Source organism: Nocardia sp. NPDC004123, assembly GCF_053603795.1.
In genome coordinates, this window is sequence record NZ_JBSGGG010000031.1 from 1 (window position 1) to 57545 (window position 57545).

General features: G+C 67.5%; 53 protein-coding genes and 1 pseudogene (1 of these 54 running past the window's edge). 29 read left to right on the plus strand and 25 right to left on the minus strand.

From position 1 onward, the window contains the following. Positions 1 to 238 precede the first annotated feature (238 nt). Complete coding sequence (locus ACWEQQ_RS36305; RefSeq protein WP_452339384.1) at positions 239 to 1144, minus strand: L,D-transpeptidase; 906 nt, start codon at positions 1142 to 1144, stop codon at positions 239 to 241. Between the two features lie 293 nt (positions 1145 to 1437). Then, positions 1438 to 2736 carry a cytochrome P450 gene (locus ACWEQQ_RS36310; RefSeq protein WP_452351416.1) on the minus strand — a complete coding sequence of 433 codons (1299 nt, stop codon included), beginning with the start codon at positions 2734 to 2736 and terminating at the stop codon, positions 1438 to 1440. A gap of 110 nt (positions 2737 to 2846) precedes the next feature. On the opposite strand from ACWEQQ_RS36310, the gene lppU reads away from it, so the two are divergent. After that, positions 2847 to 3479: an LppU family putative lipoprotein gene (gene lppU / locus ACWEQQ_RS36315; RefSeq protein WP_452339386.1), complete on the plus strand. Its 633-nt coding sequence runs from the start codon at positions 2847 to 2849 to the stop codon at positions 3477 to 3479. A gap of 52 nt (positions 3480 to 3531) precedes the next feature. On the opposite strand, the gene ACWEQQ_RS36320 is transcribed toward lppU, so the two are convergent. Then, positions 3532 to 4197, minus strand: a complete 666-nt coding sequence (locus ACWEQQ_RS36320; protein WP_364609110.1) for a chymotrypsin family serine protease — start codon at positions 4195 to 4197, stop codon at positions 3532 to 3534. 499 nt (positions 4198 to 4696) lie between these two features. Between ACWEQQ_RS36320 and ACWEQQ_RS36325 the strand changes: the two genes are divergently transcribed. The 9 genes from ACWEQQ_RS36325 (at position 4697) to ACWEQQ_RS36365 (ending at position 14271) form a co-directional block, all read left to right on the plus strand. Next, a complete protein-coding gene (locus ACWEQQ_RS36325) occupies positions 4697 to 5515 on the plus strand; it encodes an MlaE family ABC transporter permease (protein ID WP_452339387.1) in 819 nt (272 codons plus the stop codon). 3 nt (positions 5516 to 5518) lie between these two features. Beyond that, the gene (locus tag ACWEQQ_RS36330) at positions 5519 to 6382 is read left to right on the plus strand and encodes an ABC transporter permease (RefSeq protein ID WP_452339388.1); all 864 of its coding nucleotides are present in this window, start codon (positions 5519 to 5521) and stop codon (positions 6380 to 6382) included. A 12-nt stretch (positions 6383 to 6394) separates the two neighbouring features. Further along, positions 6395 to 7870 (plus strand): MlaD family protein, encoded by a 1476-nt coding sequence (locus ACWEQQ_RS36335; protein ID WP_452339389.1) that lies wholly within the window; start codon positions 6395 to 6397, stop codon positions 7868 to 7870. Continuing rightward, positions 7867 to 8910, plus strand: a complete 1044-nt coding sequence (locus tag ACWEQQ_RS36340) for an MCE family protein (RefSeq protein WP_452339390.1) — start codon at positions 7867 to 7869, stop codon at positions 8908 to 8910. Before ACWEQQ_RS36335 ends, ACWEQQ_RS36340 begins: the two co-directional genes overlap by 4 nt. After that, positions 8907 to 9905: an MCE family protein gene (locus tag ACWEQQ_RS36345; protein ID WP_452351417.1), complete on the plus strand. Its 999-nt coding sequence runs from the start codon at positions 8907 to 8909 to the stop codon at positions 9903 to 9905. The genes ACWEQQ_RS36340 and ACWEQQ_RS36345 overlap by 4 nt, the downstream gene beginning before the upstream one ends. Next, positions 9902 to 11023 (plus strand): MCE family protein, encoded by a 1122-nt coding sequence (locus ACWEQQ_RS36350; protein ID WP_452339392.1) that lies wholly within the window; start codon positions 9902 to 9904, stop codon positions 11021 to 11023. The genes ACWEQQ_RS36345 and ACWEQQ_RS36350 overlap by 4 nt, the downstream gene beginning before the upstream one ends. Beyond that, positions 11020 to 12135 carry an MCE family protein gene (locus ACWEQQ_RS36355; protein ID WP_452339393.1) on the plus strand — a complete coding sequence of 372 codons (1116 nt, stop codon included), beginning with the start codon at positions 11020 to 11022 and terminating at the stop codon, positions 12133 to 12135. The genes ACWEQQ_RS36350 and ACWEQQ_RS36355 overlap by 4 nt, the downstream gene beginning before the upstream one ends. Further along, positions 12132 to 13304, plus strand: a complete 1173-nt coding sequence (locus ACWEQQ_RS36360) for an MlaD family protein (RefSeq protein ID WP_452351418.1) — start codon at positions 12132 to 12134, stop codon at positions 13302 to 13304. Before ACWEQQ_RS36355 ends, ACWEQQ_RS36360 begins: the two co-directional genes overlap by 4 nt. A gap of 91 nt (positions 13305 to 13395) precedes the next feature. Further along, positions 13396 to 14271, plus strand: coding sequence for a hypothetical protein (locus ACWEQQ_RS36365; protein WP_452351419.1), 876 nt, complete (start codon positions 13396 to 13398; stop codon positions 14269 to 14271). A 348-nt stretch (positions 14272 to 14619) separates the two neighbouring features. On the opposite strand, the pseudogene ACWEQQ_RS36370 reads toward ACWEQQ_RS36365, so the two are convergent. From ACWEQQ_RS36370 to ACWEQQ_RS36395, 6 genes and pseudogenes are all read right to left on the minus strand, one after another. Beyond that, positions 14620 to 15049 (minus strand): annotated as a pseudogene (locus ACWEQQ_RS36370) (ribonuclease H family protein); the annotation flags it as partial. A 10-nt stretch (positions 15050 to 15059) separates the two neighbouring features. Further along, positions 15060 to 15560: an SRPBCC family protein gene (locus ACWEQQ_RS36375; protein ID WP_364609136.1), complete on the minus strand. Its 501-nt coding sequence runs from the start codon at positions 15558 to 15560 to the stop codon at positions 15060 to 15062. Positions 15561 to 15610: 50 nt separating this feature from the next. Beyond that, the gene (gene lhgO, locus ACWEQQ_RS36380; protein ID WP_452351420.1) at positions 15611 to 16804 is read right to left on the minus strand and encodes an L-2-hydroxyglutarate oxidase; all 1194 of its coding nucleotides are present in this window, start codon (positions 16802 to 16804) and stop codon (positions 15611 to 15613) included. Between the two features lie 10 nt (positions 16805 to 16814). Then, positions 16815 to 17567 (minus strand): hypothetical protein, encoded by a 753-nt coding sequence (locus ACWEQQ_RS36385; RefSeq protein ID WP_452351421.1) that lies wholly within the window; start codon positions 17565 to 17567, stop codon positions 16815 to 16817. Positions 17568 to 17998: 431 nt separating this feature from the next. Continuing rightward, positions 17999 to 18790, minus strand: a complete 792-nt coding sequence (locus tag ACWEQQ_RS36390) for a TIGR03084 family metal-binding protein (RefSeq protein WP_452351422.1) — start codon at positions 18788 to 18790, stop codon at positions 17999 to 18001. 87 nt (positions 18791 to 18877) lie between these two features. Continuing rightward, positions 18878 to 20233 (minus strand): hypothetical protein, encoded by a 1356-nt coding sequence (locus tag ACWEQQ_RS36395; protein ID WP_452339399.1) that lies wholly within the window; start codon positions 20231 to 20233, stop codon positions 18878 to 18880. Positions 20234 to 20439: 206 nt separating this feature from the next. Between ACWEQQ_RS36395 and ACWEQQ_RS36400 the strand changes: the two genes are divergently transcribed. Next, entirely contained in the window at positions 20440 to 21513 is a 1074-nt protein-coding gene (locus ACWEQQ_RS36400; RefSeq protein WP_452351423.1) for a metallophosphoesterase, read from the plus strand. 30 nt (positions 21514 to 21543) lie between these two features. Here the strand turns inward: ACWEQQ_RS36400 and ACWEQQ_RS36405 are convergent, their stop codons facing one another. From ACWEQQ_RS36405 to ACWEQQ_RS36425, 5 genes are all read right to left on the minus strand, one after another. Beyond that, positions 21544 to 22551 (minus strand): zinc-binding dehydrogenase, encoded by a 1008-nt coding sequence (locus ACWEQQ_RS36405; RefSeq protein ID WP_379384480.1) that lies wholly within the window; start codon positions 22549 to 22551, stop codon positions 21544 to 21546. A gap of 109 nt (positions 22552 to 22660) precedes the next feature. Next, the gene (locus ACWEQQ_RS36410; RefSeq protein WP_452351424.1) at positions 22661 to 23500 is read right to left on the minus strand and encodes an alpha/beta fold hydrolase; all 840 of its coding nucleotides are present in this window, start codon (positions 23498 to 23500) and stop codon (positions 22661 to 22663) included. A gap of 53 nt (positions 23501 to 23553) precedes the next feature. Continuing rightward, positions 23554 to 24126 carry a TetR/AcrR family transcriptional regulator gene (locus ACWEQQ_RS36415; protein ID WP_452351425.1) on the minus strand — a complete coding sequence of 191 codons (573 nt, stop codon included), beginning with the start codon at positions 24124 to 24126 and terminating at the stop codon, positions 23554 to 23556. Continuing rightward, a complete protein-coding gene (locus tag ACWEQQ_RS36420; RefSeq protein ID WP_452351426.1) occupies positions 24119 to 24970 on the minus strand; it encodes an alpha/beta fold hydrolase in 852 nt (283 codons plus the stop codon). The genes ACWEQQ_RS36415 and ACWEQQ_RS36420 overlap by 8 nt, the downstream gene beginning before the upstream one ends. A gap of 114 nt (positions 24971 to 25084) precedes the next feature. Further along, positions 25085 to 25669 (minus strand): SRPBCC family protein, encoded by a 585-nt coding sequence (locus ACWEQQ_RS36425; RefSeq protein ID WP_452351427.1) that lies wholly within the window; start codon positions 25667 to 25669, stop codon positions 25085 to 25087. On the opposite strand from ACWEQQ_RS36425, the gene ACWEQQ_RS36430 reads away from it, so the two are divergent. Beyond that, on the plus strand, positions 25640 to 25921 hold the full coding sequence (locus ACWEQQ_RS36430) for a TetR-like C-terminal domain-containing protein (RefSeq protein WP_452351483.1): 282 nt from the start codon (positions 25640 to 25642) through the stop codon (positions 25919 to 25921). The two genes, ACWEQQ_RS36425 and ACWEQQ_RS36430, sit on opposite strands and share 30 nt — an antisense overlap. A gap of 31 nt (positions 25922 to 25952) precedes the next feature. On the opposite strand, the gene ACWEQQ_RS36435 is transcribed toward ACWEQQ_RS36430, so the two are convergent. Beyond that, entirely contained in the window at positions 25953 to 27374 is a 1422-nt protein-coding gene (locus ACWEQQ_RS36435) for an MFS transporter (protein WP_452351428.1), read from the minus strand. An 87-nt stretch (positions 27375 to 27461) separates the two neighbouring features. Here ACWEQQ_RS36435 and ACWEQQ_RS36440 point away from each other — a divergent pair, with 87 nt between their 5' ends. Continuing rightward, a complete protein-coding gene (locus ACWEQQ_RS36440) occupies positions 27462 to 28034 on the plus strand; it encodes a PadR family transcriptional regulator (RefSeq protein ID WP_452351429.1) in 573 nt (190 codons plus the stop codon). Between the two features lie 141 nt (positions 28035 to 28175). On the opposite strand, the gene ACWEQQ_RS36445 is transcribed toward ACWEQQ_RS36440, so the two are convergent. Together ACWEQQ_RS36445 and ACWEQQ_RS36450 are read right to left on the minus strand one after the other, a co-directional pair. Further along, positions 28176 to 29939, minus strand: coding sequence for a sulfatase (locus ACWEQQ_RS36445; protein ID WP_452351430.1), 1764 nt, complete (start codon positions 29937 to 29939; stop codon positions 28176 to 28178). A 113-nt stretch (positions 29940 to 30052) separates the two neighbouring features. Beyond that, complete coding sequence (locus ACWEQQ_RS36450; protein WP_452351431.1) at positions 30053 to 31330, minus strand: MFS transporter; 1278 nt, start codon at positions 31328 to 31330, stop codon at positions 30053 to 30055. Positions 31331 to 31514: 184 nt separating this feature from the next. Here ACWEQQ_RS36450 and ACWEQQ_RS36455 point away from each other — a divergent pair, with 184 nt between their 5' ends. From ACWEQQ_RS36455 to ACWEQQ_RS36475, 5 genes are all read left to right on the plus strand, one after another. Beyond that, positions 31515 to 32738, plus strand: a complete 1224-nt coding sequence (locus ACWEQQ_RS36455) for a glycoside hydrolase family 1 protein (protein WP_452351432.1) — start codon at positions 31515 to 31517, stop codon at positions 32736 to 32738. Next, positions 32728 to 33747: a formylglycine-generating enzyme family protein gene (locus tag ACWEQQ_RS36460; RefSeq protein WP_452351433.1), complete on the plus strand. Its 1020-nt coding sequence runs from the start codon at positions 32728 to 32730 to the stop codon at positions 33745 to 33747. Before ACWEQQ_RS36455 ends, ACWEQQ_RS36460 begins: the two co-directional genes overlap by 11 nt. Beyond that, positions 33744 to 35297, plus strand: a complete 1554-nt coding sequence (locus ACWEQQ_RS36465) for a sulfatase family protein (RefSeq protein WP_452351434.1) — start codon at positions 33744 to 33746, stop codon at positions 35295 to 35297. The genes ACWEQQ_RS36460 and ACWEQQ_RS36465 overlap by 4 nt, the downstream gene beginning before the upstream one ends. Before the next feature lie 387 nt (positions 35298 to 35684). After that, positions 35685 to 36446, plus strand: a complete 762-nt coding sequence (locus ACWEQQ_RS36470; protein WP_452351435.1) for a hypothetical protein — start codon at positions 35685 to 35687, stop codon at positions 36444 to 36446. After that, positions 36443 to 37204, plus strand: coding sequence for a hypothetical protein (locus ACWEQQ_RS36475; RefSeq protein ID WP_452351436.1), 762 nt, complete (start codon positions 36443 to 36445; stop codon positions 37202 to 37204). Before ACWEQQ_RS36470 ends, ACWEQQ_RS36475 begins: the two co-directional genes overlap by 4 nt. Before the next feature lie 81 nt (positions 37205 to 37285). Here the strand turns inward: ACWEQQ_RS36475 and ACWEQQ_RS36480 are convergent, their stop codons facing one another. Next, positions 37286 to 37843: a TetR/AcrR family transcriptional regulator gene (locus ACWEQQ_RS36480; protein WP_452339414.1), complete on the minus strand. Its 558-nt coding sequence runs from the start codon at positions 37841 to 37843 to the stop codon at positions 37286 to 37288. A gap of 74 nt (positions 37844 to 37917) precedes the next feature. Between ACWEQQ_RS36480 and ACWEQQ_RS36485 the strand changes: the two genes are divergently transcribed. Then, positions 37918 to 38880 (plus strand): TauD/TfdA dioxygenase family protein, encoded by a 963-nt coding sequence (locus ACWEQQ_RS36485; RefSeq protein ID WP_452351437.1) that lies wholly within the window; start codon positions 37918 to 37920, stop codon positions 38878 to 38880. Between the two features lie 81 nt (positions 38881 to 38961). Here the strand turns inward: ACWEQQ_RS36485 and ACWEQQ_RS36490 are convergent, their stop codons facing one another. Further along, positions 38962 to 39909 carry an alpha/beta hydrolase gene (locus ACWEQQ_RS36490; protein WP_452351438.1) on the minus strand — a complete coding sequence of 316 codons (948 nt, stop codon included), beginning with the start codon at positions 39907 to 39909 and terminating at the stop codon, positions 38962 to 38964. 92 nt (positions 39910 to 40001) lie between these two features. On the opposite strand from ACWEQQ_RS36490, the gene ACWEQQ_RS36495 reads away from it, so the two are divergent. From ACWEQQ_RS36495 to ACWEQQ_RS36530, 8 genes are all read left to right on the plus strand, one after another. Further along, a complete protein-coding gene (locus ACWEQQ_RS36495; protein ID WP_452351439.1) occupies positions 40002 to 40412 on the plus strand; it encodes a YidH family protein in 411 nt (136 codons plus the stop codon). Continuing rightward, a complete protein-coding gene (locus ACWEQQ_RS36500) occupies positions 40409 to 40735 on the plus strand; it encodes a DUF202 domain-containing protein (RefSeq protein ID WP_452339418.1) in 327 nt (108 codons plus the stop codon). The genes ACWEQQ_RS36495 and ACWEQQ_RS36500 overlap by 4 nt, the downstream gene beginning before the upstream one ends. 259 nt (positions 40736 to 40994) lie before the next feature. Beyond that, complete coding sequence (locus ACWEQQ_RS36505) at positions 40995 to 42659, plus strand: MFS transporter (protein WP_452351440.1); 1665 nt, start codon at positions 40995 to 40997, stop codon at positions 42657 to 42659. Positions 42660 to 42766: 107 nt separating this feature from the next. Then, positions 42767 to 44647 carry a sulfatase-like hydrolase/transferase gene (locus tag ACWEQQ_RS36510; protein ID WP_452351441.1) on the plus strand — a complete coding sequence of 627 codons (1881 nt, stop codon included), beginning with the start codon at positions 42767 to 42769 and terminating at the stop codon, positions 44645 to 44647. A gap of 147 nt (positions 44648 to 44794) precedes the next feature. Then, positions 44795 to 47248, plus strand: a complete 2454-nt coding sequence (gene lon, locus ACWEQQ_RS36515; RefSeq protein ID WP_452351442.1) for an endopeptidase La — start codon at positions 44795 to 44797, stop codon at positions 47246 to 47248. A 131-nt stretch (positions 47249 to 47379) separates the two neighbouring features. Continuing rightward, the gene (locus ACWEQQ_RS36520) at positions 47380 to 48195 is read left to right on the plus strand and encodes a heavy metal-binding domain-containing protein (protein WP_354840840.1); all 816 of its coding nucleotides are present in this window, start codon (positions 47380 to 47382) and stop codon (positions 48193 to 48195) included. Then, positions 48192 to 48563, plus strand: a complete 372-nt coding sequence (locus tag ACWEQQ_RS36525) for a DUF5073 family protein (RefSeq protein WP_379400739.1) — start codon at positions 48192 to 48194, stop codon at positions 48561 to 48563. Before ACWEQQ_RS36520 ends, ACWEQQ_RS36525 begins: the two co-directional genes overlap by 4 nt. A 127-nt stretch (positions 48564 to 48690) precedes the next feature. Continuing rightward, a complete protein-coding gene (locus ACWEQQ_RS36530) occupies positions 48691 to 49392 on the plus strand; it encodes an endonuclease/exonuclease/phosphatase family protein (RefSeq protein WP_452351443.1) in 702 nt (233 codons plus the stop codon). Here the strand turns inward: ACWEQQ_RS36530 and ACWEQQ_RS36535 are convergent. Further along, entirely contained in the window at positions 49389 to 50381 is a 993-nt protein-coding gene (locus tag ACWEQQ_RS36535; RefSeq protein WP_452341066.1) for an oxidoreductase, read from the minus strand. The genes ACWEQQ_RS36530 and ACWEQQ_RS36535 overlap by 4 nt on opposite strands. 140 nt (positions 50382 to 50521) lie before the next feature. On the opposite strand from ACWEQQ_RS36535, the gene ACWEQQ_RS36540 reads away from it, so the two are divergent. Beyond that, positions 50522 to 51343, plus strand: coding sequence for an alpha/beta fold hydrolase (locus tag ACWEQQ_RS36540; protein WP_452340938.1), 822 nt, complete (start codon positions 50522 to 50524; stop codon positions 51341 to 51343). A 72-nt stretch (positions 51344 to 51415) separates the two neighbouring features. Here the strand turns inward: ACWEQQ_RS36540 and ACWEQQ_RS36545 are convergent, their stop codons facing one another. From ACWEQQ_RS36545 to ACWEQQ_RS36565, 5 genes are all read right to left on the minus strand, one after another. Next, positions 51416 to 52252, minus strand: a complete 837-nt coding sequence (locus ACWEQQ_RS36545) for an enoyl-CoA hydratase/isomerase family protein (RefSeq protein WP_452340939.1) — start codon at positions 52250 to 52252, stop codon at positions 51416 to 51418. A gap of 30 nt (positions 52253 to 52282) precedes the next feature. Next, a complete protein-coding gene (locus ACWEQQ_RS36550) occupies positions 52283 to 53356 on the minus strand; it encodes a DNA polymerase IV (RefSeq protein WP_452351444.1) in 1074 nt (357 codons plus the stop codon). A 64-nt stretch (positions 53357 to 53420) separates the two neighbouring features. After that, on the minus strand, positions 53421 to 53891 hold the full coding sequence (locus ACWEQQ_RS36555; RefSeq protein WP_452351445.1) for a hypothetical protein: 471 nt from the start codon (positions 53889 to 53891) through the stop codon (positions 53421 to 53423). 190 nt (positions 53892 to 54081) lie between these two features. Beyond that, positions 54082 to 55053, minus strand: coding sequence for a class I SAM-dependent methyltransferase (locus ACWEQQ_RS36560; protein ID WP_452351446.1), 972 nt, complete (start codon positions 55051 to 55053; stop codon positions 54082 to 54084). A gap of 96 nt (positions 55054 to 55149) precedes the next feature. Next, positions 55150 to 57030, minus strand: a complete 1881-nt coding sequence (locus tag ACWEQQ_RS36565) for an ABC transporter ATP-binding protein (RefSeq protein ID WP_452351447.1) — start codon at positions 57028 to 57030, stop codon at positions 55150 to 55152. 177 nt (positions 57031 to 57207) lie between these two features. On the opposite strand from ACWEQQ_RS36565, the gene ACWEQQ_RS36570 reads away from it, so the two are divergent. Continuing rightward, positions 57208 to 57545, plus strand: the beginning of a protein-coding gene (locus ACWEQQ_RS36570; RefSeq protein ID WP_452351448.1) for an FAD-binding and (Fe-S)-binding domain-containing protein. It continues 2440 nt past the right edge of the window; only the first 338 of its 2778 coding nucleotides appear in the window; its start codon is at positions 57208 to 57210; the stop codon falls past the right edge of the window.

Here is a 57545-nt window from a genome sequence, read left to right on the forward strand (position 1 = left end):
GGCCCGCATCCGGCGGCGGATGATCCACTTCGGTGAGGCGGCCGACAACGACGATCGCGACGACTACGTGATGCACCGGCATCTGCTGGAAGCCAGGAGGTGACCACTGATCTCGTAAGTATCCGGGTAACTCACCGGGTACCCCCGAAATCGGTTCGCTTCTCAACCGCCGGCACGCGTGCACGAGAGTTAGCGGCTCTCTGCTGTGCGCCGAAGGCTCGGAGAGGCGGGGGAGGCGTCAGTTCCAGTCGCCCCAGCCGTCGGAGGTGCTGAAGGTGCCGCCGTTGGTGTTCTTGACGATCACCGGGTCACCCTTCTTCACGTTTTCCTGGAACCACTTGGCGTCCTCGGTGGAGACGTTCAGGCAGCCGTGCGAGGTGTCCGAAACGCCCTGCTGCGCAACGCTCCACGGGGCGGCGTGCACGAAGATGCCGCTGTTGGACATGCGGGTGGCGTACTCGACCTCGAGCTTGTAGCCCTGCGGATCGGTCACCGGCACACCGTAGGTGGAGGAATCCATGATCATCTTGCGGTTCTTCTCGCTGATGATGTAGGTGCCGTTCGGGGTCTCGTGATCCTTCTTGCCCATGGAGGTCGGCATGGTCTTCACGACCTCGCCGTTGTGGGTCACGGTGATCTCGTGGGTGGTGTCGTCGGCGGTGGTGATGAACTCGTCGCCGATCTGGTAGCCGACGTCGGTGCCGCCCGCCTGGACGGTCACCTTGGAGCCGGCCGGCCAGAAGTCCTCGGGCCGCCAGCGCACCTGCTTGTCGCCCATCCAGTAGAAGTGGCCGCTCACCTTGTTGGTGGAGGTGATGCGAATCGACTTCTCGGCGGCCGCGTGATCGCCGACCGGGTCCTTGAAGTTGATGATGATCGGCATGGCCACGCCGACCACATCCCCGTCACCGGGGCTGATGTTCGGGGCCGCGAAGTTGGCGGGCGGAATCGGCGCCTTGGCGTTCGGGTCGGTGGGCAGCGAGCCCGGCTCGGGCTGCGGCATGACCGCGGAGGGCACGCCCGGTACATCCGGTCCGCCCGGCCATAGCGGAGTCGCTGAGGCGGGTGCTGCCACCACTGCTCCGGTCGCCGCGACGGCGGCGAGGGCGATCAGTCCCGTTTTCCGATACCGGGTATGGCGCACAGCTCGGTCCTCTCAGATCCTCGTTCACACGCAGATTGCGGGCACACGTCACCCGCGCAGGTCCCAACCCGCGTCCATTACTACAGCGATCCGTCCGGCAAGCCAATTGGCTTCTGCCAGTTATGCATACCGACTAAGCGGTGTGCATTGCGTCACGGGTCTGCGGGTTGGTTACTCGACTGGCGCGAATGCGCCGATGACATCGGCGATTCCCCGAAAGTGACACCGGCGCGGCTGCTTTCGGAGCGCTCACTTCCCGAAACCTGCTTGTGATCGAAATCACTGAGGTCCCTTCAGGACCCGGCGACATCGAACGTGATGGCGCTGCGCGGCCCGACCGTGATGGTGTGCGGCACCGACATCGGCGCGGGCCCGCGCGCGAACCGCGGCGACAACCGTAGCCGGACATCGGTCAATACAGTAGCCAGCACAATGCGAAGTTCGTAATCGGCCAGCGCCGCACCGACGCAACGCCGGTGCCCGCCGCCGAACGGGGCGAACTCGAACGGGCTGTAGTGGCGCTCCAGAAACCGCTCGGGCCGGAACCGCCGCGGTTGCGGCCACACCGCGGGATCGGTGTGCAGCAGGTGCACCGAGATCCCCATGGTGTCCCCCGCCGACAGCGGCACCCCCCGCAGCGTGAAATCGCCGGTGAGCCTGCGCAATACGATCGGGACCGGCGGATGCAGCCGCAGGGTCTCCTGGCATACCGCGTCCAGGTAGGGCAGCGCCATCAGTTCGGCCGGGCCGGGATCGCTTCCGGCGGCGGCCACTTCGGCGCGCAGCCGGGCCAGCGCCTCCGGTTCCCGGTGCAGCCGGTACAGCGCCCACACCAGCGCGGTCGCCGTGGTCTCGTGCCCGGCCACCAGCAGGGTGCGCAATTGCTCGCGCAGGTCGGTGTCGGTGATGGCGCTGCCGTCCTCGTAGCGGGTGTCCAGCATGAGCGCCAGCAGATCCGCCCCGCCGCCCCCGTCCGCGCGCCGCCGCGCCACCTCGGCGTCGATGAGTTCGTCGAGCCGATCCCGCGCCGTGCTGAACCGCTCCCAGCCGGACAGCCCGAACAGCTTGCGCCGCAATGCCGGAACCATGAACAGCGTGCTGCCGAAGGACTCCAGGAATTCCTGTGTGACGGTAGTGTATTCGGCTCGGCGCGCCGCATCGTCGATGCCGAACACCGCCGCCAGGATGACCCGCAGCGTCAGTGCCCGCGCCGCCGCCCGGGCATCGATGCGGGTGCCGGGCCGCCACGGGTCCCCGGTTCGCTCTCCGCTCAGCTCGGCCCGGGCCGCCTCGCGAATGGTGTTGCCGTAGGCGCTGATTCGATTGCGGTGCAATGCCGGGGCGAGCAGCGCCCGCTCGCGCCGGTGCCGGCCGTCGCGGGCCAGGATGAGCGAGGCCGCCCCCACCATGGGCTCGATGGGATTGGGCAGCGGCGGTTCCAGCAGGTCCACCGGGGCCCGGAAGAACTCGCGCGCGCCCTCGGGAGTGCCGGTGAAGAGCACCGGTCCCAGAGCCGGCATCCGCACCCGGAAGGGGTCACCGTCGCGTCCGCGCCGCCAGGAGAGATAGCGCTCCAGGATGTCGGTGCTCATGGCTTCCTATACGAAATGCCGGACCGCCTCGGTTCGATCTTCCCGGTGCCCGTGGTGTATGCATGGGCACAGAAGTCAAATCTGTTTGTTTCGAAATATAGGACTCGCCCGTGTTGCGTCAGCAGCTTTCCGCCCGGATCGCCCTGCCCGCGATCTCCGCCGCCGCCCTGCTGCTCGCCGGCTGCGGGACCACCGTTTCCGGCCATCCCCAGGCCGCCCCCGGCGACATCGTGCTCCCCACCAAGACCCCCGGCGCCACCCCCGGCAAACCCTCCGGCAAGCCCGGTTCGGGTGCGCCCACCACCACCCCGCGCGCCGACCGCGGCGGCAACACCGACTTCCAGGCCGCGATCGGCGACTGCGTGAAGCTCGGTGGCACCACCGACAACGCCAGCATCCAGAAGGCGAGCTGCGGCAGCCAGGACTCCAACTACAAGGTGACCGGCAAGGCCCCGCGCAATGCCCAGTGCGGCAAGGATTCCGACCAGGTCTACTACGAAACCCTCAATGGTGTGGAGACCGGCGCCCTCTGCCTGACCATCGACTGGGTGGTCGGCGACTGCATGGACGTCGGCAACGACGCGGCCCACCGCATTCCCTGCACCGCCACCACGGCCACCGAGGGTGTGAAGGTGGTGTCGATCGTGCAGAACAGCAGCAGCGTCGACGACTGTCCCGACGGCGACCAGGGTTACGTCTACGACGAACGCAATTTCGTGGTCTGCGTCAACACCCTCAAATAGCAACCGGGGCGGTGATTCTCGAATCACCGCCCCGGTCAGCATTGTTCGGAGATCAGATCACCGCGTAGCCGGAGCCGATGCCGCCCCGGCCGTTGAGGTCGGCCATGATCGAGCTCATGTTGGTGCCGACCTCGGGGCCGAAGCAGGCCACCGCCAGGTAGGCGTTGACCATGCCGACGAGGGTGGTGCCGACGACGACCGGCGCGCCGGAATCGCCCTCCACCACACACATCTGACTCCAGGTCTCGACGTTGGTGTCGAAGACGTCGCCCCATGAGATGCCGCAGGTATTGCCGGTGGTGCGGCCCTCCTTGCAGACGATCATGGGGAATCCGGGCGGGCCGCCGATCCCGGTGATGGTGACATTGCCGATGTGGTTGACCGGGACGACGCGGTCCGGATCGAACTGGATGACGGCGTAGTCGAGATCGTGGTTGGAGTAGACGAACTGACCGATCTGTCCTGCGGCGCGATCCTTTTCGGCCCAGACCCGGGACCCGGCGTCGCCGCAGTGCCCGGCGGTCAGGCCGACCAGCCGTCCGGCGCCGTCGTGGCCGATCGTGGTCACGGTGCACTCGTACTGATCATCGATGATGATCCCGGAGCCGCCACCGATGACGGCGGGCGCTGCATCGGCGTGAGCGGCTCCGATTCCGAAGAGCGCGGTACTCAGGGCGATGGCGAATGCGCCGGTAGCCCCGGCGAGTTTCTTGATCATGTCCCTCCAGACGTCGGAAGCCGCACGAATCTCAACCTGCGGTTACTCATCCTGTCAGTATTCGAGCCCGGTTGCCTGTTGTACTGCCACATGTTGCGTAGCCGTGTCCTGCCGGGGTTCGCGGCCGATACCTAGTTGGATGTGGATTACGGGACAATACGCAAAAGCTATCGAATTCCGATAAATTTGTTCCTACAAATTGTTACCCGGTCGATGTCCACATACATCGGTGGATAGTTCAAAACTAGAACAAGTTCTAGATCTCTGCCAGGTTTTTTGCCCCGTAAACCGACCCTGATGTGGCTGTTCACAGCAATACATCGAAAGTGATCCGTCTCTATGACCGGAACCACAATCGGTGGTGTGTTTTTCCTAACTCCGTAGTAGGGTGCGTCCAGCAACAGTCGCCGGAGACGGGTAACTCCGGCGTCGAGAGGGGTAGTCAGTGCAGTTGACCAAGAGCCCGGGGGACGAGGGAAGCCCACCGTCACCATCACGGATGAATGTGGCCGTGGATTGGGCCAAGGCGTACTGGCAGGATCATCCGAAACGGTCGCTGGAAACCGGTGGCCGGATGATGTCGATGGGTGTAGCCGCGGTCGCCGAGCTTTTCATCGCGATCTTCCGTCGCCGCTTCCCCTACCGTGAGTTCATCCGGCAGTGCGCGTTCATGGCGAATGTCGCCGCGGCGCCCACCCTGCTGGTCGCCATTCCGATCGCCGTCATCGTCTCGATTCAGGTCGGATCGGTGGCCGGGCAGGTCGGGGCGACGTCCTTCATCGGCGCGGCCAACGGCCTGGGCATCATTCAGCAGGGCGCGCCGCTGGTCACCGCGCTCATGATCTCCGGCGCCGTCGGTTCCGCCATCTGTGCCGACCTCGGCTCCCGCACCATCCGCGAGGAGATCGACGCCATGAAGGTCATGGGCGTCGATCCCATGCGGCGGCTGGTCGCTCCGCGTCTCGGCGCGGCCATGCTGGTTTCGGTATTGCTGTGTGGTTTCGTGGTTTTCGTCGGCTTCCTGACCGGCTACATGTTCAACATCTTCGTTCAGAACGGCACCCCGGGCTCCTATATCAGTACGTTCTCGTCGTTCGCGATCACGGCGGATCTGGCTGTGGCCCTGCTGAAGTCGCTCATCTACGGCCTGCTCGCGGCCGTCATCGCCTGTGACTCGGGGCTCAACGCCAAGGGCGGTCCCGGCGGCGTGGCCAACGCGGTGAACACCGCCGTGGTCATGTCCGCGGTCATGCTCTTCGGCGTCAACCTGATGATGACGCAGCTGTACAACACCCTTTTCCCCCCGCAGGTGGTCTGAGTCGTGTCAGCTACGTACGTACCGCCGCTGCTGCGGCCGTTCCAACGGATCAAAGGCGCGGCCAACTCGCCGCGTGACTGGCTGGCGCGCATCGGCCACCAGGTGTTCTTCTTTCTGCGCTCGGTCGGCTCCATGCCGCTCGCGTTCAAGCACTACCCCAAAGAGGTGTGGCGGCTGCTGTCCGACGTCACCTGGGGCAACGGCAATCTCATCGTCGGTGGCGGCACCATCGGCGTGGTGCTGATCCTGTCGGCGTTCGGCGGCATGACCGTCGCCATCCAGGGCTACACCTCGCTGAACCTGCTCGGCCTGAGCCCGCTCACCGGCGCCATCTCGGCCTTCGCCACCACGCGTGAGCTCGGGCCCATGCTGGCCACCGTCGCCTTCGCGGCGCAGGCGGGCTGCCGGTTCACCGCGCAGCTGGGCGCCATGCGCATCTCCGAGGAGATCGACGCGCTGGAATCGGTTGCCATCCGGCCGCTTCCGTATCTGGTCAGCACCCGCATGATCGCGGCCATGATCGCCATCGTGCCGCTGTACTGCGTGGCGCTGCCGCTGGCCTACATCTCCTGCTCGCTGACCGTGTCCCTGGTGGGCGGCACCGCGACAGGCACCTTCCAGCACTACTTCTATCAATTCCTGGTGCCGCACGATGTGCTGTACTCACTGCTGAAGGCGATCCTCTTCGTCGCGATCACCACGTTCATCCAGTGCTACTACGGGTTTTTCGCCTCCGGCGGCCCGGAGGGCGTGGGTGTGGCGGCCGGTCGAGCGATCAAGCTGTGCATCATCGCGGTCGTCTTCGCCGACCTGTTCATGACATTGGCGATCTGGGGCGTGAACCCTGGCATCCGGATCTCGGGATAGGGGGCGCACACGATGATCATCGATCCGAGCGGGCGCGGACCGACGATGCGGCAGTTGCTCATCGCCGGTGCCTGCGGCCTCACCGTCATCGCGGTCGTGCTGGGCTTCCTGTTCGCCCGGTACCGCGGCTATTTCGTCGAAAAGGTCAATGTCACAGCGAATCTGACCACCACCGGTGACGGCCTGCCGGCCAATGCCGACGTGAAGTTCCGCGGCGTGCTGGTCGGCGCCGTCAAGGACGTGTCGGTCGCGGCCAAGGGGACCAAGCAGGAGGTGCACATCGAGATGAAGCCGGAGTACGCCGGCGGCGTCCCGGCCAATGTCACCGCGCGCGTGGTGCCCTCCAACCTGTTCGCCGTCACCTCGGTCGAACTCGTCTACAACGGACCGGATTCCACGCATCTGAAGGAGGGTTCGCAGATCGCGGAGGACACCTCCAAGGGCACCATCGCCCTGCAGGACACCCTCACCACGGTCCGCAATATCCTGAGCAAGATCGATCCGGTACAGCTGGGCCGCGTGCTGGGCACGCTGTCCTACGCGCTGGACGGCAGCAGCCGCATGCCCGGCTCCACCATCGAGCGCGTCGACCGCTGGCTCGAGGGCGTGCGCGGGGCGGTGCCGAACGTCGGCGGTTTCCTCGACGACTTCTCCTCCTCCTTCCACGCGCTCAACCAGTCCGCGCCGGAACTGATGGGCGTGCTGTCGGATTCGGTGAAGACCGCGCAGACCATCTCCGACCGCCGGGCCGAGCTCACCGCGCTCATCTCCGGCAGCGAGAACACCATCGACAAGGTGAACGGGCTCTTCGCCCGCAACCCCAATGTCGGCAAGGATCTGACCACGGGGACCAGCGCCATGTTCGGCGCGCTGTCGGACAACCCGGACGCCATTCCGCAGGCCATCGCGAACCTGAACGATTCGGTGCGCAAGCTGGGTTCGACGTTCCACTGGGGTCCGCAGAACCAGATGATCTGGAACATGGGCATCACCTTCACGCCCTACAAGCCCTACACCCGCGACGACTGCCCGCGCTACGGCGACCTGGCCGCTCCGAGCTGTGGCACCGCGCCGCTCACCTCGGATCCGGGCACGCTGCCGGAAGCCATGCGGCCCAGGGCCATCGACGCCGCCAAGGACCTGCCGGTCACCGCGCCGCCGCCCGGCTTCCCGCTGATCCCGGGTCTCACCACCACCGGCACACCCACCGACGCGCCGAGCGACGGTGCTGCGAAGCCGGGTAACGACCCGCTCGCGGGCACGCCGCTGCAGGGGCTGTTCCCGAACCTGGCTCCGGCCGCTCCGGCTCCGGCCGCGCCGGCGAGCCAGCCGGGTTCGGTGCCCACCGGTGGGAACATCGCCCTGGCCGGTGACGACGCCATCACCGCCCTGCTGGGCCGGCGTCCGACCGCGGCCGACTACCTGCTGTTGAGCCCGATCCTGAAGGGTGCGACCTTGCAACTGAGCCAGAGCGAGGCCGGCCGATGAGCGTTCGTAAGCCGCTGATCGGTTTCGGCATCTTCGCGATCGTGTCCATCCTGGTGACCGCGGTCATCTGGAATACGCTCGCGCGCACCGTGAAAGGCGATACCGATACCTACACCGCGACCTTCAGCGATGTCCTGGGCCTGCGTGCGGGCGATGACGTCCGGATGGCCGGTGTGCGGGTCGGCAAGGTCGAGAAGATCGAGCTGGACAAGAAGAACCAGGCCGTGGTGACCTTCATCGTGCAGCGCGATCAGACGCTGTACGGGGACACCAAGGCACTGGTCCGGTACCAGAACCTGATCGGACAGCGGTATGTCGCGCTGAACCCGCCCGCCGCGGGCAAGCCGCACACCGGTGACCATGTGGTGCTGAAGAACAACGGCGCCATCCCGCTGGAGCGGACCGAGCCGTCGTTCGATATCTCGGCGCTGCTCAACGGTTTCCAGCCGCTGTTCCAGGTGCTGCAGCCAGAGCAGGTGAACAACCTGTCCAACACCTTCATCCAGGCGCTGCAGGGTGACAATGTATCGCTGAGCGCGTTCATCACCCAGGCCGCGTCGGTGGCCTCGGACTTCGAACGCCGCGACGGCATCCTCTCCGACGTGATCACCAACCTGTCCGGCGTGATGTCGGGGCTGGCCAAGCGGGGCGACGAGCTGGAGACGCTGGTCACCCAGACCCGCGCCCTGATCGGCGGCCTCTACGCGCAGGGCCAGTCGCTGCAGGCGTCGACGGTCCAGATCGCCGATGCCACAACGGCTCTGGTGGGCATGTTCGGTTCCATCCAGCCCAAGCTGGTGCTGGCGCAGAACGCCACCCACGACGCGCTGGCGATGCTGCTGTCCAATGGCGCCAAGCTCGACCAGGCGGCGGTGGACCTGCCCGGCATCCTCTCCGACGTCGGCAAGTTCACCCAGAACGGCGCCTACGCCAATGCCTACTTGTGCAGCTTGGACGTCTCGCTGTACGGCATCCTCTTCCCGCGCGGTCTGTTCTCGCAGGTCGGCGGCAACTCCCACTCGGCGGTGTGCCGGCCATGATCTCGAAACTCGAGAACCGCTTCAGTACCAATCGCAATTTCTGGCTCGGCGTGCTCGGCGTGGCGGTCATCGTCGCGCTGCTGCTGGGCTCCAGCCTCTACAAGACGGTGGGTGTCGGCACACAGAGCATCAAGGCCGAGTTCGTGCAGACCGCCGGCGTCAAAGTCGGTGACAAGGTGGACGTCTCGGGCGTTCCCGTCGGCACCATCTTGGGCGCCGAGCTCGAGGGTGACCACGTGCTGCTGACCCTGAACGTCGACAAGGACGTGAAGCTCGGCCCCGATGCCAAGGCGTCGATCAAGATGGCGACCCTGCTGGGCGCGCGCTACGTCGACCTGATGCCCGGCGACGGTTCCGGGTTGAAGGACAACCGGATTCCCAAGTCCAACACCGTGGTTCCCTACAACCTGGCCGACGTGGTGCAGGAGGGCACGCCCAAGTTCGAGGAGCTCGACACCAAGAAGCTGGCGGATTCGCTGAATCTGATCAACCAGCAGATGGGCGACACCCCGCAGATGACGGTGCAGGCGCTCGACGCCATCGGCGCGCTGGCCAAGACCATGAACAACCGCAAGGATCAGGTCGACCAGCTGCTCAAGGATCTGGACAAGGTCACCAGGATCCTCGGCGACAACCGCAACAGCGTGCTGCTGGTCATCACCCAGGGCCAGGCCATCGCCGACCGGGTGATGCAGCGTCAGAACCTGCTGAAGACGTTGCTGGACAACATCGCAACGCTCACCGGGCAGCTACAGCAGATCGGCGCGGACAACGACAACAAGTTCGGTCCGACCCTGCAGCAGCTCAACACCATGGCCGACGGTCTGCAGAAGAACAAGGACAACCTGGATCGGCTGCTGTCGATCATGCCGCCGGCCATCCGGCAGTTCAACAACGCCTTCGGTAACGGCAACTACGGTGAGGTCGCGCTGCCGTGGCTGTTCCCGGACAACTGGTTGTGCTTCGCGCAGGTGAACGAGGGGTGCCACCAATGACATCGACTGTTGCAGAACAAAAGAAGCGCCTGCTCGGCCGAATCGCCAAGGCGGCCATGATCGGCGCAGCGGCGTGGGCCGTGGGCTCCTGCTCCATCGTGCCGCTCGGGGTGAAGGACGCCGCGGGGCAGACCCAGCACTTCACCGCGGACTTCCTCAATATCGCGGGCATGTTCGAGGGCAACCCGATCACCGTGCTCGGGCTGGAGGTGGGCCGGGTCGACAAGATCATTCCGAAGGGTCAGTACGTCGAGGTCCACATGACCGTGGACAAGGGCGTCAAGATCCCGAAGAACGTTCAGGCCGCGCTGGTTTCGCCGTCCATCGTGACCGACCGGCACATCGAACTCACCCCGCGCTACACCGGCGGTGACACCCTGGCAGACGGCTCGCACCTGACCACTCAGCAGACCAAGACCCCGGTCGAGCTGGACACCATGATCAAGACCATCGACAGCTTCGCGGCCGCGCTCAAGCCCGAGCCGGGACAGGAAGGCATCGGCCCGCTCTCGGGTCGCGTGCTGTACCCGATGATGAACGGCAACGGCGAGAAGATGCGCGATGTGCTCAATGCGCTCTCCGGCGCCCTGAAGACCGGCGTCGACAACAAGGACGCCATCTCCACCATCATCATCAAGCTCAACGAGCTGACCACCATGCTGGCCGAGAACGACGACTCGGTGCGCGGATTCAGCAACAAGATCACCCAGATGACCGGTCTGCTGGCCGATCAGGCGCCCGGTCTGCAGGGCACCCTGGATCAGCTGAATGCGTTTCTGGCCAACACCAGTGGCGCGTTCTCGCAGTACTCCGATCAGCTCAACGGCACCCTCACCGGGCTCACCAATGTCACCAACCAGCTGCGCGCCAACGCGGCCGGCCTGACCGAGGTGGTCGATGTGGCACCGCTGCTCATGCAGAACCTGGACCGCTCGGTCAACCGGCAGGGCAATTTCATTCGCCTGCACGGCCTGATCGGTACCGCGCTCTCCGGTGAGATCGTGAGCCTGTTCTGCGAACGCATCCAGATGAAATCGGATGGCTGCCGCACCGGGAAAATGGAGGACTTCGGACCCGACTTCGGTCTGATGGCGGCGATGCTGGGGATGACCAAATGAGTAATCGCTTCTGGAAGGATCTGCGCGCGGGCCGCTCTGCCCGGCGGGCGGTCGTCGCCATCGCGGTCTCCGCGACCGCCGTCGTCGCCTCCGGCTGCGGCATCACGGTGGAGAGCCTGCCGCTGCCCAAACCCGGTCCGGGCGCCAACACCTACACCATTCACGCGACCTTCGACAATGCGCTGAACCTGCCCGACCAGGCCAAGGTCAAGGTCGGTGGCTCCGACGTCGGCGTGGTCACCAAGATCACGACCAAGGACTTCAAGGCCAATGTGGACCTGGCCATCCGCCAGGACATCGAGCTGCCGGCCGGCAGCACCGCGGAACTGCGCCAGGCCACCCCGCTCGGCGACGTCTTCGTGGCGGTGTCCATCCCCAAGGCCGAGCCCGGCACGCAGCTGCTGAAGAACGGTGACCGGCTCACCAACACCTCGGCCGGCGCGACCGTCGAAGAACTGCTGATGTCGGTTTCGTTGCTGTTCAACGGCGGTGGCATCGCCAGCCTGTCCAAGCTGACCTCGGAGCTGGACTCCATCGTCGGCGGACGCGGCGACCAGGTGGGTCACGTCATCACTCAGCTGACCAGCGTGATGACCAGCCTCAACACCAACAGCTCGCGCATCGACAATGTGCTGGCCGGATTCAGCGCGCTGGCCAACACCATCGAGGCCAACCACCAGCAGCTGGGTCAGGTGGCCGACAGCCTGCCGAGCATGATCGGCGCCATCGCCGAGAACAACCAGGCCCTAGGCGATCTGCTCACCAAGATCTCGACAACCAGTGCGGCACTGGGCGATTACGCCAACACCACCTCGGACTCGCTCAGCAGCCTGCTCGACAATGTGAACCAGCTGATGAGCGCGCTGTCCCGGACCGATCAGACCCTCGGTCCCGCCCTGGACGCCCTGCACGACATCCGGCCCAAGGCCGACGCCTCGTTCAAGGGCGACACCCTGGCCGTGGCCGCGACCCTTTCCATGCTCGACATCGGCCTGCTCACCGATCCGGCCAACAGCAAGTTCCCGGACCTCAAGGACCTCAACGACTTCGGGGGCAGCCTGATCCAGGTGCTGCAGATCATCTACGGCCGGATCAACGGGGGACACCGATGAACTGGGTATCGCGACACAAGAACCTGGTGTCCAATTCCGCGCTGGTGCTGATCCTGCTGGTGGGCGCGTCCTACCTGCTGATCAGCGTGATGCGGGTGAATCCGCTGCGCGAAACCTACACGGTGACGGTCAATCTGGACCGATCCGGCGGGCTGCAGAGCGGCAATGACGTGACCCTGCGCGGCTACCGCGTCGGCAAGGTCCTCGACATCAAGCTCATCGACAACGGCGCGGCCATCGCGGCCACCGCCGAGATCGACAAGAAGTACTCGATCCCGGCCGACACCCAGGTGTCGGTGGGCGCGCTGTCGGGCGCGGGCGAGCAGTACATCGACTTCCGCCCGAACACCGACCAGGGCCCGTTCCTGCGCAGCGGTTCGGTGATCCAGTTCGACGCCGGCAAGGTCAAGACCCCCACCCCCGTGTGGTCGGTGCTCGACAATGCCAGCGCGCTCATCGCCCAGGTGGATCCGGACAAGTTCAGCGTCATCCTGACCGAGCTGGACACCGCCCTCTCCGGCGGACCGGACCAGCTGCGCTCGCTCGTCGACGGCCTCAGCCTGGCCACCAACGGCCTGGACAACCTGCTCCCCCAGACCACCAACCTGATCAAGAACCTCCAGGTCATTTCCGGCACCACATCGCTGGCGCAGCCGGATCTGGGTACGCTGACCCGTAATTCGAGTGTGTTGTTCAATCAGTTCAACGACGCGAATGCCGAACTCCAGAAGATCCTGGAGCAGGCGCCCGGTCAGATGCAGGCCCTCGGCGCGGTGCTGGACAAGACCGCCGACCCGATGACCAGCCTGGCCACCAACTTCGCGGCCATCACCAAGGCCGCGCAGCTGCGCACCCCGGCGCTGCGGGCACTGTTCCCGTCGCTGGTGGTCGGCACCTCCGCCATGGGCGTGCCGGCGCACGACGGTGAGTTCTACACCATCGTGGACATCTGGCCGCGGTCCTTCTGCGACTACGTCACCAAGAAGGTGAACCCCGCCGTAGCGACCGAGAACACCTTCCCGAAATGGGCGAGCTACTGCCAGAACCCACCCCAGGACCAGCAGATCCGCGGCTCGGGCAACGCACCGCGACCGGACGTGCCCAACAATGGCGCGCTCCCGCCCGCGGGTTCGGATCCGAACGAGCGGACTCTGCCGCCGGTCAAGTGAGTGCCGCCCGCGGCTCTCAGGAGCAGCGGGCATACTCGCTGACGAAACCTAGACGGTGCGTCCGCAGCGCACCGGGAAAGTGATCGAATAGATGTCGGACGACGCTGCCCAGGACAAGAAAACCGAAGACGATTCCATCGCCGAGGCCGATGCCCAGAGCAGCGCCGAACAGGCCGCCGAGAAGCCGGAGTTGACGAAGGACGCCGAGGCGGCCCAGCCCGAGCCGCAAGCGAAGGCGGAGCCGGAAGCGAAGGCCGCCGAGCCGGAAGCGGATTCGGCCGCACCGGCCGCGAAGCCGGAACCGGCGGCCGCCGCGCCGCCGGCGAAGTCCGAGTCCGCGCTGGTCTCCAAGGTCGCGGTGCCGATGGTCGCGCTCATCGCGCTCGGCGTGCTGCTGGTCGCCTCGCTGGCGGGTCTGGGCGCGTTCTGGTGGCAATCGCACACCAAGAGCAACGAACTCGCCGACCGCGACTCCGCCGCCAAGACCGCCTGCGATTTCGCGCGCGCGGTCTCGGTCTACGACCAGTCCTCGTGGAACGATTTCGCCCCGCGCGTGCAGGCGCTCATCACCGGTGAGTTCAAGCAGATGTTCGACCCGATGGCCGGCGACGTGAAGGACATCCTGTCCAGCGCGCACGCCAAGTCCTCGCTGAACGTGCTGCGCTGCGGCTGGGAGTCCGGCGATGCCAACAAGGCCTCGGTCCTGGTGAGCCTGACCCAGACCTCCACCAACGACTTCCACGCCAAGCCGATCGTGCTCACCATCCCGACCTATGTCGAGCTGGAGAAGCACGACGGCAAGTGGCTGGTCTCCAAGTTCCAGCCGGTCTACGCCGGTGACGAGAACCCGCTGTTCCCGGGCGGAACCGGCGGCGGCGACCAGCAGGGCGCCCAGCCCTCCGGTCAGCCGGCTCCCTCGGGTCAGCCCGCACCCGCCACCACCGCGGCGCCCAAGCCGGGCAACTGATCGGGATATCCCGAGCACGAGAAAGGGCCCGCCTCCGGAAGTACCGGAGGCGGGCCCTTTTTCATGTCGTCGCAGGTGAACGGGTCTGTGGGGGCGCTCAGAACAACGTGAGTGCCTCGGCGGCAGCCGCTTTGGCGGCCGTCGCCCGGCGGCGCGGGGTCGCGGCCGCGGAATGCGCGGAATGCATGGTGGCGCCGACCTTCTCGGCCTGTTCCGTCTCGGCTCGTTCCAACCCGCTGGGTGCGGTCACCGGGAGCGGCTCGGTCTTGGGTTCCACGATCGGGATCGGCGCGGTGGGCGGATCGAAGGGCACCGCTTCGTCGCCGTCGGGATCGGTGGCGACACCGGTGGCGGCCACCTTCCGTGCGGCCTGACCGGCCAGCGCGTCCGCCTGCTCGTTGAAGTAGTTGCCGACGTGCCCGCGCACCCAGCGGAACCGGACCGGGCCGGGCCGAGTGGCGATGGCGCGGTCGATCTGCTGGATCAGCTCGAGATTCTTGACCACCCCGCCGGTGGAGGTCTTCCAGCCATTGGTGCGCCAGCCATGGATCCACTCGGAGGCGCACTTGATGGCATAGAGCGAATCGCTCTCGATGAGCAGGGGTTCGGCGTCCGGATGGGCCCGGACGGCTTCGAGGAGGGCGCGTAGCTCCGCGATCTGATTGGTGCCCGAGGGCGCACCGCCGCTGGCCGCGCCGCCGGCATGATTGACCCAGGCCCAGCCGATCGCGCCGCCCGGGTTGCGCAGGCATGATCCGTCGGTGCTCACGATGATCATGCGGCCTACCCTACGCGATCCGGCCGACAAGATCGGTGCCGTGGAATTCCTCTATCTCCCTGCGCAATTGCGATTCGGTCCGGCGGACGGTGGCCTGCACCATCGCGGCCAGCATCTTCGAGAGCAACTTGCCGGTGAGCCCGCGCGGGGCCCAGTACTCGGTTTCCGAGGTCAGCACCGCGCGGCCGTACCCGAGGGGGTCGAAACGCAGGGTGATGACACAGAAGTTGGAGCATGCCGACGCCGGCTTCCCCTTCCGGCGTCGGCGGAGCGTGTATTCGATGACCGCGTTGCGGCGGTAGTCGGTGATCTCACACTCGATCGTGGGATGCCACAGGCCGACCCGGAGGGTCGCGGCGAAGACGGCTCCGGCACCGTGATCGGAATCCCCGATCGGTTCGAAGGCGACCACGCCGAAGGCCCAGTCCGGCACGAACTGATGGTTGTCCGTGTATGTGAACGCGACTTCCACCGGTGCGCCGACATCACTCGCGTACTTGAAATGGCCCATAGGCTGCTCCCTGTCCCACGGCTGCCTTAAAAGTACTACAGCAATCCTATTTATTGAGCGAACTCGTCCAATCGGTCCGCTATGTACTCGGCGATGGGCAGGGCGGAGGTGGCCGCCGGGGAGGGGGCATTGAGCACGTGAACCGAGCGCGGCGTGTGCTCGAGCAGGAAATCGTGGGCCAGCGCGCCGTCCCGCAGTACCGCCTGGGCGCGGATGCCCGCCTCCCGCGGCAACAGATCGGCGACGGTTAGCTCGGGGCAGTAGCGACGGCATTCGGCCAGGTAGCCGCGCTTGAACAGGGAGTTGCGCATTTCCCGCAGGCCGGTCCGGACATTGGCGGCGGCCACCCGGTGAAAACCGCGGTAGCCCAGGATCTCCCGGGCGTCGCGAATATTCACGCTGCCCTTGCGGTAGCCCTCGCGGGCCAGGCCCAGCACCGCATTGGGCCCGACGGTCAGCGCGCCATCGATGGTCGGGCTGAGATGGACGCCCAGGAACGGCAGTTCGGGATCGGGGATCGGATAGATCAGGGTGCTCACCAGATCGTTGCGCTCGGGCGGCAACTGGTAGTACTCGCCGCGGAAGGGCACGATGCGCAGATCGATGTCCAGGCCCGCCAGCCGGGCCATCCGGTCCGCCTGCAGGCCCGCGCACACCACCAGCCGCCGGGCCTGCCAGGTGCCGGCCGGACTGGAAACCGTTACCGCTGAATCGGTTTCGGCAATGGCGGTGACCTCCGCACCGAGCACGATCTCACCACCGGCCGTGCGCACCTCCTGCGCCAGGGCCCGGGTCACCCGGCCGTAGTCGATGATGCCGGTGCTCGCCACGAACAGCGCCCCGGCCCCGGTGATGCGCGGCTCCCGCCGCATCAGCTCGGCGGCGTCGAGCAACTCCACCTCGACGCCATTGGCGACGGACCGCTCGTAGAGCGCGAGCATCCGCGCGTGCTCGGCGGTATCGGTGGCCACCAGCAGTTTTCCGCACACCCGGAACGGAATGTCGTGCGCCGCGGCGAATTCCTTGGTGAGCTGCGCGCCGCGTACGCACAGCCGCGCCTTCAGGCTGCCGGGCTGGTAGTAGATGCCCGAGTGGATGACCCCGCTGTTGTGCCCGGTCTGGTGCAGGCCCAGTTGCCCGGCCTTCTCGAGCAGCAGCAGGCTCGCCCCCGGATGGCGTTCGAGCATGTGATGCGCGGTGGCCACCCCGACGATGCCGCCGCCGATCACGCAGTAGTCGTACACACCGGAAGTCTCACACAGCGACAGTGGCCGAGTCTTCCCCTGCCGTGCGGTCGTCCGTCTCGTGTACGTGCGTGTCGGTGGTGTCGTGCGCGGGAGTGCCGGTCGCGGCGGCCGGGACCGGATGGCGTGCGATCTGCAGGCCGTAGTTGCCGATCGCGGGGTCCGACAGGGTCAGCGTCACGTCGCCGCGGCTGTCCACATCGGTGCGCAGCCGGGTAGTGGCGCTCGGATCGCCGTTGATGCCCAGCTGGTGCCCCAGCGGCGTGTTCAGCAGGATATCGGCGAACGTGGCGAAGACATTGGTGTCGACGGTGAGCGTCGCCGTGTGCTGGGCCGCGGCCACCTGCGCGCCCACGTAGGCGGTGCCGAGCCGGAACTGACCGCCCAGCGGGCGGGGCGCCTCGGCCGCGGTGGCGGCGCCGGTGCCCGGCGTGCGGGCCGGAATCACCTGCACGAGCGTGGGTTCCGTGCCCCGGTTGGTGAAAAGTGAAGTCAGGGCGACCTTCTCGGCGATCGGCTCGGCGGACTGGATGCCCGGCTGATCGGCTCCGCGCGGGCCGAGCTCGACGAGCGCCGGATGGTTGCCCGGCGCGGCCGTGGCGAGTCTGCCCGGCTGCTGGGCCATTTCATTGGCGATGTACGAACCGGCGGCGACGGTCAGCCCGATGCTGGCCATGCTGGCGGTGACAATGGCGCTGTAGCGGAACACCTGGGCCGTACGCCGGGTCGACCGGGCGGCCTGTGTCGCGAGTTGATGCGACATGACTGGTGCGTTCCTTTCCCTCTCCCCTGGCCCCCTGCGCCCGTCCGTCCCCTGGTGTATGGACGGCGCGACGACCCGCACCATTGAAAGTCGTACGCGCGTCCAGGTTACGGTGGCGGCAGGTAACACACGCTCCCGGTGAGACCAGGATCACATCGGAGAAAGGTTGGACATCAACAGGTTTTCCCCGCCGAAAGACTGGGTAAAAACCTGGTAGCGGCGAGCGCCAACTCGACTGCCATCGAAGAGACCTCCGGCCAAAGGCGTCCGGTCGGCACCAGGCACGGCGCACCCAGGCTGGCGCTCGCTCGCTCCTCCTCGGGGAGCAGTGGTGATCTCGAGGGCCGCAGCCCTTGGAAACCCGTTCCGCCGAGAACGAAGCCCCGGTGGGAATTGGGGATTTCTGGTCGGAGGCCGGGATGGGCGGCGGGTCAGTCGAACTGACCCGCCGTTCGGCCGCTTCCGGGGGGACCGGCGAAAGCCTGTGCCAGGCCCAGCCATTCGCGGGCGTCGGCGCCCACCACGTCCAGGCCGAGATCGTCGAGATGCCGGCGCTGGGTGACCAGCTGGCAGAAGTCCAGGGCGGGACCGCTGATTCGCTGTGCGGCCTCGGCCGGGCCCCAGGTCCAGGCGCTGCCGTCGGGCGCGGTCAGTTCGATCCGGAACTCCTCGCCGGGCGCGGTCCTGCCATGCGTCAGGTAGGCGAAGTTGCGGGTCCGCACGCCGATGTGCGCGATATGCCGCAGGCGGGCCGTGGGTTCGCGGGTGACGCCGAGCGTGTCGGCCACGTCGTGCCCGTGCGCCCAGGTCTCCATCAGGCGGGCGGTGACCATGGAGGCCGGGCTCATGGGCGGCCCGAACCACGGCAGCTTGCTGCCCGCCGGAACCGTGCGCAGCGCCTCGACCAGGGCCGCGCGATCCTGCCGCCAGGTCACGAGCAGTTGCGGCGCAGGGGTTTTCGCGCCCTCCTCGGCGGCCTCGTCGACGAAGGTGAGGGCCTTGGGCAGGGCCGCCTGCACCAGTTTGTCGAACTCGACCGGGTCGGTCGCGGACACCGTGGCGACCTGATCGGTCCAGTTCAGGTGGGCGATCTGATGGGCGATGGTCCAGCCGGCGGCCGGGGTGTCGCGCTGCCAGCCGTCCGGATCCAGGTCCGCGATCAGCCGATCGAGATCGGCGCATTCGGCGGTGAAGTCGGCGAGCAATGCCTCGAGGTCGGCCACCGGGCCAGCATCGCAGCCTCGCCGGAAAAATGCAAGCATGCGTGCTTGATTTCTGGCGGCCCTCGTTCCTGCCGGAAAAAGTGCCGTTCACCAGCCGAAAAGGATCAGATGCACGGCCCCGACCACCAGGCCCAGCGCCGCGCCGTGCAGGTACAGCAGCCACGCGTCCTGCTCGACCGAGGCGTAGAACATCTCCATGAACTCACCGGGCGTGAGCTGCTGCAGCTTGCGGGCCGCGAACTCGTCGATCTTCTTGGCCTGGGCGGCCGCGAATTCCGGATCGTCGGCCAGGCTCGGGGCCAGGCCCACCGCCGCGGAGGTCGCGCCGACCGTCAGATTGTCGAACTGCCGCTTGCCGAAGACCGTCCGCACCACCGAGTGGGTGGGCCCGAGCTGGCGGTGGATCTCCTGCGAGATGAGCCGTTCCAGCAGCTGCCGGGTCTTGTCGCCGTTCGGGCCGTCGAGCAGTTCCCGGGCCAGGTTGGGCAGCGTCAGCACCTGGTAGGCCAGGATATTGGCGAGATCGGCCGCGGCCTCGGGCTGTCGCTTGGCCAGCAGCGCCTGCTTCCACAGGTACCGGTAGCGCGGCTGCGGGTCGCCCGGTTCGAACACCATCTTGATGGCGATGACATTGACGGCCACACCGATGGCCGCGGCCGCGGCCAGGATGATCAGCCACGGCGGAATCCAGCCCAGCACCGGAATGCTCTGGTGCACATGCATATACAGCGCCAGCAGCAGGCCGAAGGGCGCGCCCAGCAGGCCGATCCGCACCATGAACTTCAGTTCCGGCGCGGCGATGGTGGTGGTCAGGTCCTTGAGGATCTCCGGGTTGTCCCGCAGATACCGGATGACGAAGTCCTTGATGTCGATGAGCTGGTCGACATTGTCGCCGAGCTGTTCGAAGGCGCGCCGGGCCAGCGTCGGCAGTTCGCGTTCGATGCGCTGGTAGAGCACATTGCGCACCGACTTGGGTACCGCGCCCCACAGGTCCGGGTTCTCCTTGCTCATGATCTCGTCGACCATCTCCGGCACCTGTTTGCGGCCCACCTCGGCGATGTAGTCGGCAATGCCCTCGAGGTCGAGTTCGCGAATGAAGTCCTTGGGACTGCCGATTCGCATGATGGCCACGTCCACGCAGATGCTGGCCATCTTCTCGGCGCGCGCCGGGATGAAACCCTGGAAGCCGAGCCGCTTTCCGTCGCCGGAGAAGGTGGGCAGCACCTGCACGCGGCGCGGGAGGTAGGGGTAGAGGATCTCCAGGCCGGGCACCCGGAAGCCCTGGAAGTAGACCGGCCAGAACAACATCAGCACGCCGGTCCAGTTGGTGAGCCAGCCGGCGATGGCGCTGAAGATCGGGAAGCTGATCAGATCGACGACGAGTTTGGGCTGGCCGGTCAGCTGTTCCCAGTCGAGGAACAGACCCGAGGCCAGTGTCGTCATAGCAGCGTCCCCCTGTGGCCTAGCTGATGGTGAGAAAACGGACTACCAACACTCTCATCGGTCCGAGGCGCTGTCAAAAGGTCCTGGCCTGGCAGAACGCGTCGTGTCGCGGGGGTGTTGGCAAGGTCATGCCGACGTAGTCTGCGGCGCGTCCCGGAAGTGGGAATACTGGTCAATTGACCAGTGGATACAGGCAGGAGATCAGCATGTCGCTCGACCGTCGTGGGTTTCTGACCGGTACGGCCGCCACGGCCGCCGGGGTCGCCGCGTTCGCGGCCACCGGTGCGCCCGCCCGCGCCGAGAATGCCCCGGCCACCGGCAAATTCCCGCTTCCGGACGCCGACCGCCTGCGCATTCTCGTCACCGGCGACGCGGGCACCGGTGCGCGGCCGCAGTGGCAGGTCGCCGACGCCATGCGGGAACTGCATGCGCGCGAGCCGTTCTCCTTCGCCCTCGGCCTCGGCGACAATGTCTACGAGCAGGGCCCGTGGTCCGACGACGACGCCCAGTTCGCCGCCAAGTTCGAGGATCCCAACCACGATCTCGACTTCCCCTGGCTCATGGTGCAGGGCAATCACGACAACTCCTCGATCCTGCCCGGCGACGGCGGCTGGCTGCTGCGCGGCGATCACGAGGTGGCCTATCACGCGCGCTCGGCCCGCTGGTTCATGCCGTCCCGCTATTACTCGGTGCGGATTCCGCAGGAGCAGCCGGTCGTCGAATTCTTCGTGCTGGACCTCAATCCCATCGCCGCCTACCTGCCGCCGCTCTTCCAGCCCTACTGGGCGGCCGACGGCCAGTTCATGACCGAGCAGGCCGCCTGGCTGGACCGGGCCATCGACGAGTCGCCGGCGAAGTGGAAGATCGCCTGCACCCACCACCCGTACCTCAACAACGGGCCGCACGGAAACGCCGGGGAATACGAGGGATTGAGCATCGAGCCGATCGACGGCCGCTATGTGAAGGACTTCTTCGAGGCGCACGTGCTGGGCCGGTGCCAGTTCCTGCTGTCGGGCCACGACCACTCGCTGCAGGTACTCGAACCCAATGCGGCAGCCAAGGGCACCCGGCAGATCATCTCCGGTGCGGCCGCGAAATCGGTGCACGGCGAACCGTCCCCGGGTGGCAAGCACACCGCCAACGGTGCGCTGTACGAGAACTACACCGACCTCGGCTTCATGGTCCTGGACCTGACCCCCACGTCCGCCGACCTGGGGGTCTACACGGTCGATCTCTCGAACGGCCGGTCCGCCAACGTCTTCCAGCGCCGGCTCGCGTAATCCGCGAACCGTGCCGGGTGCGTGAGCGGCCTAGGGCTTCAGGACGATCCGAATCGGGTTGCCTTCCTTGGATTCCAGGGAGTGCACGGCCTTGGCGGCATCGGCCAGCGGGACCACGGCACTCACGGAGCGGGAGAAGTCGACCCGGTGCAGCCCTTGCAGTTTCACCAGCTGGGTGACGTGCTCGGGCGTGGACCCGTAGTGCCCGCGCAACTGCTGCTGGAAGAAGCTGAAGGCGGTGCCGCCGGTGATGGTGATCGGCTTGTCGGTCAGGCCGACCAGCACCAGGCGGCCCTGCGGCGCCAGGCAGACCACCGCCTGCTCGCGCACCGGCGCCACGCCGGCGAAGTCGAAAGCGGCGTTCAGGCCGGTGCCGGTGGCCTCGAACACCTTGCGCCGCAGGTCCGGATCGGCCGGATCGAAGGCCAGGTCCGCGCCGAAGGACAGCGCCCGCTCCCGGGCGGCGGGCAGCGGATCCACCGCGATGATCGGCGCGGCGCCGACCAGGCGCAGCAGCTGCACCCCGTGCGCGCCCAGCCCGCCGACGCCCCAGACGCCCACGGCCTCACCGGGTTTCACCTCGGCGGTGGCGGTGATGGCCGCCCACGGCGTGGACACCGCGTCGGGAATGAAACAGGCCTGCTCGAACGGCAGGTCGTCCGGAATCGGCACCAGGGTGTCGACCCGCGCCAGGGTGTACTCGGCCCAGCCGCCGTCGTAGTCCACGCCGCGGGTGAAGGTGGCCCCGTTGCGAAGCTCCCCGGCCTGCAGCACTACGCGATCCCCCACCTTCGCGGTGGTCACTCCCGGCCCGAGCGTGTGCACGGTCCCGGCGACCTCATGCCCGAGCGTCACCGCATCGTCGCGCAGGAACAGCGGCGTCAGCGTGCCGTCGATGAGGTGCACGTCGGAGAGGCACACTCCCGCTGCCTCCACCTTGACCAGCACATGGTCCGGTCCCGGCTCCGGAATCGGCACCTCCTCGAGCTCCAGTCGGCGGTTCGGCCCCAGGTGTAGTCGTGCGGCCAGCATGGTCATCGATGGCTCCTCGCGGTATCCGATTCGGGCGGCCCCGCCCCGGCGCCATGGTAGGCCGCGTCCGCGCCGGCTCGGGCGGTTTGCCCGAACCACCGAGTCGGTGTGGTGCTCAGCGCACGCTGTCGGCGGGCAGGTGGGCGGTGAGGAATTCGGTGATGATGGCGGTGACGTCGGGGGCGCGTTCGAGCATGGGGACGTGGCCGCAGCCGTCGAGGTATTCGGCGCGGTCGGGGCGCAGTCGCGCATTGACCGTGCGCCCGGCCGCGGCGGAGAGAACTCGGTTCTGGTTGCCCCAGATGACGCAGATCGGTGGCACGCCGTCGCGATCGGGCCAATCGTCAAGTGTCGCAAAGGAAGACAGGTCGCGGACCAGATAGATCAGCGCCCGCGCCGGGAAACCGGACGACAGGGGCGCCACGTACGGGCATTCGCGGTAGGCGCGCCGGGTGGTGAACCAGGATCGGGCGGTGCGGCGGGCGACCCAGCGTGGGGTGTGCCAGCCGCTCAGCTTCCGGGCGGAGTCGTCCGGCAGCGCTCGGGCCAGGCGCGCCGCCTGCCGCCAATCACCGTGCATGGCAGTGGATTCGGTGAGCGGATTGATCGCCACCACCGCCCGGATCTGCTCGGGATGCCGCCGGGCCAGCGTCAGGGCGACGGCCGAACCGACGCAGTTGCCGACCAGTCCGACCTCGGTGAGCTCGTGGTGTTCGATGAACGCGCGGATCAGTTCGGTGTAGCGCTCGAGCGTGTACCCGTCGACGGGCCGGGAGGAAGCGCCGTAACCAGGCAGATCGACCGCGTAGACCCGGTATGCACGGGACAGCGCCGCGATCTGGGGCGTCCAGATGAGATGGGAGGACCCGGCGCTGTGCAGCATCACCACCGGCGGACCGGATTCCCCCTGCCGCACATACGCCATTCGGGTGCCGTCGAATGTGACGTCTTCCATGACACTCCAACACCTTCGTTGCCAGTGTTGGATTCATGGTCCCGCAAACCGGTTCAGTGCGAGCCGATTTCGGTGAGGCCGCGGTCGAGGAAGCGGATCATCCACTCGAAACTGTCCTCGGAGTCGTTGCTCCACTGGAAGCCGTCCGACGCCTGCAGGGTGGCGAAGCCGTGGAAGAGGCAGCGCAGCGTGCGCTGGGCGTGCACCATCTCCTGCTCGCCGACCCCGTAGCCGCGCAGCACCGCCGCCATGGATTCCAGCACCCGTGCACCCGACTGCAGCAGTGGATCATCCGGCCCGGTGAAGGCGGCGCCGACGGTCGCGGTGTACCGGCCCGGATGCTCGACCACGTAGTCGCGGAAGGCATTCGCGAAGGCGGCCAGGGCCGCACTGCCGGAGAGCCCGTGCATGGCGTCGCGGACCCGCTGGTCGACTTCGGCCATGGCGAGCGCGGCAATGCCGTGCTGCAGGTCGGCCAGGCTCTCGATGTGCTTGTACAGCGAGGGGGTTCGCACCCCGAGCCGCTGTGCGAGGGCCCCGAGCGCCAGATTGCCGAAACCGACCTCGTCGGCGAGGGCGGCCCCCGCGGCGACGACGTCGGTCCGGCTCAAGCCCACCCTAGGCATGATGTTCCTTCAGGAACGGCAGGATCAGCTCGGCCACCCGGTCGGCGGCCTCGAACTGCGGGTAGTGGCCGGTGCCCTCGACCAGGCCCAGGCTGCCCAGTCCGGCCGGCAGGGCGGCGACGATGCGCTGGCCTTCGGCCTCGGGGCTCGGGAAATCCGGGTCGGCGGTGCCCATGATGATGAGCGCGGGCTGGGTCACATTGGGCACCTGGGCTTCCGCGTCCGCGGGGGTCGACTGCCCGGTCTTCATGAATTCGGCGAACCGGCCCGGCTCGCGCAGCTTGGCCGCGACCTCGGCCAGGTACTCGTCGAGGTCGGCGGGCTTGGTCGGGATGGCCACCTTCAGGTACTTCAGCCACTGGCCGAGGCTCTTGAACATCATGGTGCCCATCAGCGGGAGCATGCCGCTGCGGTGGCGGGAGTTGGTGAAGAGCGCTGCGATGTCGGCCTTCTGGGTCAGCGTGAACGGGTTGATCTCCACAATGGCCCGCACCAGGTCCGGCCGCTGCGCCGCCGCGATGGTGGCCGACCCGCCCGAGAGCGAGTGGCCCACCACGATGGCCGGTCCGCCGCCCAGCTTCTCGATGACCGCCAGCAGATCATTGGCGACATCGGTGCGGCTGATGGCCTCCTTGCCGGTGACCGACGCCCAGCCCATGCTCGACTCGCCGTGGCCGCGCATATCGGTGTTGACGACCCGGTACCCGGCCGCCGCCAGCAGCGGCATCAGGTGCCGGTAGGCATTGCGATCGACCCCCATGCCGTGCGACAGCACGACCAGCGGGCCCTCACCCATCTCGTCGTAAGCGATCCGGCCACCGTCGATGTCCACGTACTGCGTCATGGTCTTTCACTCTCCAGGAGTAGCTAACTGCGATAGCCATAAAGCTAATCGCTTTAGCTGAAGCCGTCAACCCCCATCCGGAAAATCGGTCCGGCCGGCGTGGCGCACCGCGTTCTAGCGGTCGGCCGCGGTCCGCAGGTTGGCCAGCCAGGCCTCCAGTCCGGCGCCCAGGAACCGGGTCGAGGTCGGCACATCCGTCTCGACCTGGGCCCCGGTCCAGTTCTCCTCGGTACGCACCAGCACGCCGCCGTCGACCGGGGTGAAGGTCCAGACGTGAATGCCGCCGTCGATGCTCATCCCGTCGCCGACCGCCGGCCCGCTCCAGCGAATACACCCGCCGGCCTGCACCTGCTGGACCGTGGAGGTGATGGTCAGCGTGGTCGCGGGGGTGGTGGCGGTAGCGGGAGCCGGTGTGGTCCAACGGAATTGCGAGCCCGGCTGCAGCGGTCCCGCATCCAGGCGCCGCATGCTCGTCACGGGCTGCTGCCAGGACGGCCACCCCTCGACGTCGGTCTGCAGATTCCAGACGGTGTCCAGCGGCGCCTTGATCAGCGCCTCGGTCCGGTAGTGGATCGGCGCGGCGGTATCGATGCTCTGCCCCGCGCAGGTCAGCGGTGAGGTATCCGCATCCGGGAGTGGGCCCTGACCGATCCCCAGCGGTACTTCCTCATCTACGGCACCCCCGTCCCCGGCTACCACGCCCCGGCGGACACCACCGAGATCTCCGACGAGATCATGACCTTGCTGGTCGAAGCCTTCTCCGCACTGCCCCGAGCCGATTCGACGACACCGCTCGCCGCCGATCTCCCCCCGGCCGCCCGCCGCGCCCTGTCCTTCTGGACCCGCCTGCACGGCGTCCTCTCCCTCGAACTCGCCGGCCACTTCAACGGCATGGATTTCGACCCCGCCCACCTCTTCGCCGCCGAGCTCGACTCCCTGACAGCGCGCTGACCAGCACGTATCACGCAGTTCCCGATTCCGATCAGCGACTCGGGACGTCCGCGATGCCGGGGTCCTCGTGGGCGACGGCGTCGCATGGTTGTGGTGCTGGTGGATCGGTGGCGAATTCGTTCGAATGTCTGTGCACGGCTTCGGATTCCTGAATGTAGGGCCGGTACATCACGAACATGAACAGGGCGTTGACGAACGTCACTGCCACGACAACATAGAGAAGGGTGGCTTGCAGGCCGATGCGGTCGCCGAGGTAGCCGATGATCAGTGTGCTGATCGCCCAACCGGCTGATTCTGCAGCGATCATCAGTGAGAACGCTGCGCTGCAGAGTTCGGGCGCGGTGACGGCGATGAGGATCGGGCGGTTGCAGCCGGGAATGAAGCCCTGCGTGAGTCCAACGACTGTGAAGATGGCGCCGTAGATCCATAGCTCGTGCCAGGGAACCTGGGTCCCGAGTGCCGCGGCGGCGGCCCACAGCGCCACCGCGGACTGCCACAGCCCGAGTCGGCCGGTGCGAGGCAGTACCCGCTGGAAGTAGTCACCGAGAAACCCGCCCAGCACAGTGCCGAGCAGATACGACAACATCGAGAACGGCGCGATCAATGCGGCATCGGCATTGCTGAATCCGCGGGTGCTGACCAGGAACACGACGCCGAAACTCATGAAGGCCAGCTGGGTGTTGAACAGCCGTTGCACCAGGATCAGACGCAAGGTGCGGCCGGCCAGCAGTTGCCGTGCATGCGACAACCCCAGCCTTGTTTCCGGGATGGCCGGCCCGTCGGTTGCGCCGATACGGGGGTCTTCGAAGAAGCGCCACACCAGCAGCCCGGCTGCCACGGTGATGGCTCCGGCGGCGAAGAAGCCGTAGCGCCAGCCGTCGTCCACGCGCGAGAGTTGACCCAGCGCCGGCGCAACGAGTGCGCCGAGCACCGCGGCGCCTCCGTAGAGCAGTCCGGCGGCGCGCCCGCGGTGGCTGTCGCCGAACAGGTCGGCGAGCATGCCGTTCACCAGCGGCCCGCCGGCGGCGAAGCCGATGGCTGCGATGGTGTACAGCACCAGAAGCTGAGTGAAGTTCTGCGCCAGTCCGGCGGCGCAGGACCACAGACCCCATAGTCCGCAGGTTGTCACCAGGATGGTTTTGCGCCCGAATCGCTGGGCGACCAGGACCCAGACCGGCCCGAAGATCATCGTGACGATCTTGCTGATCGCCACCAGCACACCCAACGCCGACAGCGGCAGACCCAGTGCGGTTCTGATGGCCGGGAACAGGGTGGACACCACGGCGGCTTCGCTGTTGTCCATGCTGATCAGCCCGCTGAGCAGGGCCAGTTGCCGCCAGCGGCGCGGGGAGCCGGGCACGTCGAGGTCGGCGGATGCCGCCGAGGCGGGAGAAGAGGTCATGAGAGAGGCCGGCCAGATCGCATGGTCCAGCCCGTCGATGACTCCATGCAACGCTCCTCGGGTGTCCGTGTATTAGACTAGTGGCATACGAGAGTACTCAACAAATGGAATACTTGCTATAGGTGAGAGGGCTTGCTGATGAAGCTCGAGTTGCTGTTGCTCGGAGTGCTGGGCATGGTCCCGGCGACCGGCTACGACTTGAAGAAGTTCTTCGACACTCATGGGCGGTTCATGCGCTCCAATACCCAGATGAGTCAGGTGTATCGCGCGTTGTCCCGGCTCGCCGACGAGGGTTTGGTCACCTACGAGGTCCAGGAGCGGCCCGGACCGCAGGACGCGAAGACATATCATCTGACCGCCGAAGGAATGACGGTCTTTCTGGATTGGCTCACCGGTCCCTACAACCCGCCGACGAAGTTCACCGATCCGGAGTTCCTGGCCCGGATGAGCTTCTCGGGATTCATGACCAAGGAACAGCTACTACGGCTGGTCGAGACCGAACTTGCCGCGCGCCGTGACCAAGTGGCCCGCTTCCGCGATCGCGATCGAACCCTGCCGCAGGTATCGGAGTTCCCCTTCGACCGTGACCTGGGCATCGCCATGACAGAGCAGCTGCACAGGTGGGGAGCCGAGGACATCGATATCCACATCGCCCGCCTGGAGGCGTTCCGGGACGATCTGCGGGCGGGCCGGTTCCCGGCGGGCAGTTGAGCGATGTTCGGCGAGCCCGAGCCGGGCCGCGTCGATCGAGGTTCGGCGCTCGAGCACCCGCCGACCGCCGCCGTGTTGGCGACGGCGTTGTCGCGGGTGCTCGAGCGTGTCAGCGGCCGGATCCGTGACCGCAGCGATGCCTCACAGTGTCGCCAGCTCGTCGGCGAGGGTGTGCAGTACCGGAGCCGAGACCAGGGTTGTCGAGATCGCGGCCAGGTCGAGCAAGGCCAGTGGGCCCAGGAACTGCAGCATTTCGGTATTGGTGACGGCGGGCACATGGCGCCGCAGCACCTCGCACGCCGAGGGGTCGTCGAGCAACGCCTGCAGCGGGGTGTGCACCGACAGCCGGCTGGTCGGGAAGTCGGCCGCGTTCGGCAGCGGGGTCGCCGCCAGTTCGGCCTGGGCGCGTTGCTCGCCGGCCAGCAGGTGCTCCGCGCCGACCGGGCCGTCGGCGGGCAGGCCCAGCCGCGCGAACTGTGACGGCGGTGCGTCGGTGGCGCGCATCGCCTCCACGAGCAGGCCCGCCATCCGTGTCTCCACCTCGTCGTCGACGAGCGGGCGCTGCTGGTGGGGGTCGGTGGCCAGGTCGAACAGCAGGGTCCCGTGCGAGTAGGGATTGATCAATGCGCCCGCGTTGGTGCGCAGGGTGCGCAGGCCTTTGGTGAAGGTGAACGGCTCGGCCAGCTCTGCCTCGCGCAGCTCGTCGATGCCGAATCGGCCCTTCATGTGGGTGGGCATCAGCGTGTGCTCGTGCAGGGGCGTGTTGTCCGGCGCCGATGGCGCACGCATGTAGACGTAGCGGCCGTCGGTGACGTTCACGTGCCCGCCATGAATACCGAACAGAGCCGCGGTGCGCACAGGTGTGTCGGCGGCGGTGGGAAGTGGGGAGCCCTGCATGTCCGGTGGGATCGGCACACCGAAATAGTCCAGTAGCGTCGGCGCCAGATCGATGGTCTGAACCAGCGCGCGACGATGCTCGCCGCGCGCAGCAGTGCGGGGATCCCACACGAACAGCGGCAGGTGGACCAGCTCGTTGTACCAGGGCTGTACCGACTTGCCCCACCATCCCCGTTCTCCCAGCAGGAAGCCGTGATCGGTGTTGACGATCAGCAGGGTGTCGTCCCAGAGGTCCAGCTCGTCCATCATGTCCAGCACCCGCCCCAGGGAACGGTCGCACATGGACAACAGGGCGGCGTACTCGAAGCGCGCGTGCGCGACCTGCTCGTCGGTTTCGACGACACGCTTGTAGTCCGGCCAGTCGAAGTGCGGGCCCGAATACTCGTGCGGGTACAGGTCCTTGTAGCGCTGGTGGCTGAAGAACGGTTCATGCGGATCGAAGGTCTCGATCTGGACGAACCAGCGATCTGAGGCGGCATTGGTCTGGATGAACTCCAGTCCGGCATCGAAGGTCAGCGTCTGCGGATGGCGGTCCTCGGTGGCCATGTGCGCGCGGTTGACCCAGTCCTGGCGAAAGCCGCCGTATCGCATCTTCTTGAGGTTCTCCGGGATCTCCGGATCCTCGACCTGCCCCTTCCATGGATCGCCCTCCTGGCCTCGGAAGAACTCCCAGGTGCTGTAGCGGTTGTGGTAGGTGGCGCCGCCGTCCTCCCAGTAGTGGTAGTGATCGCTGGCCAGATGTGTGTGGACGCCGTTCTGCTTCAACAGTTCCGGCATCGAGTCGTCGAACGGCTCGAGCGGCCCCCAGCTCCGATGCAGGAAGTTGTAGCGACCGGTGTGGATTTCGCGTCGCGCCGGCATGCACGGCATCGAGCCGGCATAGGCGTTGTCGAAGGTCACGGCCCGTTGTGCCAGTCGCGTGAAGTTCGGGGCATGGGTCCAGTCGCAACCGTAGGGCGGCAGCATCCGGCGGTTGAGGCTGTCGAACATCACCATGATCGCCTTCACTGGCGCTCTCCTCTCCCGCACGCGAGGTGCGGAGCTGTGTGTCGTGGATGTTCCATCCAGAGTATTCCACTTGTGTCATAGTCGCCACTGTGGGTTGCCGATACCCCGGGGCATCAGCGCACTTTGATCGGCAGCACTGCGAATGCCCCTACCGCCCCGATCGCCGCGACGGTGGCATACAGCCCGGAGTAACCACCGAAGCTCACGACAGCTGCGGCGAGCGCGGGGGCGATCGCATTGGGCAGAGCGGAAGCGATGTTGAGAATGCCCAGGTCCTTGGCTGCGCCGGATTGCTGATCGGGCAGGACCTGGGTGGCCAGCGCCTGGTCCACCGAGATGAAGATGCCGAAGCCGATGGACAGTACGGCGGATGAGACCACGATTCCCGGGACCGTGGCGGTGAGGGCGGGTATCAGCGCCGCCGCGGCGACCACCAGGCCGCCGGCGAGGACGATGGGTTTGCGGCGGCCGATGCGGTCGGAGACCATCCCCGAGAGTGCGACGGCGAGAACGAATCCGGGTGCACACACCAGCGCGATCATGGGGGTGAGGTTCGTGGCCTGGTCACGGCTGAGTCCGATGTAGTCCTGCAACACGTACAGCTGGAACGTGTGGATCATGGCGTAGCCCCCGAACAGCAGGAACCGGCCCGTGAAGACCCAGTAGAAGTCGGGGTGGCGTGCCGGGCTGACCCACAGCCCCTTCGGTGATGGCCGGGTGGTGCTTGCGCCTTCCGGGGCGGCTCGGTTGTCGGTATCGGGATTGCGCAGGATGAATGCGATCGTGATCGCCAGCAGAAGTGTCGCCGCGACCCCGTAACCGAGCGGGATTCTGGTCGCGAACCTCGACCCGATCACCGGTACGAGCATGCCCCCGGTGATCGTTCCGAGGCCGAACAGGGAGGAGTAGCGGCCACGCCGGTCGACCGGAACGCGGTCGGGCTGGATCGCCGACAGCGGCCCGGCGAGGGTGTGGAACCCGATGTGCACCAGCACGGCCGAGGCGAGCAGCCATGGCACCGACTGTGACAAACCGGTCGCCACCAGGGCTGGAGCGCCTATGGCGGCGCCGATGAGCAGCCACGGCGTGCGCGCGCCGTAGCGGGTCCGGGTGTGGTCGGACATGATGCCGACCAGCGGCTGGACCGCGATGGACACGACGGCGACGACCGTGTGGACCATGGCGAGCGTTTCGAGCTTGTGTGCCGGATCCAGGGTCTGGATCTGCAGCGCCGAGAAATAGGCGGTGATACCGAGCGCGATTTGCGGCACCGCCGCGGTGAACGGCGCCCAGACGAAGAGCCTACGGAGCCGCGCGGACGAGGCCGGGACCGTGGCCGACGTCGCGTCGGCGTCGGGGTCGGTGGGTTGAGCGGGTGCCGGATGGTTCATTCGGTTCCTCGGGATCGGTGCGGGGATGCTGGGTCGATTGACGGACTATATGACTAGTGCCATAGTGAGAGAGTACTCAACTAGTGGAATGCCTGGCATTGGATTCGCCGAGGGTGAGCCGTATCCGCATCCGCTGGGATCTTGAAAACCCGTTCACTGCACCGAAACTCATCGAGGAGGCGACATGGCGCGACTCGCGCACGGATTTCTGTGGGGGGCTGCGACTTCTCCGCATCAGACCGAGGGCAACAACCTCAACAGTGACTGGTGGCTACTGGAGAACGGCGTGGGGTCGTTCCTGCCCGAACGAACCGGAGACGCGGTGGACAGCTATCACCGCTACCGCGAGGACATGACGTTGCTCGCCGACGCCGGGCTCAATGCCTATCGGTTCGGCGTCGAGTGGGCACGCATCGAGCCGGAGCCGGGAAAATTCTCGCGCGCGGAGCTCGATCACTATCGGCGCATGATCGATACCGCGATCGAACTGGGTCTCACCCCGGTGGTCACCCTGCACCACTTCACCAATCCGCGGTGGTTCGCCGAGGCGGGCGGCTGGGTCGGTCCCGACGCGGTGGATCGATTCGCCGACTACGTCACTGCCGTGTCGCCCCTGCTCACCGACGTCGAGTGGGTATGCACCATCAACGAACCCAACATGGTCGCGGTAATGGCGGATGTTCGTCGCATCCTGACCGAGATGGACTCCGAGGTGCTGGCGCGACTCACCGCGGGCGAGCTGCCCGCCCCGAGCGAGGAAGTCGGCACCACCCTCATCGCTTCGCACCACGCCGCGCGGGAGATCCTGCGGGCCAACACCCGCGCCGCGGTCGGATGGTCCGTCGCCCAGCAAGCGTTCACCGCGGAACCCGGCTGTGAAGCACAACTGGCGGCGGCCAACCGGATATGGGAGGACATGTACCTTGCCGCGGCCATCGACGACGACTTCATCGGCACGCAGAACTACACCAGTCGCAGCGTCGGTCCCGACGGCCCGCGCCCGCACCCAAAGCACCCGGACGACACGCTCACCGGGTGGGCCTACCGCCCGGACGCGCTGGGGCTCGCGGTCCGGCACGCCTGGACCGTCACGGCGGGTACGCCGGTGCTGGTCACCGAGAACGGCATCGCCACCGCGGACGACGACCGCCGCATCGCCTTCACCGGCGAGGCGCTGAGCGGGCTACATGCCGCCATCGACGACGGCGTCGATGTGCGGGGCTATCTGCACTGGTCGGCGCTGGACAACTACGAATGGGGCCGATGGGACCCGACATTCGGGCTGATCGCCGTCGACCGCGACACCTTCGCCCGAACCCCCAAACCCAGCTTGGCCTGGCTCGGCGACCTGGCTCGAGCCAACCACCTGCCAGAAGCCTCGAAGTTGGGATCTCCGCATGGCCGGTGACGGCGGCCACGGCCAGTGCTGCGCTCCGGCCCGCACGCCCGAGCCGCGCAGGCGGGCCGTCGTGGCGGCCCCTGCGGCAGATCCGGTCCATCGCGAACCCGACCGGCTGTCACTGAGCCGTCAGATGATCGCCCTGCCCGGCGGCGTGTTCCGGATGGGCACCGACGATCGTCTGGGCTATCGCAGTGACGGTGAGGGACCCGTGCGCGAGGTGCGTCTGGCTCCCTTTCTGATCGACGCCTGCGCGGTGTCGAATGCGCGCTTCGCCGAGTTCGTCGCGGCGACCGGGTATCGGACCGAGGCCGAGGAGATCGGCTGGTCGTATGTGTTCTCCGGCTTTCTCCCGGCCGCGTTGCGTCGCGGCGCGCAGCGGCCGGAGCGGACGCCCTGGTGGTGTGGCGTCGACGGTGCGAGTTGGGATCACCCCGAAGGTCCGGGCAGTGACCTGCAGGGCCGCGATCAGCATCCGGTGGTCCACATCTCCTGGAACGATGCCCACGCCTTCTGCCGATGGTCGGGGACCCGGCTGCCCACCGAGGCCGAATGGGAATACGCCGCGCGCGGCGGGCTGCAGCAGGCCCGCTACCCCTGGGGCGACGACCTCGACCCCGACGGTGAATACCGGTGCAACATCTGGCGCGGCAGCTTTCCCGCCCGCAATACTGCCGCAGACGGCTACCGCGGCACAGCACCGGTGAACGCGTTCGCTCCCAACGGATTCGGTCTCTACAACACGTGCGGCAACGTGTGGGAATGGTGCGCCGACTGGTGGAGCACCGACCACGGCAGCGGCTCTCTGGTCGACCCGACCGGACCGATCACGGGCGACGCCAAGGTGATTCGCGGCGGCTCCCACATGTGTCACGACTCCTACTGCTTCCGGTATCGGGTGGCTGCCCGATCGGCCAACACCCCCGACAGTTCCGCAGGGCATACCGGATTCCGCTGTGCCCGTTCGCTACCGGCGCCCGAGACCTCCATGACCCCTCGCAGTGGAAAGACCTCATGAAGATCATCTACGTCGACGTCGACACCCTCCGCCCCGACCACACCGGCCCCTACGGCTACCGCCGTGACATCACACCGAACCTCGACGCCATGGCCGCGGACTCGGTGCGCTTCGACCGCTACTACTGCTCCGATTCCCCATGCCTGCCCTCGCGGACGGCGTTGACCAGCGGGCAGTTCGGCATCACCACCGGAGTCATCGGCCACGCCGGCAGCGGTGCGCAGTACCGGATGGACACCGGCCACGGACCGCAGATGGGACGGCCGCTGCTGGGCCAGTACCTGTCGCTCTGCGGGTACTACACCGCGGCGATCTCCAGCTTCGCCGAACGCCACCGCGCGCACTTCTTCCTGGCCAACTTCCGCGAATCCCAGCGCGCCACCTCGGGTTTCGGTGACGAGCCCGCCGACGACGTCACCGACGCGGCCATCGATTGGATCACCAAGCACCGCGACGAACCCAACTGGTACCTGCACCTGACCTACTGGGACCCGCACACCGATTACACGCAGGACCCGGAGTGGAACGAACGCGCCGCGGCGACCGGCCCCGCACCGGAGTGGCCCGACCAGGCCGCGATCGACGAACACCAGGACATCTATGGCCCCCGCACCGCCCGTGACCTGCACTACGCGTGGGTACCGCGCAACACTCCGGTACCGCACAACATGCCCGATCGCATCGCCGACCGCGCCGACTTCGAACACCTGATCAACGGCTACGACGGCGGAATCATGTTCTGGGACAGCCAGTTCGGCCGCCTCCGCGCCGCCATCGCCGAACTCGGCCTGACCGAGGACATCGCCCTGATCGTCAGCGCCGACCACGGTGAATCCTTCGGTGAGCAAGGTTCCTATGCCGAACACGGACTCGCCAACGAAGCCGTGCACCGGCTGCCGATGATCATCTACTGGCCGGGCGTGACCGACCGTGCCGACCGCCGCAGCAGCGATGCGTTGCTCTACAACATCGACTACGCGCCCACCCTGTGCGAACTGCTGGGACTGCCGATCCCGGACAAGTGGCAGGGCCGCTCCTTCGCCGCGGCGGTGCGCGGTGAATCGATGGAATCCCGTGACTATCTGGTCTGGGGCCATGGTGCGCATACCTACCAGCGAGCGGTACGGACTCGAGACCACCTCTACATCCGTACCTATCACCCAGGATGCTTCAAAGCCGAATGGGAATCGCTGTTCGACGTCACCGCCGACCCGCACCTGACCGTCAACCTGATCACCGACGAACCGCAGCTCGCCGAATCGATGCGGTCGAAACTGCAGCAGTGGTGGGACTTCTATGCCGGCACCCCCGGCGCCCTCCCCGATCCGATGCAGACGAGCCTGCAGAACGGCCCGACTCTGTACAACGACCCTGGCGATTACATCCAGCACCTGCGCGACACCGGCCGCGACGACCAAGCCGACGATCTGCACGAAAGGCTGCACCCGAGCAATGGCGCAATCGGCGCCTCCTGGACCGCGGAGGGTCCGCTGATGCCTCCCGAACAAAGGGAAATTCTGAAAGCGTACGCCGCCCGAAATAACTCATGATGCTGTGAAATGCATTCGAGGCAAATGCCTCCACTGAAAGTGGAGGTGGAAACTTCATAATCGGAGATATGACCGGAATTTTCGTTCATTGGTGATATCTCCCGCTTCTGGAAGCGTTCTGACCTGGTCGGATCGTTCTCTTGGTGGAACGCCGCATGCCCTTCGGTATGCGGCTGCTTCCATTTCTCCAACGCCTTGGAATGGGCGCTTGAAATAGCTTCTGAAATTTCTGAGAATTGCCTGAATAAACCACGGGTGTGACGTAGCCTACTTTCTAGCGCGCGCTGATCATGGATCAGCTGTCCATGATCACATTCATGCCCGCATTTGTGTCCGCGCCCCTGCTCGTGGCCAGATGCCGACATTTCTCAGAGAGCAATGAAATACATGACACCTCGACAAGGACTGTGCGTAACCGCGCTGGTCGCAACCATGTCTGTCGCCGCGGTGGCGACCGCCGCCGCCGAGCCGATGTCCCCCCTCCCCGCTGGGGCGCCCGAGAGCACGGAAACGATCGCCACGGCGCTGCACTATCACGCTGACCTGGATGCCAATGCGGTGGTGGCGTCGGTCGCGACCGGCGGATTCACCGTCGACCAGAACACCGGCCAGGCCATCCTTCGCGATGCGGCCGGGACGGCTCGGGACTCGGTGCCACTGAGTTTCGTCATGGACGGGCAGCGATACCCCATCGACGCCGCGATCTCCGCGGACGGGCGGCAGCTTCGACTGACCCCGCAGCTGCCGGACGGGTGGGTGCCGCCCACGGTGCTGCAGCCGGTCGCCTCCCCGCTCGAGAACCAGCTCGCGATGAACGACGTACTCAACTCGGTGAGCTTCGGACTGTCGGCCGGCAGCCTGATCGGCACCGTCATCGGTGCGGTCGTCGGGGTCGGTGCCGGACTCGCGATCTCCGGCGCCTCGTGCGTGGTGTTGTCCATCGGATGCGTTCTGGCGGTCGTCCCCATCGTTACCATGCTCGGTGGCGCCGGGGGACTCGCCGGTCTGGTCCTCGGCGGTGCGCCGGGCCTGATCAACGGACTGTGGAACTACTACACGACGCTGCAGGCCGCACCCGGCGCCAGTAAATACGCAGACCAGATTCCGGCGTTCCAGAAGCCCGCGCCCGCCGCGGAGGCCACCCGATGATCGTGCGACAACGAGCGTTCACCGCCGTGGCCGCGGGCGGCATCGCGATCGCCTGCGCCGCGGCCGCACCACAGGCGATTGCCGATATCGACGCCGCCGCGGCAGGGGAGACCGAGTTCCGGACCGAGGTCTCCCAGGGCTGGGCTGTCACGACCATCGACGCCGGCCGCTTCCAGGCCGACCAGGATGGCGCGGCGATCACCGTCCTCGACGCCGCCGGGCAACCGGCAGCCCGGATCCCGCTCGCCTTCGCACTCGACAACCGCACATACGAGATACAGCCCCAGATATCGGCCGACGGCCGGACCCTGTCCCTGCTGCCCGATATCGCCGGTGCACAGCCGATCGCTTCGCCACTGGAGAACCAGCTCGCCCTGGACGACGGTCAGAGCAAACTCGGTCTCGCCATGGCGCTCGGGCCACTGGCCGGGGCGATCGGAGGCGCGGTCATCGGTGTCGTCGTAGCGCTGGTCTCCTGTGCCGTGTTGACCATCGGCTGCCTTCTCACCGGTTTGCCGATCATCGGCGTCTTCGCCGGCGCAGGCGGTCTGGCGGGAACGATCCTCGGCGGCGGCGCAGCAGCGGCCTACGCCGTATGGAATTACCTCGACACCCTGTCCAAGGCACCGGGCGACAGCCGGTACGCCAAGGACGGCGAAGGCACCAATGCCGCCGGTGTGCCCGACAGCCATCTGCGCATACCCAGACTGGCCACCGGGTCCGGCGGCGGCAGCAGCAGTGGGAGCGGGAAGAGGTGACCAGCGCGGTGTGACGTCGTAGTCAGCCCTCGATCACCGGGTCACGTGCCCGGTGATCGAAGGCTGATTCGCGCGACGTTGTCACGGCTCGGGGATGAGGATCGTGCGCGCACGCTCATCTGTGGCTACCTGCAACTGCTCCGGTGTGAGCTCGTCCAGCCCGGCGGCATTGCGCAGGAACGGCCCGAACAGTTGCCAGCCGAGCTCGAGGGCAGCCGCATGCGCGGCCGCCAGGGCGGCGTCTGCCGGCGTGTCGTGATGCTGCTGTGCCAACCGGAGCAGCCGGTTCATCACGGGGAATCGATGCTGCAGCTCGCCGACCGGATATCCGTCGAGCAGGCAGCGAGCGATCACCGTCCAATGCAGGCTCAACTGAACGTCGGTCGAAGAGAGCTCGCGGTCGGCGGAGGCGGCTCCCAGATGGTCGAGAACCTCTGCGACGAGTTTGTCCTTGGTGCCGAAATGCCGGAAAACCAGGCCGTGATTGACCCCCGCCCGCTCGGCGATGTCGCGGATCGATGTCGATGCCGGGCCATGCTCGGCGAACAACGCTGTCGCACTGTCGAGGACCGCCGCGACGATGGCCTCCCGGCCTTGCGGGGGTGTCTTGCGAGAAGTTGTTGCCTCGGGCGTAGTCACTCGACTACAGTAGCGCAAGCTGACTGTAGTCGAGTGACTACATATCTGTCGGCAGCCATGAGGAGGCATGCGAAATGCGCGACAACACTGTCGTCGTCGACAAGGACCCTGGTGCTGACGTTGGGGTCAGGCCCGTGCAGATTCCCGGGTCGCCGCTGATCAGCGGACCGTTCACGCATCTGGCCGCTGAGCGTGATCGCCTGGCGGGACTGCGCTGGCAGAACTTCGACGTCCACCAGGTCGGGTCGACGCTGGGCGCCTTCATCAGCGGGATCGACCTCCGCGTCGAACTGGCCGACGAGGTCGTCGCCGACCTGCGTCAGGCACTGCTGGACTACAAGGTGCTGTTCTTCCGGGATCAGCCGATCACACCCGACCAGCATGTGGCTTTCGCACGCCGATTCGGCGATCTCGAAATCCATCCCTTCATCCCCGCTAACACCGGCCGGCCCGAATTGGTGCGATTCGAGAAGAGCGCTCAGGTCGCGGGGTTCGAGAACACCTGGCATCACGATGTCACGTGGCGGGACACACCGTCGAAGGGCGCGATCCTGCACGCGATCGAGGTGCCGCCCGTGGGCGGCGACACCTTGTTCTCCGACATGTACGCCGCCTACGACTCGCTGGATTCCGATATCCGCGCCGAGATCGAAGAGCTCACCGCGGTTCACGACTTCACCCGCGCCTTCGGGCATGCCCTGTCCGAGGATCAGCGGGAGCAGATGCGGGCCAAGCATCCCGAGGTTCACCACCCATTGGTATGCACCCATTCCCAGACCGGACGAAAGCATCTCTACGTCAATCGGATCTTCGTGGAGCGGATCGCGGGCCTGAGCCCCGAGGCCGGCAGCGCGCTGCTGGATCGGCTGTGCCGGCAGGCCGACTACCCCGAGCATCAGGTGCGGCTGCAGTGGGAACCGGACACCATCGCGTTCTGGGACAACCGGGCCGTTCAGCACTACGCCTCGAGCGACTACTGGCCGCAGATCCGTGTGATGGAGCGCGCCTCGATCATCGGAGACCGTCCGCAGCGGTGACCTGCGTGACGGCGCCGGCACCTTCGGCTGTCGGCGCCGTCGCTCGGCTACGAACTCTGGGAGCACGCGAATGCTGTGTGCTCAGTGGCCGGAGGTGCCCTGGCCGTTGTCGGAGACCTGGAGCTGGTCCGACAGGAAATCCAGGGTCGGGCCGAGGGCCTCGTCGCTGTAGGCGACCGCGTGACGCTTCCCGGGCACGACCCGGGTATCCACCGGCGTGCCGGCGGCCCGGAGCCGGGCAGCGAACTCGGTCATCTGGTCGACCGGCATCAGTTCGTCGCTGGAGTTGAACAACATGACCGGTGGGTTGCCCGCGGAGGTGTGCAGTGCAGGCGATGCGGCACGTGCGCGTTGTGTGCAGTCCGCGGTGCCCGGGACACATCCCAGATACGTGATCGCGGCTACGGCCGACATCAGTGACGCCCGCGGTGTGGCCGAATCGGTCAGGTCGTAGGGGCCTGACCAACCCACCACGGCCGCCAGCGGGGCGCCGTCGGTGATCACGGCCTGCATCAGCAGATGCGCTCCGGCCGAGGTTCCCAGCCCACCCAGGCGGTCCGGGTCGACACCGTAATCGGCGGCATGCGTGCGGATGTGCGTGATGGCCGCTTCGACGTCCTGGTACTCACGCGGATCTCGTGGTACGGACAGGTCGTAGTCGATGTCGAAGACGACGAAGCCCCGCTGAGCCGCAGTATGTGCGGCGTTGTCCAGCAGCGACCGGTCGCCACGGACCCACGCGCCGCCGTGGACGAAGATCAGCCCGGCCCGGGGCTGCCCGCTCTCGTCGCGGCCCTCGGGGCGGTAGACGGTCATCGCCTCGGGACCGTGGGTGGTGGAGTAGACGCTGTCCTCGGCCGGCACCCCGGGGGCCGGTGCCGGTGGCTGCGCCGTGGCACCCGGCATGCTCGCGGAACCCAGTAGCAGGGCCGCCAGGGTGGTATATCCGATCAGCTTCGCCTTCGGCATGGCCATCATCTCCAGATCTCGGGTTCGCTCGTGACTGCCGTCGCCGGTGTCGGCGGACAACTATCTAGATGATGACACTAGTGTCATAATATTGCGTTCCACTAGTGGCATTCAATTTGATTCCTGGATCGCAGGGACGGAGCACGATCACGATGTCCACCGCCGGTAAGGACCACCCTTCGAGCCGCTGCAGCGTCGATGTCGACACCGGGCCGCCACCGGCTGTCGCTGATGTCAGCGGTCCGATCGACTACCGGTTCAGCCTCGCCAACGAGCGCACATTCCTGGCATGGATCCGCACCGCACTGGGACTGCTGGCCGGTGGTGTCGCTGTGCAAACGCTTACCCAGCAGTTGCCCAACGCCGGATTCCGGCGAGCGATCACCGCGGCGTGTGCCGCCCAGGCAGTGCTGATCGCCGCGGCGGCCCACCGGCACTGGCGGCAGGCCGAGATCGCCATGCACCGCGGCGAAGCCCTGCCGCCACCGGCTCTGATGCCCTTCCTCGCCGTGACAGTCGCCATCGTCGCGATCCTCACCACCGCTGCGGTGCTGGTGTCGTGACAGCTCGAGCGTCGCACTGGCCCCCCGATCCGGGGCTGGCCGTCGAGCGCACCGCACTCGCGTGGCGGCGAACCGCGCTCTCGTCGGCCGTCGCGCTCGCGGCATCGGTGCACATGGCCCTCACTGTGGCGCCGGGCCCGCTCTCGGCTTGTGCGAGCGCTGCCGCCGCAGCGTTGATGGTCGCAGTGATCGCGGCCTGCGCCCGTCGACGGGGCCGGCAACTGCGGCGGCGGCAGCCGCGCGGTATCGGCACGCTCACCCTCGCGGTCGCGACGACTGCCGGCCTCGCCGCCCTCGTCACCGCTCTCACCGCGATGCGGTGAGGACATCCTCATGAGCTGGCCGGTCCGACCGTCGGGCGGCGACATGCCGTATGGGTCACCTGTGCGCGGGGTCCCCGCAAAAGTGCGAATTCACCACCCCGATATTCCACTTGTGTCATACTTCACCCACTCAACTTGTGGAGTAGTTGAGTTCGTCGAGACGACATGAGCGCGATTCGCAGCGCGACCATCCCGATAACCGCGCCCGCGGCGTGATGTCACGCGTCTGTCGTCAGTTGAATTCCCGAAAGGGGTTGGTATGTCCACAACTCCCGCCATCGACCCGGCCGGCGCCGCCGATCCGCCGCAATCCCCCGCGGCAGCCAGCCGGCCCACCGGCGTTTCGCGGGCCCGAATGTTCACGGCAGTGGTCCTCATCGTCCTGTTCAGCGAGAGCGCGCCGATCCAGACGACGATGGCCGCGACCGCGCTGGAGAAGATCGCGGCCTCGTTCCCGGGCAGCGGCACGAATATCGCCTGGACGATCATCATGTCCGGACTCGTCGGGGCTGCCGCCGCACCGTTGATCGGAAGGATCGGCGATGTGTGGGGGATGAAGCGGACGTTCGTGACGTGCGGTGCGCTCTTTGCGGCGGGTTGCCTGGTCTGCGCGCTTGCCGGCAGCTGGGCGGTCTTCCTGTTCGGCCGCTGCCTGCAATCCTTCGCCGTCGCCAGTGCGGTCCTCGCCTACGGTCTGGTCCGGGATCTCCTGCCGCGTAAGCACCTGGCCCTCGGGTTCGGCGCGATCGCAGCCGGATTCGGGTTCGCGGTGGCCTTCGCCCCGCTGGTCGGCGGCTGGCTGATCCGAGCCCACGGCTGGCGGGCGGCGTTCTGGCTGTCGCTGGCATTCATCACGGTGATGATCGCGCTGGTTGCGGTGTGCGTACCGGATTCGAAACCTATTGCGCGCCAGCGTCTCGGCTGCACCGGCGCGGTCCTGCTCACCTTCGGCGCCGCACTCATGATCGTCTATGTCGACCGGGGCCAGGTGTGGGGCTGGGCCAGACCTGCGAGCGTGGCCGGGCTGGCCTGCGGACTGGCATTACTGGCATTGTTCGTTCTCGCGCAACGGCGGGCGAGCACGCCACTCATCGATCCGCGCGTGTTGTTCCAGCCCCGCTTCGGCCTGCTCCTGGCGGTGGGATTGCTCGCGTCCTGCATGATCGGCGTCCAGACGTACGCGATCACCTATATGGCTCGCACGCCCAGCCCTGGCGTGATCGAAAATGGCGTCGTCGCAAGCACTCTCGCGAAGGTCGCCCAGGCCGGCGGCATGCGCCTGCCACCCGAAGCCGTGCAGGTGAGCCTCATCCCCGGCTTCAGCTACAGCAGCGGATTCAGTTCACACGACTATGCCCTGCGCATCGCGGTGTTGCAGGGCGTGATCACGGTCGCCTTCGGGGTGATCGCCGCTATTGTGGCGCGCAAGTTCGGGGCCAGGCTCCCGCTGCTGTACGCGACGGCGATGTTCGCCGTGATCGGCCTCATCGAGGCCGTCGGACCGCATACCTGGGACATCCTGACCCTCACCAATGCGGCCTTCGGCTCGGCACTCGGCTTCTTCTACACGGCCGCTGCGGTTCTCGTGGCCCAGACGGTGCCGCAGGAGCAGACCGGTGTCGGCTTCGGCGTGTTCAGCCTCGTCCAGGGCGTGGGCACGGCCATCGGCGTCGCCGTCGTCACCGCTTTCGCCGCGGCCCACCCGATGTCGGCCAGTGTGCGAGTCGCCGGACGGCCGCCGCAGCTCGGCCCAATTCCCAAAGTGTTCGGTGACCAAGGCTTCGAGCTCGGATTCTGGTTTGCCACGGCGACTGCCCTCGCCGCGCTCGTCCTCGTGCTCGTCATGCGCGGAAGCCGGCCCCCGGTCATCGGCGAACGGACGGTAATCAGCGTGCCTTCGCTGCCGCCCGACCCGGCTGGCTGACCGCGAGCCGTCTGCCGGCCCAACTCTTGGCTTATTCCACTTGTGGAATAAGCAGGGATGCCGCCACCGTTTCCGCCTGCGGATCCCACTCCCCCGGAAGGACCCCAATGCCACTCGACGACCGGCCCAATATCCTCTGGATCGTCAGCGAAGACTGCCCACCGCGCTTCGGCTGCTACGGAGACGAACTGGCACAGACCCCGAACCTCGACCGGCTGGCCCGCGAGGGCGTGGTATTCGAACACGCCTTCAGCGTCAGCCCGGTGTGCGCACCGTCCAGATTCGCGATGCTGACCGGCCTGCGCCCGGAAAGCCATGCGCCCGCCAACCACATGCGCGCCAGGGCGCCGATGCCGTCCTGGCTGCGCACCTATCCGGAAATCCTGCGCGAGCAGGGCTACTACTGCACGAACAACGCCAAGACCGACTACAACTCCGACGTCGATCCGGATGTGATCTGGAACGAGTCGTCGCGCACCGCGCACTGGCGCAATCGCGCACCTGGCTCACCGTTCCTGGCGGTGTTCAATTTCGATGGCACACACGAGAGTTCGGTGTTCCGGCGGACCGAACCGGCCCGGGTCGACCCCGAGTTCGTCCGCGTGCCCGCGTATCTTCCGGACACTCCCGAGATCAGGGGCGATATCGCCCGCTATTACGACAACATCGACGCGATGGACGCGTTCGTCGGTGATCTGCTCGCCCAGCTGGACGAGGACGGACTCGCCGATACGACGATCGTCATCCACACCTCGGACCACGGCGGTGTCAATCCGCGGTCGAAACGCTTCTGCTACGACGAAGGACTGCGGGTCCCGCTCATCATCCGGGCGCCCCGAGCGTATCGAGGGCTTTTCCCCGCCCCGGGCACTCGCGTCAGCGCGGCCGTCACCACCGACAGAATTCCGGCCACCGTGATCGATCTGGCCGGTGCCCAGCTGCCCGCGCACATGCGCGGAAACAGCTTGGCGCGCACCGAGTTCGACCCGTACACATCGCTCGCGTTCGGGGGCCGCGGCCGGATGGACGAGCGGTACGACCTCATCCGCAGCGTCCGCGACGCGCGATACCGCTACATCCGCAACTATCACCCGCATCGGCCCTACGGCCGGCATCAGCCGTTCGCCTGGATCGCGGCCGGCTATCAGTCCTGGGAGACGGAGCATCTCGCGGGACGGCTCGACGCCGTCCAATCCGTCTTCTGGAAGCCGAAACCGGGTATCGAGTTGTACGACACCGAGGCCGATCCGGACCAGGTGCGAAACCTGGCCGGCAACCCGCAGTACGCCGGAGTGGAGAACCGGCTCGCGGCAGCGTTGCGGGCGCACCTGATCGCGGTGCACGACAACGGGTTTCTGCCCGAAGGTTCACCGCACGAGGGCTACGACGCCGGCCGCGCGCCCGGCGTCTACCCGCTCGATCGGGTGCTCGATATCGCCGACGCGGTCGCGGAACAGCGTCCGGGCAGCGCGCCGGTATTCGTCACCGCGCTCGATGATCCCGATGCCACTGTGCGCCGCTGGGCGGCCATCGGGCTGCTCGCTTCCGGTGCGATCGACGAGACGATCGCGTCCGGGTTGCGGACTCTCGTTGCGAGCGAGCCCGATCCGTTCGTCGTGATCCCGAGCCTGGAGACCCTGGCACGCTACGCGGAGGATGCGGACGCGGTCACCCGCCTGGTCCGGTATCTGGATGCCGCGCAGCCGCGGCCGGTCCGGCTCGAAGCGCTCTCGGCGCTGACGGCTCTCGCCGATGCGCAGATCGGTCCGCATCGCGCGGCCATCGACGCGGCCGCGCGGTCCACCGGGGAGTACGTGTCGGGCGCGGCGCGGTATCTGCTGGCGCGCATCGACGGCACCTACACCCCGAGCATGATCCTTTTCACCCCGCCGGCCGAAATGTTCGCGCAGGCAGCCCGATTCGGAGCCACTCCCGAGCAAGTCATGGCCCAGCTCGGCGGCTCGGCAGCGCCCAACTCGACTCCGTGATAGTGCTCTGGCCAGCTCTTATGTCGCTGTTCTCGATTCCGATCCTCGACTCGAGGCATGTTCGCCCCCGGCGAACATCGGTCCGGAACAATCGGTATACCCCCCGGGTTGAGTAGGTAACGCTCAACCTTGGAAGGGGTCGAAGACGTGACTACACCAACGAACCTGCCGGTCCTGTTCCTGACCGATCCGATCGTGCTCCCCGGCATGGTCGTGCCGATCGAGCTGGACGAGTCGTCGCAGGCCGCCATCGATGCCGCCCGCGCGGGCAAGGTCAACCAGGTGCTGGTCGCGCCGCGCCTCGATGAGGGGTACGCCACCTACGGCGTCGTGGCCACCATCGAACAGGTCGGCCGGATGCGCGGCGGCGCCCCCGCGGCGGTGCTGAAGGCGGAGAGCCGGGCCAAGATCGGCCACGGCGTGACCGGGCCGGGCGCGGCGCTCTGGGTCGAGGCCGAACCGGTCGAGATTCCGGCCGCCGACGGACGCACCAAAGAGCTTGCGGCCGAATACAAGAAGCTGGTCGTGTCGGTCCTGCAGCGCCGTGAGGCCTGGCAGGTCATCGACGCGGTCAATCAGATGAACGATCCGTCCACCCTGGCCGACGCGGCCGGCTGGGCGTCGTACCTGAGCAATGAGCAGAAGCGCGAGATCCTGGACACCCCGGATACCACCGCGCGGCTGCGCAAGCTGATCGAGTGGACCACTCAGCACATCGCCGAGACCGAGATCACCGAGAAGATCAGCGAGGATGTCCGCGAGGGCATGGAGAAGCAGCAGCGGGAATTCCTGCTGCGCCAGCAGCTCAACGCGATTCGCAAGGAGCTGGGCGAGGACGAGCCGGACGGCGCGGAGGACTACCGCACCCGCGTCGAGAACGCCGACCTGCCCGCGGACGTGAAGGAAGCCGCCCTCCGCGAGGTCGGTCGCCTGGAGCGCTCCAGCGATCAGAGCCCGGAGACGGGCTGGATCCGCACCTGGCTGGACACCGTCCTGGAACTGCCGTGGAGCGTGAAAACCACTGACTCCACCGATGTTTCGGCCGCCCGCGCGGTGCTGGACGCCGATCACCACGGCCTGGACGAGGTCAAGGACCGCATGGTCGAGTACCTGGCCGTCCGTTCCCGGCGGGCCGCGCGCGGCCTGGAGGTCGTCGGCGGTCGCGGTTCCGGCGCGGTGCTGGTGCTGGTCGGTCCGCCCGGTGTCGGCAAGACCTCGCTGGGTGAATCGGTGGCACGGGCCCTGGGCCGCAAGTTCGTTCGCGTCGCCCTGGGCGGCGTGCGCGACGAGGCCGAGATCCGCGGTCACCGGCGCACCTACGTGGGCGCGCTGCCCGGCCGCATCGTGCGCGCCATGAAGGAGGCGGGATCGATGAATCCCGTTGTCCTGCTGGACGAGATCGACAAGGTCGGCTCGGACTTCCGCGGCGATCCCGCGGCGGCCCTGCTGGAGGTCCTGGACCCGGCGCAGAACCACACCTTCCGCGACCACTACCTGGACCTGGATCTGGACCTGTCGGACGTGCTGTTCATCGCGACCGCGAACGTCATGGAGACGATTCCCGGCCCGCTGCTGGACCGCATGGAACTGATCACCGTGGACGGCTACACCGAGGCCGACAAGGTGGCCATCGCCCGCGACTTCCTGATCCCGCGGCAGCTGGAGCGCAATGCCCTGACCGCCGAGGAGGTCTCGATCACGGACGAGGCGCTGCGCGAGGTCGCCGCGAACTACACCCGGGAAGCCGGGGTGCGGCAGATGGAGCGCCTGATCGCCAAGGCGCTGCGCAAGGCGGCGACCAAGCTGTCGGAGTCGGCGGACATCGCCGAGACCGAAAGCCTGGTCAGCAAGGGCGAATTCGTGCCGGAGGGCCTGGGCTACGACCGCGAGCTGGGCTACGACGCCGAATCCGGTCCGGCCGCAGGCGGTTCCGGCAAGCTGGTGATCGGACTGGGTGACCTGAAGGACTACCTGGGCCGTCCGCGCTTCACCCCCGACGGGGTCGAGCGCACCGCGGTCCCCGGTGTCGCCACCGGATTGGCCGTGACCGGCGCGGGCGGCGATGTCCTCTACATCGAGGCCAATGCCGCCGAGGGCGACCGCTCGCTGACCCTGACCGGTCAGCTGGGCGACGTCATGAAGGAGTCCGCGCAGATCGCCCTGACCTATGTCCGCTCCCACCTGGAGGAGATCGGCATCGAGCCGAGGGTGCTGGATCGCAATATCCACATCCACTTCCCGGCGGGCGCGGTCCCGAAGGACGGTCCGTCGGCGGGCGTCACCATGGTCACCGCCCTGGTGTCGCTGGCCCTGGGCCGCCAGGTCCGCGCGGATGTCGGCATGACCGGTGAGGTCACGCTGAACGGACGGGTGCTGCCGATCGGCGGCGTGAAGCAGAAGCTGCTCGCCGCTCAGCGCGCCGGCCTGAAGACCGTGTTCATCCCGGCCCGCAACGAGCCGGATCTGGACGAGGTCCCCGCCGAGGTGCTGGCCGCCCTGGATGTCCGCCCCGTCGCCGACGTGGCCGAGATCCTGGCCTACGCCATCGAGCCGGTCGCCGAACCGGCCTACGACGGTCGTGCGCTGAGCGCCACCGCCTGAGGTCGCGAGAACGGGAGCCGTGCGTGTTGTGTAAACACGCACGGCTCCCGGCCATTTCGGCAGGCTCCGAACCAGACCGGGTCGTACCCTCGTTTAGGGGTCCACCGGGGATCCGACGGAGGGCGAACGACATGCAACCGAACCAGCCCGGTCAGCCGAATCAACCGAACCAGCTCGATCAGGTCGCGGGCGAGCGGCTTTCGCACGCGAACCGGATCTTCACCTCCGATCTGTCGGTCAACGAGTTCGCGCTACTGCACGGGGCGGGCTTCGAACCCATCGACCTGGTGATGGGCGTGTCCGTCTATCACGTCGGGTTCCAGTTCACCGGGATCCGGCAGCAGCAGGAGTTGCCGGTGCTGACCGAGGCCACCTATCGGGCGCGGTGGAATGCCATGTCGCGCATGCAGGCCGAGGCGGACTCGCTCCAGGCCGACGGGGTGGTGGGGGTGCGGCTGGAGTGGCGGCAGCACGGGGAGTCGATGGAGCATCTGGAGTTCATCGCGGTGGGGACCGCGGTGCGGTTCGCGAAATCGCCGGGCAGCTATCGGCGGCCGAACGGGCAGGCCTTCACCAGTCACCTCTCGGGGCAGGACATGGTGACGCTGATGCGCACCGGCTACGCCCCGATCGCCTTCGTCATGGGTAACTGCGTGTTCCACGTGGCGGTGCAGGGCTTCCGGCAGATGCTCAGCCAGATGGGCCGCAATATGGAGATGCCGCAGTGGACCCAGGGCAACTATCAGGCCCGCGAGCTGGCCATGTCGCGCATGCAGGCCGAGGCCGAACGGGACGGCGCGAACGGCGTCACCGGCGTCAGCGTCGATATCTCCAACTACGCGTGGGGATATCACACGGTCGAGTTCTACGCCTCGGGCACGGCCATCCGCCGCATCGGCGACGGCGACCCGATCATTCCGCAGTTCACCCTCGGCATGAACTCGTGAGCGATTTCGATACCGGGGCCGCCACCCGCGCCATCGATGCCGCGCTCGGCGGCCCGGGCGGCCTCGGACTGGTCTTCACCGTCTTTGCGGGCGTCCCCGGGGTGACCCGGACACCGCCCCGCAAATCTCTGTTCCGCTCGGAGCCGGAGCGGGTCCAGATCGGTTCGTGGCGTTACGAGGTCACCTCCGACGAGCGGATTCGCGCGGCCCACGTGGTGGGCGGCATCGTGCTGGCCGAGGAGCTGCTGCCGGCCGCCACCATCGCTCCGCACCTGGCCCGGGCGCTCGCCGAGATCGCCGCCTCGTACGGTCCGACCGCGCTGCCCCACCTCTCGGCGGCGCTGGACGTACTCGCGGGTCCGGGCTGAGCACAATGTCGAAGAAGGGCTGCACCGACGATCGAGAGAGGGCTGCTTGGCAACCAACCGGCGAATTTCCTTTGTTTCACATGAAACGAAACCCGCACGGTCAGTTGGTTTCTCGTAGGGTGCGTAGGTGATCACCATTGCCACCTGGAACGTCCTGCACCGCGTCCACGCCGACAACTGGGACAGCGAGATGGCCGCGCGCTGGCCGCAGGAGGCGAAGCGGATCGCGGTCGTGACCGCCGCCGTCGCGGCCCGGCCCGAAGCGGTCATCGCGCTCCAGGAGGTCAGCGGCGATCAGCTGGCGAGCCTGCGGGAGGCGCTGCCCGACCGGACTTTTCACGTCCTCGACTACCCGCGCATTCCGAGCCCGCGCCGGGTGCCGAGCACCCTGGCGGATCGCTCCGAGCATCTCGTGCTGATCGTGCGCGGGCCGAGCCGGTTCGTCACCGCGGAGCCGCACGCGGTCGATCCGGGAAAAGGCCTGCTGGCGGCCGAGATCGACGGCATTCTGATCATCGCCACCCATGTCAGCGGGGACCGGCGCCGGGCCGGCCAGCTCGAGCGCCTGGCCGCGGTCGCCGGCGACGGCCCGGCAGTTCTGCTCGGTGACTTCAATGTCGGCCGGGACGACCTCGCCGCCGCGTTCGGCGCCGGCTTCACCATCCCCGGGTTTCTGCCGGATTCCGTCCCCACCCGGCCCCGGACGGCCGGTTCGAAATCCCAGTTCATCGATCATGTGGTCACGCGCGGCGTGCCGGTGCGCGGTGTCGCGGTCGAGGATGTGGCCGGGGCGTCCGACCACAACCTCGTGCGCGCGATCGTCGGCTAGAACTCGCCCGCGACCCCGAGAATGGTTCGGCCGGAGTGGGTTCCGTCCAGGATGGCGCGCAGCACCGACTCCGCCTCGGTTATGGGTGCGAAATTCTCCAGCAGCGACAGATGCCGGGGCTTCAGGTCCTTGGCCAGCCGCGCCCACAGTTCACGGCGCTGGGCGATCGGGAAGTGCGCGGAGTCGATACCGATCAGGGACACGCCGCGCAGGATGAAGGGCATGACCGTGGTGGGCAGGTCGGAGCCGCCGGTCAGGCCCGAGACCGCCACCGCGCCACCGTATTTGACGGTGCTCAGAATGTGGGCCAGCGAGGTCCCGCCCACGCTGTCGACGGCGGCCGCCCACTGCGCCTTGCCGAGCGCGCGCAGCTTCTCCCCTTCGCCGGGCTGCCGGCCGATGACCGAGGCGGCGCCGAGCGCCGAGAGCAGTTCGCCCGCACCGAGTTTGCCGGTGGAGGCCACCACCTCGAATCCGAGCCCGGACAGAATGTCCACCGCCACACTGCCGACGCCACCGGTCGCACCGGTGACCAGCACCGGGCCGGAGCCGGGGGTGAGACCGCGGTCGAGCAGCGCCTGCACACTCATAGCCGCGGTGTAGCCCGCGGTGCCGATGGCCGCCGCCTCGCGCGGGGTCAGGCCGTCCAGCTTCACCACCCACCCGGCCGGAATCCGTGCGTACTCGGCGAAACCACCGTGGTGGGCCACGCCGATGTCGTAGCCGTGCGCGACGACCAGGTCGCCGGGCGCGAATTCCGGATCGCTGGAGGACACCACCTCACCGGTGAGGTCGATGCCGGGGATGAGCGGATACTGCCGCACCACGCCGCCGCGCGGGGTGATGGCCAGCCCGTCCTTGTAGTTGGCGCTCGAGAAGTGCACCTTGATCGTCACGTCGCCCGGCATGAGGAAGTCGTCGGCGACCTCCTCCCGGATGAGGGCGATCCCACTGTCCGTTTCGTGTGCCACCATCGCCTGGAACTCCATGTCCAGAGCATAGGTCGCCACCTGCGCGGACGCGTCACCTTCCGGACCAATCGCGCCCGTTACCCGGCAGGTAATCGCTTTCGTTCCCGCGCTTTGCGATTGTCGAATCAGCGATCGAATTGCGAAGGAGCGCAGCAGATATGCCGACTTTCCAGACCACCACCGACGGCACCACCCTCTACTACCAGGACTTCGGCTCCGGCACCCCGATCCTGTTCGTGTCGGGCTGGACGCTGAACAGCGACCAGTGGGAATACCAGATGCACTACTTCCTGGCGCAGGGCTACCGCTGCGTCATGATGGACCGGCGCGGCCACGGCCGCTCGGACACCCCGGCCACCGGCTACGACGTCGATACCCGCGCCGACGATGTCGCCGCCCTGATCGAGCACCTCGACCTGCGGGATCTCACCATCGTGGCGCACTCGGCGGGCGGCGGCGAGACGGTGCGCTACCTGAGCCGGCACGGTTCCGATCGGGTGGCGCGAATCGCGCTGCTGGCCCCGGCGATTCCGTTCATGATGCTCACCGACGACAATCCGATCGGCATCCCGATCGAGGCGCTGGAGGGCCTGCTGGAGCAGCTGCGCACCGACCGGCCCAAGTGGTTCGTCGAACGGTCCCAGGGCTATTTCGCCACGCACCTGCGTCCGGGCGTCACGCAGGCGGTCATCGACGAGGAGATCAGGCGCTGCCTGTCGGCCTCGCCGTACGCGATCCAGGTCATGCAGCGCGAAGCGTTCACCACCGATCACCGCCCCGATGTGGCTGCGCTGACGGTCCCGACGCTGCTGCTGCACGGCATTCCGGACCAGTCCATCCTGATCGATGTCGCGAGCCGTCAGGTCGTGAAGCTGGCCCCGCACGCGGTGCTGAAGGAGTACCCGGACGCCGGGCACGGTCTCTACATCACCCACGCGGCCGAGGTGAATGCCGAGATCCTCGACTTCATCAAGGGCTGACGGCGAACTCGAGGACCGAGAGCTCCGGCATGACTCGCCCCCGACCTCGGCCGGGGGCGAAACCCGTTGTCCTCAGGCGAACTTCGGTGCGCGCTTGCCGGTGAACGCGGCGATGCCCTCCTGCCCGTCGGCGGAGTCGGCGCAGCGGGTGATGAAGGCCGCCTCGGTGTCCAGCTGCTCCTCGAGGGTGTGCCGCGAGGACACCAGCAACAGCTTCTTCACATTGGCGTTGGATCCCTTGGGGCCGGTGGCGAATTCCTGCGCCAGGGCCTCGACGGCGGCGGTCAGCTCGGCATCGGGCACCACCCGGTGCAGCAGACCCCACTCCAGCGCCTCCGCGGCGGACAGGGTGCGGTTGGTGAGCATCAGCTCCTGGGTCTTGCGCAGGCCGATGATCCGCGGCAGATAGTAGGACGCGCCGCCGTCGGGGCTCAGGCCGACCTTGGTGTACGCCATGGTGAAGGCGGCGGATTCGGCGGCGACCACCAGATCGCCGGCCACCGCGAGGCTCATGCCCGCGCCGGCCGCGGTGCCGTTCACGCCCACGATGAGCAGCGCGTCCATCCGCGCCAGCGCCGACACCGCCCGGTGCAGGGTCCCGGCCAGCTTCTCGATGAATGCCCCGGTGTCCGCGCTGGCGGCCATGGCCCGCACGTCGCCGCCCGCGGAGAAGAACCGTCCGGCCGCGGTCAGCACCACGACCTTCACCGTGGGATCCTCCGAGCAGTAGGTGGCCGCGCGCTCCAGCTCGTCCGCGAGCGCCTGATCGATGCCATTGGCGGCATTGGGCCGGTTCAGCGTGATGCGGGCGATCGGGCCGTCGTGCTCGAACAGGATGTTCTCGTAGTCGTGCCCGCCCGTCGCCCCGCCGCCACCCCTGTGGGAATCGCTGCGCGATGCTGAGTTCATTCGAGTGCCTTCCGTCGGGTGGAACCTGGATCACAGCATGGCGTACTCGACCCGGACCCCGAGCAACCGGATGGGCCGATCCAACTCGAAGGCGTGCAGCACTTCCAGCGCCGTCTGCACGATCTCGTCCACATCGGTGGTCGGTGTGGATAGCTTCCGCTGCTTGCTCCGGGTGAAGAAGGTCTTGGTACGCACCGTGACACCGACCCGCCCGACGGCCCGTCCGGTCGCGAGGGTCTCCTCGGCCACCTGGGTGGCCAGCCGCACCACCGCGGCATCGATCTCGGCGCGTTCGGTGAGATCCCGCGGGAACGTCTCGGATCGGCTGTGGCCCACCGGTTCTCGCGGCTCGGCGATGTCCGTGTCGCCCGCGCCGTGCCCGAGCACCCACAGATACGGCCCGGTATTGGGGCCGAACTCCGCCGCGAGCGCCTTCCGGTCGGCGGCGGCCAGGTCGGCCACCGTCTCGATCCCCAAGCCGCTCAGGCGTTTCGCGATGCGCGCGCCGATGCCCCAGAGCGCGGAGGTGGGCCGGTGCGCCATCAGCTCGACCCAGTTGTCCCTGGTCAGCCGGAAGATTCCGGTTCCGGTGTCCGCCGCAGGCGGCTCGTCGGCCGACCGCGCCGACTTGCCGACCGCCTTGGCGAAGCCGGTGGCCAGCTTGGCCCGGGTCTTGTTGTCCCCGATGCCGACCGCGCAGGTCAGCTCCAATTCCGCGACGGCGGACCGGATCTCACGCGCCAGTTCTCCGGGATCCTCGGTGTCCACCGCCAGGAACGCCTCGTCGAAACCGAGCACCTCGACCCGGCCGGGGAAGGTGCGCAGCAGCGCCATGATCTCCTCGGACGCCTCGGCGTAGCCGGCGAGGTCCTGGGGCAGGAAGACGGCGTCGGGGCAGATCCGCGCGGCCGTGCGCAGCGGCATGCCCGCCCGCACCCCGAAGGCCCGGGCGGGATAGGACGCGCAGGACACCACCTTGCGGGGTTCGGCCGGATCGCCGTTGCCGCCCACGATGATCGGCTGCCCGCGCAGCTCCGGATGCCGCCGGAACTCGACCGCGGCCTGGAATTGGTCGAGGTCGACGTGCAGCAGCCAGCGCGTCACTCCTCCGTCATACCGCATGGTCTCCCGGAATGCCGGGAACTGCCGAAACGGTCAGCGGGAGCGGTCAGCGGGAGCGGCGCAACCACCTGAGCGGCGAGCGGTAGGCGTAGCGCGCCTTCACCGCACCGGTGTCCACCGCACCCGTGACCCGGATCAGCGGCGCGCCCGGGAATCGCGGCAGCTTGACCCGGTTGGCCACCGAGCCGGCGCCCGGCTGCACGCCGTCCGTGTCGACCCGCCAGCCGCGCGGCACGATCAGCACGACCGTCCCGGCATCGGCCTCGACCCGGATGTCGATTTCCCGCCGTGAGCACCGGGCCCGGGTGAAGTCCAGCACCAGCTTGCCCGAAACACAGTCGGCCACCAGCTGTTTGGGGACGATCCAGTCGTCGTCGGTACGCTTGGTGCCGCTCGTCACCCGTAGTTCCATGGCAGGGGTATCGTCGCTGGGCTGATATCGGCGGGCGCCGAACATCCGCTCGATATCGTCGACACGGGTCGCGGGCGTGTGCCGCTGCTCCTTGGTACGGGTCACCGAAACTCCTCCCCCGGCATGTGAAACGATCTTGTGGGGTATGCCATGGGAGCTCGAATTATGCCGCATAGCAGGGCATTTCGGGAGGTCGGAGCGGCCGCTGCGGCCACAACACGGTGTCGGTTCGGGCACGGCCAGATCACGATCGTGCCCGAACGCGGCTCCGACCCGCGCGTGGTCGCGGTGACGGCTAGCGGCGGCCGAGGAAGACCGTGGTGGCGCCGAGAATGTAGATGTCCTCGCGCGCGCCGATGAACGTGTCGGCGGCCGGATCCAGCAGCGCCGCCAGGGTGGCCCGATCATCCTCGCCGATGCGTTCGCCGACCCGCTCGCTCAAGCCGCCAAGCCAGGCGACGACGCTCTCGCGCACGGCCGGCGCGGGCGGCGCGGGGTGATCGATCAGCACGCTGAAGGAGGTCGCGTCGGCCAGCCCGGCTCGGCTCAGCGCCACATTCCAGCCGTAGGGCATGGGGTTCGCGGCGGTGATGTCGGCCCGCATCTGGGCGAAGCCCGCGTCGCGCAGGGCCAGCAGCCGGTCCTGGAGTCCGGGCGCGCCGACGCCGAGTTCCCAAGGCAGGCAACGCATCGACAGCCCGCCCTCGGCCAGCGCCAGCCAGCCGCCCGGCCGCAGCAGCCCGGCCAGGCGCGCGGTGCCCGCCTGCTGATCGGGCAGGTGGTGCACCATGCGCGAGGCCCACACCAGATCCGCTTCCGGGATCCCGGCGCCGAAGTCCGCGGCCGCGGCGTCGGCGTGCACGGTCCGCACCCGCACCCGATCGTCCCCGTCCAGCGCGACCTTCACGGCCTGCTGGGCCGCCTCGAGCAGTTCCGGCACCGCGTCCACGATCACCAGACCCCCGCCGCCGCGGGCCAGCAGTTCCCGCGCGAACGCGACACTCTGGCCGCCCGCTCCCGCGCCGATGTCCAGCACGGTCGCTTCCGCGCCGGCCGGGATCAGGGCGACCAGCCGCCGCGCGATCTCGGCATTGGCGTCGGCCGACATGGCGTCATCGCGCCGGAGATCGTCGACCATGGCCGCCCAGTCGATCCCGTCGTGGGTGTGGCCGTGTCCGTGTCCATGTTCGTGGCCGTGCCCATGTCCGTGACCGTGGGCATGCGGATGTCCGTGCGTGCCTGCCTGTTCGTGCGAGTGAGCGCTCATACTCCGACGCTATCGGCGCGCACCCGGACGGCTCGAATCCTTTTGCCGATCCGGCAAGGTGTCCGGTCCGATCGGACTGCCGTGCGCCGGGTCCGATCAGACTGTCGCCGCGGCACCGGAATCGGCGAACTGGGTGCGGTAGAGCTCGGTGTAGCGGCCGTCCGCGGCGAGCAGTTCGGTGTGTGTACCGCGCTCCACGATGCGGCCGTGCTCGAGCACCAGGATCTGGTCGGCATTGCGGATGGTGGACAGCCGGTGCGCGATGACCAGGGCGGTGCGGCCGTCGAGGGCCTCGGCCAGCGCCTCCTGCACCGCGGCCTCGGAGGTGGAGTCCAGCGAGGCGGTGGCCTCGTCCAGGATCACCACGCGGGGCTGCTTGAGCAGCAGCCGGGCAATGGTCAGGCGCTGGCGTTCCCCGCCGGAGAGCCGATAGCCGCGCTCACCGACCACGGTGTCCAGGCCGTCGGGCAGCGACTCGATCAGCTCGCGTAACCGGGCGTGCTGCAGCGCATCCCACAGCTCGTCCTCGGTGGCCGCGGGGCGGGCGAGCAGCAGATTGGCGCGAATGGTGTCGTGGAACAGGTGCCCGTCCTGGGTGACCAGGCCGACGGTGTCCTGAATCGACTGCCCGGTCAGCTCGCGCACATCCATGCCGCCCAGCAGCACCGCACCGGAGTCCACGTCGTAGAGCCGCGAGACCAATTGCGCGATGGTGGATTTCCCGGCCCCGGAGGAGCCGACCAGCGCCACCATCTGCCCGGGCTCGGCCCGCAGCGAGACATCGTGCAGCACCTCCTCGCCGCCGCGGGTGTCGAGCGTGGCCACATCCTCCAGCGAGGCCAGCGAAACCTTGTCGGCCGACGGGTAGCCGAAGGTGACGCCGTCCAGCTCCACCGCCACCGGGCCCGCGGGCACCGGCACCGCCAGCGGCGAATCCTCGATCAGCGGCTTCAGATCCAGCACCTCGAAGACCCGCTCGAAGCTGACCAGCGCCGACATCACATCCACCCGGGCGCTGGCCAGCGCGGTGAGCGGCGAGTACAGCCGGGTCAGCAGCAGCGAAAGGGCCACCACCGCACCGGGTTCCAGCTCACCCTTCAGCGCCAGATAGCCGCCCAGCCCGTAGACCAGCGCCAGCGCCAGCGCCGAGACCAGGGTGAGCGCGGTGACGAACACCGTCTGCAGCATGGCCGTGCGCACCCCGATATCGCGCACCCGCCCGGCGCGCAGCCCGAACTCCGCGGACTCCTGCCGCGGCCGGCCGAACAGTTTGACCAGCGTCGCGCCCGGCGCGGAGAACCGCTCGGTCATCTGGGTGCTCATGGAGGCGTTCAGCCCGGCCGCCTCGCGCTGGATGCCGGCCAGCCGCTCGCCCATGCGCCGGGCGGGGACGACGAAGACCGGCAGCAGTACCAGGGCGAGCAGGGTGATCTGCCACGACAGCCGCAGCATCACGGCCAGCGTGAGCACGAGGGTGACCAGGTTGGTGACGACCCCGGACAGGGTGGTGCTGAACGCGCGTTGCGCCCCGATAACGTCATTGTTGAGCCGGCTCACCAGTGCGCCGGTCCGGGTGCGCGTGAAGAACGCGATCGGCATCTTCTGTACGTGATCGAACACCGCGGTGCGCAGATCGAAGATGAGCCCCTCTCCGATGCGCGCCGACAACCACCTGATCACCAACCCCAAGCCGGCATCCAGCACCGCGACCGCCGCGATGATCCCGGCCAGCGTGATCACCGTGCGCGGCGCGCCGTGCCCGACGATGGCGTCGACCACTCGCCCGGCCAGGACCGGGGTGGCCACCGCCAGCAGCGCCGACACGATGCTGAATACCAGGAACGCCACCAGCTGCCGATGGTGTGGCCGCGCGAAGGCGAGGATCCGCCGGGCAGTGGCCAACCGCAGCGGTCGCTGCTCTGTGGGCGCGTTCATCTGCCGATACAGCTGATTCCACGCCACGGATTCGATACTCATCCCCGCTCCTCACCGGTCACGGGATCCATCGAACCCCGCACCACCGACACTAATACCTCAACAAAGGTTGAGATCAAGTCCATCCGCCCAGGCCAGCGGTTCGCGCTGAGCGAAATCCGGCGCCCGCCACCGGGCCGGATCGGCGAAGCCTCGCGATGGCGCGCATAGGGTTGGGGCGTGAGCGAGGCGTGGGAGCGAGCGTTGCGCGCGGTGATCACCGGTGAGGTCGACACCGGGCCCCGGCGGCGGGCCGAGTACTCCTCGGACGCCTCGAACTACCGGATCCTCCCGCGCGGCGTGGTCTTCCCGCGCGATGCGGCCGATGTGCGGGCGGCCCTGGATGTGGCGCGCGCGGAGGGGCTGACCGTGACCGCGCGCGGGGCGGGCACCTCGGTGGCGGGCAATGCCGTCGGACCGGGTCTGGTGCTGGACTTCAGCCGCCATATGAACGCCATCCTCGACCTCGATCCCGAGCGCCGCACCGCACGGGTGCAGCCCGGGGTGGTGCTGGCCGC

Coding starts and splice junctions, on each gene's coding strand:
- ACWEQQ_RS36310 (WP_452351416.1), bottom strand. CDS start 2,736: ATGAGCACCGACATCCTGGAGCGCTATCTCTCCTGGCGGCGCGGACGC.
- ACWEQQ_RS36320 (WP_364609110.1), bottom strand. CDS start 4,197: ATGATCAAGAAACTCGCCGGGGCTACCGGCGCATTCGCCATCGCCCTG.
- ACWEQQ_RS36325 (WP_452339387.1), top strand. CDS start 4,697: ATGAATGTGGCCGTGGATTGGGCCAAGGCGTACTGGCAGGATCATCCG.
- ACWEQQ_RS36335 (WP_452339389.1), top strand. CDS start 6,395: ATGATCATCGATCCGAGCGGGCGCGGACCGACGATGCGGCAGTTGCTC.
- ACWEQQ_RS36340 (WP_452339390.1), top strand. CDS start 7,867: ATGAGCGTTCGTAAGCCGCTGATCGGTTTCGGCATCTTCGCGATCGTG.
- ACWEQQ_RS36345 (WP_452351417.1), top strand. CDS start 8,907: ATGATCTCGAAACTCGAGAACCGCTTCAGTACCAATCGCAATTTCTGG.
- ACWEQQ_RS36350 (WP_452339392.1), top strand. CDS start 9,902: ATGACATCGACTGTTGCAGAACAAAAGAAGCGCCTGCTCGGCCGAATC.
- ACWEQQ_RS36355 (WP_452339393.1), top strand. CDS start 11,020: ATGAGTAATCGCTTCTGGAAGGATCTGCGCGCGGGCCGCTCTGCCCGG.
- ACWEQQ_RS36360 (WP_452351418.1), top strand. CDS start 12,132: ATGAACTGGGTATCGCGACACAAGAACCTGGTGTCCAATTCCGCGCTG.
- ACWEQQ_RS36365 (WP_452351419.1), top strand. CDS start 13,396: ATGTCGGACGACGCTGCCCAGGACAAGAAAACCGAAGACGATTCCATC.
- ACWEQQ_RS36375 (WP_364609136.1), bottom strand. CDS start 15,560: ATGGGCCATTTCAAGTACGCGAGTGATGTCGGCGCACCGGTGGAAGTC.
- ACWEQQ_RS36385 (WP_452351421.1), bottom strand. CDS start 17,567: ATGTCGCATCAACTCGCGACACAGGCCGCCCGGTCGACCCGGCGTACG.
- ACWEQQ_RS36395 (WP_452339399.1), bottom strand. CDS start 20,233: ATGACGACACTGGCCTCGGGTCTGTTCCTCGACTGGGAACAGCTGACC.
- ACWEQQ_RS36400 (WP_452351423.1), top strand. CDS start 20,440: ATGTCGCTCGACCGTCGTGGGTTTCTGACCGGTACGGCCGCCACGGCC.
- ACWEQQ_RS36405 (WP_379384480.1), bottom strand. CDS start 22,551: ATGACCATGCTGGCCGCACGACTACACCTGGGGCCGAACCGCCGACTG.
- ACWEQQ_RS36410 (WP_452351424.1), bottom strand. CDS start 23,500: ATGGAAGACGTCACATTCGACGGCACCCGAATGGCGTATGTGCGGCAG.
- ACWEQQ_RS36415 (WP_452351425.1), bottom strand. CDS start 24,126: ATGCCTAGGGTGGGCTTGAGCCGGACCGACGTCGTCGCCGCGGGGGCC.
- ACWEQQ_RS36420 (WP_452351426.1), bottom strand. CDS start 24,970: ATGACGCAGTACGTGGACATCGACGGTGGCCGGATCGCTTACGACGAG.
- ACWEQQ_RS36440 (WP_452351429.1), top strand. CDS start 27,462: ATGAAGCTCGAGTTGCTGTTGCTCGGAGTGCTGGGCATGGTCCCGGCG.
- ACWEQQ_RS36450 (WP_452351431.1), bottom strand. CDS start 31,330: ATGAACCATCCGGCACCCGCTCAACCCACCGACCCCGACGCCGACGCG.
- ACWEQQ_RS36455 (WP_452351432.1), top strand. CDS start 31,515: ATGGCGCGACTCGCGCACGGATTTCTGTGGGGGGCTGCGACTTCTCCG.
- ACWEQQ_RS36460 (WP_452351433.1), top strand. CDS start 32,728: ATGGCCGGTGACGGCGGCCACGGCCAGTGCTGCGCTCCGGCCCGCACG.
- ACWEQQ_RS36465 (WP_452351434.1), top strand. CDS start 33,744: ATGAAGATCATCTACGTCGACGTCGACACCCTCCGCCCCGACCACACC.
- ACWEQQ_RS36470 (WP_452351435.1), top strand. CDS start 35,685: ATGACACCTCGACAAGGACTGTGCGTAACCGCGCTGGTCGCAACCATG.
- ACWEQQ_RS36475 (WP_452351436.1), top strand. CDS start 36,443: ATGATCGTGCGACAACGAGCGTTCACCGCCGTGGCCGCGGGCGGCATC.
- ACWEQQ_RS36485 (WP_452351437.1), top strand. CDS start 37,918: ATGCGCGACAACACTGTCGTCGTCGACAAGGACCCTGGTGCTGACGTT.
- ACWEQQ_RS36495 (WP_452351439.1), top strand. CDS start 40,002: ATGTCCACCGCCGGTAAGGACCACCCTTCGAGCCGCTGCAGCGTCGAT.
- ACWEQQ_RS36505 (WP_452351440.1), top strand. CDS start 40,995: ATGTCCACAACTCCCGCCATCGACCCGGCCGGCGCCGCCGATCCGCCG.
- ACWEQQ_RS36510 (WP_452351441.1), top strand. CDS start 42,767: ATGCCACTCGACGACCGGCCCAATATCCTCTGGATCGTCAGCGAAGAC.
- ACWEQQ_RS36520 (WP_354840840.1), top strand. CDS start 47,380: ATGCAACCGAACCAGCCCGGTCAGCCGAATCAACCGAACCAGCTCGAT.
- ACWEQQ_RS36535 (WP_452341066.1), bottom strand. CDS start 50,381: ATGGAGTTCCAGGCGATGGTGGCACACGAAACGGACAGTGGGATCGCC.
- ACWEQQ_RS36540 (WP_452340938.1), top strand. CDS start 50,522: ATGCCGACTTTCCAGACCACCACCGACGGCACCACCCTCTACTACCAG.
- ACWEQQ_RS36545 (WP_452340939.1), bottom strand. CDS start 52,252: ATGAACTCAGCATCGCGCAGCGATTCCCACAGGGGTGGCGGCGGGGCG.
- ACWEQQ_RS36560 (WP_452351446.1), bottom strand. CDS start 55,053: ATGAGCGCTCACTCGCACGAACAGGCAGGCACGCACGGACATCCGCAT.
- ACWEQQ_RS36565 (WP_452351447.1), bottom strand. CDS start 57,030: ATGAGTATCGAATCCGTGGCGTGGAATCAGCTGTATCGGCAGATGAAC.